Here is a 55,928-nt window from a genome sequence, read left to right as displayed (position 1 = left end):
GCATCGGCCCGGAAATCTCGATCCGCGCCGCCTGGGCGCGCCGCCACGAAGCCGATTGCGTGCTGCTGGGCGACGCCGCCTTCCTGGCCATGCTGGCCGCCGACATCGATCCCGCCATCCAGTTGTCGGCGCTGTCGTTGCAGGCGGTGCGCAACGGCGGCCTGCCGCACTTCGGGCCCGGGCGCGTGAGCGTGATCGACATCCCGCTCGACGCCCACGTCGTGCCCGGCAAACTCGACAAGAACAACGGGCGGGCCGTTCTGGCCACCCTGGACGCCGCCATCGAAGGCGCGCGCGCCGGCTGGTTCGAGGCGGTCGTCACGGCGCCGCTGCAAAAGAGCACGATCAACGACGCCGGCGTCAAATTCTCCGGCCACACCGAATACTTCGCCGACCAGACCGGCACCGCCCAGGTGGTGATGATGCTGGCCGGCCAGCCGGCCGGCGACCCGGCGCCGCCGCCGCTGCGGGTGGCGCTGGCCACCACCCACCTGGCGCTCAAGGACGTCGCCGCCGCGCTCACGCAGGACGGGCTGGCGCGCATCCTCGACATCCTCGACCGCGACCTCAAGGCCAAGTTCGGCATCGCCGCCCCGCGCATCCTGCTGTGCGGCCTGAACCCGCACGCGGGCGAGGGCGGCTACCTGGGGCGCGAGGACATCGACATCATCGCCCCGGCGATCGCGGCGGCGCGGGCGCGCGGCATCGACGCGCTCGGCCCGTATCCGGCCGACACCTTGTTCCAGCCCAAGTATTTGCGCGACGCCGACTGCGTGCTGGCCATGTACCACGACCAGGGGCTGCCGGTGCTCAAGTACGCCACCTTCGGGCACGGCGTCAACATCACGCTCGGGCTGCCGCTGATCCGCACCTCGGTCGACCACGGCACCGCGCTCGACCTGGCCGCGCAGGGCCTCGGCCTGGCCGACTGTGGCAGCATGGACGCGGCCATCGACACCGCGCTGGCGATGGCCGACGTCCGCTTTTGCCGCTAAATCCGGCCTCTAAATTTCACCCATTCAAAGAACACCCATGAAACACGTAGCCCGCAAACGCTTTGGCCAGAATTTTTTACACGACAAGTACGTCCTGTCGAGCATCACCGAGGCCATCGCGCCGGCGCCGGACGACGCCATGGTCGAAATCGGTCCCGGGCTGGGCGCCATGACCGAGCAGCTGATGCGCACGCTCAACATGATGCACGTGGTCGAGCTCGACCGCGATCTGGTGGCGCGGCTGGAAAAGACCTACAACCCGGCCAAGCTGACGATCCACGCGGGCGACGCGCTCAAGTTCGACTTCGGCACGATCCCGGTGCCGGAAGGGAAGAAGCTGCGCATCGTCGGCAACCTGCCGTACAACATCTCCAGCCCGTTGCTGTTCCACCTGGCCACGTTCGCGCCGCGGGTCCAGGACCAGCACTTCATGCTGCAAAAGGAAGTGGTCGAGCGCATGGTGGCCGAGCCGGGCAGCAAGACCTATGGCCGGCTGTCGGTGATGCTGCAATGGCGCTACGACATGAGTTTGCTGTTCGTGGTGCCGCCGGAGGCGTTCGATCCGCCGCCGAAGGTGGAATCGGCGATCGTGCGCATGATCCCGGTGGCCAACCCGCTGCCGTGCGACGGCGCCACGCTGGAGGCGGTGGTGCTGAAGGCGTTCTCGCAGCGCCGCAAGGTGATCCGCAACTGCCTGGCCGGCATGTTCACGGAAGCGCAGATCGTCGCCGCCGGCATCGACCCGACGCACCGTCCGGAGACGGTCGGGCTGGCGCAGTACGTCGCGCTGGCCAACCTGCTCAAATAAACCACCCCCGGGGGGACGGGCCGTCGGAACCTCGTAGGGCGGATTACGGCGTTCCGCCTGATCCGCCCTACAGCGACGGGCAAAAAAAAAGCCCGCTGGTTAAAGCGGGCTAAATCCAATTCCTTTGCAAGAAGTGGAGGAGACAAGTACAGTATGCTGCGTCGCGGTATATCACGCCACTTTATTTTTCACATATCAAACATCAGATTTGTGAATGTCTACCGTCTCCCACAGGCGCCGGGACCTCAGCGGGTCCGGCGCCGTCCACCTTATTTAGGGTTGCACGTCACCAACAGATTGGTCACGGCCGCCTCGCCCATCACCCCCACGCCGTTTTTCACGGTGCAGGTGATGTCGTCCGAGCTCAGCGTGGTGTCCGGGTGGATGGTCACGCCATACGACTGGCCGTCGGCCACGGCGGCGGGGAACACGAAGTCGCCGGCGCCGGTGCCGTCGGTCGGGCTGCTCACTGTGACTTGGCCGCCGGCCGAGCCGTTCAACAACGTCACGGTGCGCAACACGGCAGGCGTGGTGCCGACCGCGGCGGCTTTAGGGAACAGGCCGGTGAACTGACCGCCGACCGTGTAGGCCCTGCGTGCGCACGCGATTCCCACCGAGATCCCCACCGTCTGGCCGGCCGAACCGGTGTTGATGGAGGTGAACTGGCAGAGCATATGGTCAGGCTGTTGGACGAAGCCGACGTTGTAGCTGGTGCCGTAGCTGATCTGGTTGGGGAAGGAGAACGTGGTCGCGCCGGCCGGCACGGTGATGTTTTGTCCACCATTGCTGAGCGTCAGGCCGGGCGTGGCCAGGCCGGTGATCGTGCCTTGCACCGTGTACTGCGCCTTGCCGCCGCAGCCGGCCACCAGCGCAGCCGCGCTCAACGCCACGATGGCGCCCATATACGATAATTTCATGTATTTCTCCAAGATTAAGCCGGCAGGTTATTTGGGGGCGCAAGCGACGATCAGGCCGCTGTAGTTACCAGCGGGCATCAGGCCGGCGCCGGCGACGCCGCCGGTGACGGGGGCGGTGACCGTGCAGGTCCGGTTGGCCGGCTGCGCCAGAACGGTCACGCCGAACGGCGAACCTTCGCCGACCGTGTTGGCGAAGGAGAATTTCACATCGGCGCCGGTGGTCGACGTTGGCGCGATGTAGACGGTGTCGGGGCCGTTGGCCAAGGTCACGCCGTCATTGGTGCCGGCGACGCCGTCGTCGGCCAGGCCGGTCACCGTGCCGCCCAGGACCCAGGGATTGGTGGTGCAGCTGACCACCGTGCGATAGGACGTGAACGAGTTGGCCTTGTTGATGTTGTCCGTCAGCGTGCACTTGGCGCCGGTCGGCGGGGTGTCGATCTCGATGTCGAACGATTCGTCGACCGCCACCAGACGGGTGAACTGGAACGCGCCGGCGCCGGCCTCGATGGTCAGCTTTTCGCCGGTCGGTTTATTGATCAGCACCAGGCCGGGCTTGGTCAGGCCGGTGATGCTGCCTTGCAGCAGCATGCTGCCGTTGCCACTATCGCCACAGGCGCTCAGAATCACGCCACACAGCAGGGCCAGGCCCGCACGCGGAAACACACTTTTCATAAAATCTTCTCCAAAACGAATAGGGCCGGCGGCACGCACGGGTGCAGCATCTTACACGGATTTGCCCCGTATTTTAGTGCATTTGGTAACGCCAGTCCCCCCAATGGATGTAACAGCGTGTTATGGCGCGGCGCTACGATCGGCGCGATCGGTGCGACAATAGCGGCGATTCCACTCATTTTCGCCACCCATGACGCCACGCCGCCCGCAAGCCCTGCTGTTCGATCTCGACGACACCATGTGGCCGATCGGCCCGGTCATCGCGGCGGCCGAAGTGGGCTGGCACGCCTGGCTGGCCGAGCGCGCGCCGGCCGTCACGCGCAAGTATTCGGTCGAGGCGCTGCGCGCGCTGCGCCTGGCGTTGCTGGAAAAGCAGCCGGAACTGACGGCCGACCTGTACCGCCTGCGCCGCGTCGCGCTCGAGGCGGTCTTTGCCGAAACCGGCGAGGACGCCGCCCACATCGACGGCGCGATGCAACACTTTAACGTGCTGCGCAACGCCGTCACCTTGTTCGACGACGTCGCGCCGGTGCTGGCCGAGCTGGGCGGCATGCTGCGGCTGGGCGTGGTCACCAACGGCAACGCCGACCTTGAAGTCATCGGCCTGCACCACCATTTCGAGGTGGCGCTGGCGTCGGCCCGCTTCGGCCGCGCCAAGCCGGACCCGGCCATCTTCGTGGCCGCCTGCCAGGCGATGGGCGTGGCGCCGGCCGACGCCGTCTATGTCGGCGACGACCTGCGGCTGGACGTGGGCGGCGCCCAGGCGGCCGGCCTGCGCGCCGTGTGGATGAACCGCGCCGGCGGCGACGCCCATCTGGCCGCAGGCATCGCGCCCGACGCCATCTGCGCCGATTTCCACGCGTTGCTGGCGTGGGTCAGGGCACAGATGGGGGAGCCAATGCGGCATTGATGCGACGCGACAGCCCCCGGCCGGCGCGGAGCGTGCATAATAGGTAAATACGGCAACTCTCGGCAAATAAGATATACAGCATGCAACTCGACACACGCGCTCAAACCCTGCTCAAAGCCCTGGTGGAACGCTATATCGCGGACGGCCAGCCGGTCGGCTCGCGCGCGCTCTCCAAGATCTCCGGCCTTGACCTGTCGCCGGCGACGATCCGCAACATCATGGCCGACCTCGAGGAGCTCGGCTATGTGGCCAGCCCGCACACGTCGGCCGGCCGGGTGCCGACGCCGCGCGGCTACCGCATCTTCGTCGACACCCTGCTGACGGTCCAGCACCTGGACGAGCAGTCGGTCGAGGGCCGCATGCGCCTGCAGGCGCCGCAGCCGCAGAAAATGATCTCCAACGCGGCGCAGATGCTGTCGTCGCTGTCGCAGTTCGCCGGCGTGGTGCTCAGCCCGCGGCGCGAATCGGTGTTCCAGCAGATCGAGTTCCTGCGGCTGGGCGAAAAGCGCATCCTGTTGGTGATCGTCGGCCCCACCGGCGACGTTCAGAACCGTTTGTTGCTGACCGATGTCGACTACAGCCCCACGCAGCTGATCCAGTCGGCCAACTATATCAACCAGAATTACGGCGGCCTGGCCTTCGACGAGGTGCACACGCGCCTGCAGACCGAGGTGCGCCAGCTGCGCGACGACATGGGCCGGCTGATGCAGGCCGCCGTGGAGGCCGGCAGCGAGGCGATGGCGGACAGCTCGGACGACATGGTCATCGCCGGCGAGCGCAACCTGCTGTCGGTCAGCGATCTGTCGTCGAACATGACGTCGCTGCGGCAGATGTTCGACATGTTCGAGCAAAAGACGGGATTGATGCAACTGCTCGACGTGTCGAGCAAGGCCAGCGGCGTGCAGATCTATATCGGCGGCGAGTCGAGCCTGGTGCCGATGGACGAGATGAGCGTGGTGACCGCGCCGTACATGGCCAACGGCAAGATCGTCGGCACCCTGGGGGTGATCGGCCCGACCCGCATGGCCTATGAGCGCGTGATACCGATCGTCGACATCACGGCCAAGCTGTTATCGAACGCGCTGAGCCATAATTGAAGTCCCGGTGAGGCGGGGTCGTACCCCGTGCGGGGTACGACCCCAGGCTGAGCGCCGTGCGGGTTTGAATTTAAGGACGGTGCGGGCAGGCCGTCTTGGTGCAGTTGCCGTAGATCGCCAGCGCGTGCTCGGCGATGTTGAAGCCGCGCTCCTTGGCGACCATCTGCTGGCGCGTTTCGATCTCTTCGTCGAAGAATTCCTCGACCCGGCCGCAGTCCAGGCACACCAGGTGGTCGTGGTGCGAACCCTCGTTGAGCTCGAAAATGGCCTTGCCCGTCTCGAAGTGGTTGCGGTTCAGCAGGCCGGCCTGCTCGAACTGGGTCAGCACGCGGTAGACGGTGGCCAGGCCGACGTCCATATTGTCCGCCAGCAGGATCTTGTAGACATCCTCGGCCGTCAGGTGGCGCACGTCGCTGTTCTGGAAGATGTCCAGGATTTTAAGGCGAGGCAGCGTGGCTTTCAGGCCGCTGGCCTTCAGATCGGTTGGATTATTACCCATGGTGGACACTCTTATTCTGGTTGGCGAAAAGCTAGCCCACAGTTTAACGCACTCCGCGCGCGACCGCACTTATTGCCGTCACCTGATTGCGGCCCGGTGGGCCGCCCGGCGTTTGCAAACATTTACACTTGCGCCTGGCAAAACAGGGACATATCCCCTGTTTTACAGGATAATGCTGTCACTTTGCGTGCCCGCGCTGCCCCTTCCCGCACCATGCGCCAGGCATTGTGCTTTATGATATGGCGTTTTTCGGCATTTCCGCTTGACCAGATTGAGGACACTTATGCGCGTCACCCAGGCTTTATTGCAGCCCCAGTTGCAGTCTTTGTTGCACCGTTTTACCCGCCGCGCTCCATTGCTCGCGGGCGCCGTCTGCGTCGCGCTGGCCGCCGGCGGCTGTGCCTCCAACACCACCCTGGGCGAGAAATCGAACGAGGTCAAGGAAACCGGCATCACCCTGGACGCCAGCAAGGGCGCGCAAACGACGACCATCACCCCGCTGCAGAAGTTCATGTGGTTCTTCTCGCCATACCGTCCCGATATTCAGCAAGGTAACTTTGTTTCCGAGGAAATGTTGGCGCAATTGAAAGTCGGGATGACGCGCGACCAGGTCCGCTTCATCTTCGGCACCGCGCTGCTGACCGACCCGTTCCACGCCAACCGCTGGGACTACGCGTTCCGCATGGCCAAGGGCAACGGCGAAGTCACCACCAGCCGCGTGATCGTGTTCTTCGACGACGACGGCAAGGTCGCGCGCTGGGAAGGCGGCAACCTGCCGACCGAAAAAGAATACATCGCCCGCATCGCCGGCCCGGCGCCGAAGATCAAGAAAGATCCGAACGCGCCGGAGAACAAGCCGTCGCCGAGCGCGCCGCCGCCGCCGACGGGTACCGACAACGCCGCCCCCGCGCCGGTCGGCGTGACCGTGGGCAACGACAGAAAATAAGGCCAAATAAGGAAGTAAGCATGACCGAAATGAATATCGCCATCGCCGGCGCCGGTGGCCGCATGGGCCGCATCCTGATCGAAGCCGTCGAGAACGCGCCGGACGCGCGCCTGGCCGGCGCCCTCGACCGCGCCGGATCGGACAATGTCGGCGTCGACGCCGCCGCCTTCCTCGGCAAGCCGGCCGGCGTGCTGGTGCGCTCGGACCTGGCGCAAGGCCTGGCCGGCGCCCAGTACCTGATCGACTTCACCCGTCCCGAGGGCACGCTCGAGCACCTGGCCTATTGCGCCGAGCACGGTATCAAACTGATCATCGGCACCACCGGCTTCGACGACGCCGGCAAGGCCGCCATCGCCGAAGCGGCCAAGAAAACCGCGATCGTGTTCTCGCCCAACTTCAGCGTCGGCGTCAATGTCACGATGAAGCTGCTCGAGCGCGCCGCCAAGGCGCTGGCGACCGGCTACGACATCGAAGTGATCGAGGCGCACCACCGCTTCAAGGTCGACGCGCCGTCCGGCACCGCGCTGAAGATGGGCGAAGTGATCGCCGGCGCGCTCGGCCGCGACTTGAAGGAGTGCGCCGTCTACGCGCGCGAAGGCGTCACCGGCGAGCGCGATCCGTCGTCGATCGGCTTTGCCACCATCCGCGGCGGCGACATCGTCGGCGACCACACCGTGCTGTTCGCCGGCATCGGCGAGCGCATCGAGATCAGCCACAAATCGAGCAGCCGCGCGACCTACGCGCAAGGCGCGCTGCGCGCCTGCCGCTTCCTGGCCGACAAGCCGACCGGCTTGTTCGACATGTATGACGTGCTGTCGCTGAACGGATGACGCCCGCCGTCGCCAACCAGTTCACCCTGGCCCACTATTGGGAGCAGGGCGACGGCATCAGCCACGCGGTGGCGTTCGTGCTGCTGGCGATGTCGCTGGTGAGTTGGTTCTTCATCCTGTCGAAGGCCTTCGCGGCCTGGCGCGTGCGCCGCACGTCGCCGGCGGTGCAGGCGTTCTGGGAGGCGCCGACGATGGGCGACGGCGTGTCCGCGCTGGAACTGGCCGACCCGGAAAAAATCTACCTGCCGCTGGCGCTGCAGGGCGCCGCCCAGATCAAGGTGGCCGAGCGGCCGTCGCTGGGCGGCGAGATGGACCACGCGGCGCAGGTCACGCGCGTGCTGCGCGTGGCGATCCAGCGCTCGACCAACCGCCTCGAGGGCGGCCTGACCGTGCTGGCGTCGATCGGCGCGACCGCGCCGTTCGTCGGCCTGCTGGGCACCGTGTGGGGGATCTACCACGCGCTGGCCAACGTCTCGGCCAACGGCACCGTGCAGATCGACAAAGTGGCCGGCCCTGTGGGCGAGGCGCTGGTCATGACCGCCATCGGCCTGACGGTGGCGATTCCGGCGGTGCTGGCGTTTAACGCCTTCAACCGCGTCAACCGCTTGACCTTGTCCGAGCTGGACGCGTTCGCGTACGACCTGCAGGCCTACCTGACGACCGGCGCCCGCGCCGCGAAGTAAGCACGCACTCTCAACCTGAGCCGGGAGCAGCCATGAGTTTTGGCGCATTTAACCACCACCGCCAGCCGGGACCGATGTCCGACATCAACGTCACGCCGATGGTGGACGTGATGCTGGTGCTGCTGGTGATCTTCATCCTCAGCGCGCCTATGTTCACCAGCGCGGTCAAGCTCGATCTGCCGAAGGCGCAGGCGCCGGCCGCGCCGCAACAGGCCGAGTCGGCCACCGTCACCTTGGCCATCGACGGCAAGGGCAAGGTCTTCTGGAACAACGAGCCGATCGAGCGGGAGGCGCTGGAGGCGCGGCTGGTCGAAGCGGCCAAACAGGAGCCGCAGCCGGAGCTGCAGCTGCGCGCCGACAAGGACACGCGTTACGAAGTGGTGGCGCAGGTCATGGCGGCGGCGCAGACCAATGGATTAACGAAACTGGGGTTCGTCACGGACCCGAAGAAAGCAGAGAAGAAATAATGGCAACCGCAGAATTGAACGGCGCGGCGATCACCGACATGGGCAGCTTCCACGCGGCCTGCAAGGCGGCGATGGGTTTCCCCGACACGTACGGCGCGACGATGGACGCCTGGGTCGATTGCCTGAGCTATTTGCGCGATGAAGACTGCATGAGCAAATTCCGCCTGAAGCCGAACGAGGTGCTCGACATCGTCATCCAGGACGCAGCGGCGATGAAGGCGGCCGCGCCGGATGTGCTGGAGGAGGTGACGTACTGCGTGACCGGCATCAACGAGCGGTACGAGGATTACGGCGAGAAGCCGGCGTTGAAGTTGACGTTGAAGTAAACCCGCACCGCCGGGCGCGGACGGCGCTGCGGTCGCGGGTATGGGGTCGGACCCCTTGGGTCCGACCCCGGCGTGGCCCGGGGTTAAAACTCAGCCGACGATCGGGATCTGCGCCTTGGCGCCGGTCTCGCCCGGGGCCAGGGTCAACACCTCGAACCCGGTATCGGTCACCAGCACCATGTGCTCCCACTGCGCCGACAACGATTTGTCGCGCGTCTCGACGGTCCAGCCGTCGTCCAATTCCCTGGTCGCGGCGCGGCCGGCGTTGATCATCGGCTCGATCGTGAACAGCATGCCCGGCTTGAGCACCATGCCCTGGCCCGGACGGCCGTAGTGCGTCACCTGCGGCTCCTCGTGGTACACCTGGCCGATGCCATGGCCGCAATAATCGAGCACCACGCTGAAGCCGGCCTTCTCGGCCACCGTCTGGATCGCGAAACCGACATCGCCCAGCGTGGCGCTCGGCCGCACGGCGCGGATGCCGGCCCACATCGCCGCGTAGGTGGTCTCGACCAGCTTGCGCGCCGCCTTCGACGGTTCGCCGACGTAGTACATGCGGCTGGTGTCGCCATGCCAGCCATCCTTGATGACGGCGACGTCGATGTTGATGATGTCGCCGTCCTTGAGCACTTCGTCGGGCGAGGGAATGCCGTGGCAGACCACGTGGTTGATCGAGCTGCACACGGTGGCCGGAAAGCCGCCGTAACCGACGTTGGCCGGGATGACCTTCTGCACGTTGACGATGTAGTCGTTGCACAGCTGGTCGAGGTAGGCCGTCGTCACGCCCGGCTTGATGTGCGGGCCGATCATCGTCAGCACGTCGGCCGCCAGCTGGGCGGCGACGCGCGCCATGACGATTTGTTCGGGCGACTTGATCATATTGGCGTTACGGCGGGACATGGACTACCTCTTTCTTTTTGAAGGGGCGTAGTTTGCCACAAACCGTCAACCCCATGCGTCAGCGTACCGCTTTCGGATCGAAATGCGGGTTGTAAATCAGGCACAGCAAATTACCGAACGGGTCGGCCAATTCGACCGTTTTGATGTTTTCGCCGACATCCTGGATGGCGCCGTGGATGGTCGCGCCCAGCGCGGTGACGCGTTCGACTTCGGCCGCGATGTCGTCGACGCCCCAGTAGACCATGCCGCCGGCGGTGGCCGCGCGGCCGTCCGGGATCAAACCCAGTTCAAAACCGCCGACATTGAAGCCGACATAAAAAGGCTGGTCGAAATACGGCGCGGTATCGAACACCTTGGCATACCAGTCCTTGGCGGCGGCCAGATCGGCCACCGGATACACCACCGTGCGCAGTCCCTTGATCATGATGCAAGTCTCCATAAACATGACGAAAGCGCCATCTTGGCACGTTCGCCGCGCTGCCGATTGTAAAAATGGAATCCGCCGCCGCGATCACGCGGCGCGCAGGAAGCGCTCCGGCGCGCTGCCGGCGAACTCCTGGAAATCATGGATCAGGTGCGACTGGTCGAAATACCCGCAGTCGAGCGCCAATCGCGCCCAGTCCGGCGTCGGCGCCGCCTTGAGCGCCGCCGTGGCCAGGCGGAAGCGGCAAATGCGCGCATACAGCTTGGGCGACAGTCCGACCCGGGTGCGGAACTGCGCCGCCAGGTGCTGGCGCGACACCCCCAGCCGCGCCGCCAGCTCGTCGATCCGCACGCCGCCGCCGCTGGCGTCGAGCGCGCCCAACGCGCGCCGGATCAGCGCCTCGCCGGCGGCGGCGCCCGGATCGGCCGCGCGCAGCCGCCGCAGCAGTTGTGTTTCAATCAACGCAAGCCGTGCGCGGTCGGTCAATTCATTGGTCCACAGGGCGTCGGCCAGCCGGTCGGCGTCGCCGCGACCCCACAGCAGGTCGATGTCGGCCCGCTGGTCGGTCAGCGCGTGCAGCGGCGTCGCCAGGAAAGCCCCCGCCGCGCCGGGCTTGAAGCGCACCGCCACCGTGCGCACCGGCCCGGCGCTGGCCACCTGGATGGCCGTGCTCATCATGCCGACCGCGAAAGCCGGCCCGCCGCCGTCCTGCCACAGGATGTCGACGCAGTTATCGGGCAGCACCCGGTGCGTATGCGCCCGCCCGGGCGCGACGGCTGGCGCGCGCGCCGTCCACATGCAGTCGACATGGGCGCTTAAGGCCGGGTGGGGAGGGTATTCGCGGTACAGCATACGGTTATCTTACCGTCTGGAGGGCGCCGTGGGGGCACTCTCGTGCGCTAGGCCCGGTTGACCCAGTATAATGTCCGGTTCATATACACTTTTAGCCGCCACGCCTGGCCGCACACCACCATGCAAGATAAATATAGTCCCGCCGACGTAGAAAAAGCCGCGCAATCCCACTGGAAGGCCATCGACGCCTATAAAGCCGTCGAGCACGACCCGCGTTTCCCGAAGGGGAAGTATTACGCCTGTTCGATGCTGCCTTACCCGTCGGGCAAGCTGCACATGGGCCACGTCCGCAACTATACGATCAACGACGTGATGTACCGCTACCTGCGCATGAACGGCTATAACGTGCTGATGCCGATGGGCTGGGACGCGTTCGGCATGCCGGCGGAGAACGCGGCGATGGCCAACAACGTGCCGCCGGCGCAGTGGACCTATTCGAACATCGCCCACATGCGCGAGCAGATGGAGTCGATGGGCCTGGCGATCGACTGGTCGCGCGAGATGACCGCCTGCAAGCCGGAATACTACAAGTGGAACCAGTGGATGTTCCTGAAGATGCTCGAAAAAGGCATCATCTATAAAAAGACCGGCACCGTGAACTGGGACCCGATCGACCAGACCGTGCTGGCCAACGAGCAGGTCATCGACGGCCGCGGCTGGCGTTCGGGCGCGCTGATCGAAAAGCGCGAGATCCCGATGTACTACGCCCGCATCACCGACTACGCCGACGAGCTGCTGGAACACGTCGACAGCAAGCTGCCGGGCTGGCCGGAGCGCGTGCGCACCATGCAGGCCAACTGGATCGGCAAATCGACCGGCGTGCGCTTCGCCTTCCCGCACCAGATCAAGGACGCCGACGGCCAGTTGATCCAGGACGGCAAAATGTACGTCTTCACCACCCGCCCGGACACCATCATGGGCGTGACCTTCTGCGCCGTGGCGGCCGAGCATCCGCTGGCGATCCACGCCGCGCAGACCAATCCCGCGCTGGCCGCCTTCAACGCCGAGTGCAAGCTGGGTTCCGTGATCGAGGCCGACATGGCGACGATGGAGAAGAAGGGCATGCCGACCGGCCTGTTCGTCACCCATCCGCTGACCGGCGAGCAGGTCGAGGTCTGGGTCGGCAACTACGTGCTGATCACCTACGGCGACGGCGCCGTCATGGGCGTGCCGGCGCACGACGAGCGCGATTTCGCCTTCGCCAAAAAATACAACCTGCCGATCAAGCAGGTGATCAAGGCCGAGGGCCAGGAGTTTTCGACCGAGGCATGGCAGGAATGGTACGGCGACAAGGCCGTCTCCATCGTCACCAACTCGGGCAAGTACGACGGCCTCAATTATGCTGACGCGGTCGACGCGGTGGCCGCCGACATGGTCGCCAAGGGACTGGGCGAGAAGAAGATCACCTTCCGCCTGCGCGACTGGGGCATCTCGCGCCAGCGCTACTGGGGCACGCCTATCCCGATGATCAACTGCGCCGATTGCGGCTCGGTGCCGGTGCCGGAAAAAGACCTGCCGGTGGTGCTGCCGGAGGACTGCGTGCCGGACGGCAGCGGCAATCCGCTCAACAAGTACGAAGCCTTCCTCAAGTGCGACTGCCCGCAGTGCGGCAAGCCGGCGCGCCGCGAGACCGACACCATGGACACCTTCGTCGATTCGTCGTGGTACTACATGCGCTATACGTCGCCGGGCGCCAACGAGGCCATGGTCGATGAACGCAACGACTACTGGATGCCGATGGACCAGTACATCGGCGGCATCGAGCACGCTGTTTTGCACTTGTTATATGCGCGCTTCTGGACCAAGGTGATGCGCGATTTCGGCATCGTCAAGTTCGACGAGCCGTTCACCAACCTGCTGACCCAGGGCATGGTGCTCAACGAAACCTACTTCCGCGAGGACGACGCCGGCAAGAAGACCTGGTTCAATCCGGCCGACGTCGAAGTGACGCTGGACGACAAGGGCCGCCCGCAAGGCGCCGTGTCGAAGGACGACGGCCAGCCGGTGCAGATCGGCGGCACCGAGAAGATGTCGAAGTCGAAGAACAATGGCATCGACCCGGCCGCGCAGATCGGCCAGTACGGCGCCGACACGGCGCGCCTGTTCACGATGTTCGCCTCGCCGCCGGAGCAAACGCTGGAATGGTCGGGCAGCGGCGTCGAAGGCGCCAACCGCTTCCTGCGCCGCGTGTGGGCTTACGGCTATGCGCAGGCCGCGCGCATCGGCGCGGCATTGGCCGACCCGATCACGCCGGGCGCGCGCGATTACGCGGAGGGCCACAAGGCGCTGCGCCGCGAGCTGCACAAGATCCTGCAGCAGGCCGACTATGACATCAATCGTATCCAGTACAACACCGTGGTGTCGGCCTGCATGAAGATGCTCAATACGCTCGAATCGGCCAAGCTCGATGACGGCGCCGCCACCGGCGCGGTGGTGACCGAAGGGCTGTCGATCTTCCTGCGGCTGCTCAATCCCGTGGCGCCGCACATCACCCACGTGCTGTGGGAGGAGCTGGGCTACGCGAAAAAATTCGGCGACATCCTCAACGTCCAGTGGCCCCAGGTCGACCCGGCGGCGCTGGAGCAGGCCGAGATCGAGATGATGATCCAGGTGAACGGCAAGCTGCGCGGCAGCGTGGTGGTCGCCAAGGGCGCCGACAAGGCCACCATCGAAGCGGCGGCGCTGGCCAGCGAAGGGGTGCAGAAATTCATCGAGGGCACGCCGAAGAAGATCATCGTCGTACCGGGCAAATTGATCAACATCGTTGTTTAATAGATTAGCGGACGGATATCGGATGACTAACATGGCAAGCAGGTCCCGGTTGTTCCAGCGCGCGCGCCTGGGCGGTGTTGTGCTGGCGTTGTCGCTGACGCTGTCGGCGTGCGGCTTCCACCTGCGCGGCGACGGCGGCCACTACACGTTGCCGTTCCCGACGATGTACGTGGGATTGCCGGAGTCGTCGCCATTGGCGGTCGATTTGAAGCGCAATATCAACGCCAACGGCAGCACCACCGTCGTCAAGACGGCCAAGGAGGCCGAGGGCATCATCGAGGTGATCTCCAATCCGGAACACACCAAGACCAAAACCATCCTGTCGCTGAACAGCAATGGCCGCGTGCGCCAATACCTGCTCTCGTACAGCATCGTGTTCCGCGTGTTGAACAAGCAGGGCGTCGAGCTGCTGGGGCCAACGTCGATCGCGCTGAGCCGCCCGATCGACTTTAACGAAACCCAGCTGCTGGCCAAGGAGCAGGAAGAGGCGCTGCTGTACAAGGACATGCAGACCGACCTGGTACAGCAGATGATGCGCCGTATCGCCGCCATTAAAATGACGCGCATGTCGGTGCCGGCGTCAACGCCGAATCCGGCGCCGACGCAATCGGCTCCGGCCGTGCCGATCCTTTAAGGGCACGTTTATGCAATTGCGGTTGGAAGCGCTGGACGGGCATTTGGCGAAGCCGTTGTCGCAGCTGTACGTCATCACCAGCGACGAGCATCTGCTGGCGCTGGAGGCGGCCGACAAGATCCGCCGCGCCGCGCGCGCGCAGGGCTATTCGGAACGCGACGTGCTGACCGTCGAGCGTAGCTTCAAGTGGGGCGAGCTGCTGGCGGCCAACCAGGCGCTGTCGCTGTTCGGCGATAAGAAGCTGATCGAGCTGCGCATCCCGACCGGAAAACCGGGCAAGGATGGCGGCGCGGCGCTGCAGAACTACGTCAAGGACCTGAGCCCGGACAACCTGACCCTGATCACGCTGCCCAAGCTCGATTGGCAGACGCAGAAGGCGGCCTGGGTGGCGGCGCTGCAGCAGGCGGCGGTGTATATCGACATCGCGCAGATCGAACGGGCGCAATTGCCCAACTGGATAGGCCAGCGCCTCGCCGCGCAGGGGCAAAGCGCGGACCGGCAGAGCATCGACTTCATCGCCGACCGCGTCGAGGGCAATCTGCTGGCGGCGCACCAGGAGATCCAGAAGCTGGCCTTGCTGCACGAACCGGGCAGGCTGACCTACGAGCAGGTGCACGACGCGGTGCTCAACGTGGCGCGCTACGACGTGTTCAAGCTGAGCGAGGCGATGCTGGCCGGCGATCCGGCGCGGCTGGTGCGCATGCTCGAGGGCCTCAAGGGCGAGGGCGAGGCGCTGCCGCTGGTGCTGTGGGCGGTGTCGGAGGAGATCCGCACCCTATTGAAACTGAAGTCGGGCATGGCGCAGGGCCGGCCGCTCGGCGCGCTGCTCAAGGAATACCGCATCTGGGGGCCGAAAGAGCGCATGATGGACCCTGCGCTGCGCCGCATTTCGCTGCCGACGCTGGAGGCGGCGATGAAGGACGCGGCGCAGGTGGACAAGATGATCAAGGGGCTGCGCGCCAAGGCGCACAACGGCGACGCCTGGGACGCCATGCTGCAACTGGGGTTGAAAGTGGCGCGCGGATGACGTTCGCCTTCTAACAATGGAATGAACATGGATATCAAGCACTACATGGAGCAACTGGGCCAGCAGGCGCGCAAGGCATCGCGCGCGATGGCCCGCGCCGACAGCGCCACCCGCAACCGCGCGCTGACCCTGATCGCCGACGCCATCGAGCGCGACGCCGCCCAGCTGCGCGCCGCCAACCGGCTCGATATGGACGCGGCGGCCGCCAACGGCCTGGCGCCGGCGATGCTGGACCGCCTGGCCTTGTCGGACAAGGCCATCGCCACGATGGTCGAGGGCCTGCGCCAGATCGTCGCGCTGCCCGATCCGATCGGCGAGATCTCCGGCTTGAAATTCCGCCCGTCGGGCATTCAGGTCGGCCAAATGCGCGTGCCGCTGGGCGTGATCGGCATCATCTACGAGTCGCGTCCCAACGTCACCGTCGACGCGGCGGGCCTGTGCATCAAGAGCGGCAACGCCACCATCCTGCGCGGCGGCTCGGAGGCGATCCACTGCAACCGCGCGCTGGCGAAACTGGTCAAGGAAGGCCTGGCCGGTGCCGGGCTGCCGGAGGACGGCGTGCAGGTGGTCGACACCACCGACCGCGCCGCCGTCGGCGCGCTGATCACCATGCCGCAGTACGTGGACGTGATCGTGCCGCGCGGCGGCAAGGGCTTGATCGCGCGCCTGATGGAAGAGGCGACCGTGCCGATGATCAAACACCTGGACGGCATCTGCCACGTCTACATCGACGCCAGGGCCGATCTGAAGAAGGCCGTGGACATCGGCTTCAACGCCAAGTGCCACCGCTACGGCACGTGCAACACGATGGAAACGCTGCTGGTGGCGCGCGCGCTCGCGCCGGAGGTGCTGCCGCAACTGGCCGCGCTGTACGCCACCAAGGAAGTGGAGCTGCGCGCCGATCCGGAGGCGCTGGCGATCCTGTCCGCCGCCGGCTACCCGCACCTGGTGGCGGCCACCGAGGAGGACTGGGCGACCGAATACCTGGCCGCGATCCTGGCGATCAAGGTCGTCGACGGCATCGACGAGGCGATGGAGCACATCAACCAGTACTCGTCCAAGCACACCGAGGCGATCGTCACCGAGGACCACAGCGCCGCCATGCGCTTCCTGCGCGAGGTCGATTCGGCGTCGGTGATGATCAACGCCTCGACGCGTTTCGCGGACGGCTTCGAATACGGCCTGGGCGCGGAAATCGGCATCTCGAACGACAAGCTGCACGCGCGCGGCCCGGTTGGACTGGAAGGTTTAACCTCATTAAAATATGTGGTGTTTGGGTCTGGCCAGATCCGCGAATAAAGGCGCTGCAATGCTGACCCGTTTGAAGGTGAGGGGATTTAAGAGCCTGGAAGACGTAGACATACGTTTTGGCCCGCTCACATGCATTGCCGGGGTCAATGGGGTTGGCAAATCCAATTTGTTCGACGCTATCGCCTTCTTGCAGAGGTTGGCGGAAATGCCGATACTGGAGGCGGTGCGCGGCGTCCGCAACAGCGGGGTGGCTTCGTTGTTCACGCAAACGAAAACGGCGCGCGCGCAAACGATGGAGTTCGAGGCCGAGATGTTGATCGAGGCGGCCGTCGCCGATGATTTTGGCCGTCCGGCCCGGCCCGGCGCCACCTATCTGCGTTACCGGCTGGCGTTGCAGTACGTACCCGGCGGCGACGGCTACGCCGAAGGCATCGCCCTGGTCAGCGAAAGCCTGTCGGGCTTGCCGAAAGCCGCATTGGCGAAAGCGCTCGGTTTCGCCACGTCGAAGGCGTTTTTGACCTCTGTCCATCGGGGCGCCGGCGCGGTCGACTTCATCCGCACCGATGCCGGGGAAATCGAGGTGCGGCGCGAGCAGTCAAGCGGCACGCCGCTTCGCTTTGCGGCCGCGCAGGCCACGCGCACGGCGCTTAGCCTGATGAACGTCATCGACTTCCCGACAGCGCTGGCGCTTAAGCGGGAAATGCAGGCATGGACCATGTTGCGGCTTGAACTGAGCGCGCTGCGGCGGCCGGATCGCTTGGACGCACCGAACCGGCTGTCTCCGGAGGGAGCGCACCTGCCGGCGACATTGGAGCGTGTGCGTAACAACGAAAGCATCGCCGGCCAGTTGGCCACGCTGGTGCCCGATGTTGATGATATCTTTGTGCGGGCCGACCCGGAGCGGCGCACCAGGACTTTGTACTTGAAGTCGCGCAGCGGAGTCGTGCACGAGGCCGAAACTTTGTCCGACGGGATGTTGCGCTTTCTGGCGCTTGCCATTGTCAGCGCGGACACGGAGACGAGCGGGCTCATTTGCATGGAGGAGCCCGAGAACGGGATTCATCCCGGTCGTTTGGCGCTCATTCTCGAGCAGATGAAGCGCACTGTCGTCGATCCGATGGTCGCTGTCGGCGCCGACAATCCGCTGCGGCAAATGATTGTCAATACGCACTCGCCGCTGCTGGTGCAGAACTTGCTGCTGGATGAGCTGATCATTTGTCACGCCTACCGGCGCGACGGCGCATCGCTGTCGGTGTTTTCGCCGTTGCAGCATACGTGGCGCGATGTACCTGGCCCGCATGGCGGACGCACAGAGCGTGCATTGGGACTGGGCGCGGTGTTCTCGTATCTCGAGGGCGTTGCGGAGAGCGCCTGGCCGCCGACCGATAAATTGAATATCGAACAAGTGTATAAGCAAGAGCTGCAGAGTTTGGTGTTGAAATAGCGGGCCGGATGGAAGCGCTTCGCTATACACTGTTGACTGACGGCAGTTCCGACACGGCGTTGATGCCGCTGATCGACTGGCTACTGCTGCAACACCGGCCCGACCTGCTTATCCAGCCGCAGTTCGCACGCGGACTTGGTCCGGTCGGTCACGCGTTGAACAGTCGCTTGCCGGCGGCATTGCTGAGGTATCCTTGCGACCTGCTGTTCGTCCACCGGGACGCCGAAGGGGCATCCGCCAAACTGCGGCTGCAGGAAATCGCCGAGGCAATGAGCCATTTTGATCAGGCATATGTTCCTATCGTGCCGGTGCGAATGTCGGAGGCTTGGCTGCTATCGGACTCGTTGGCGATACGCAAGGCGGCCGGCAACAGAAATGGCACGGGCGAGCTGGAGTTGCCGGGCAAGGCGCGCTGGGAACATCTGCGCGATCCTAAACAGGTTTTGGAGCGGGCCTTGCAGGCGGCATCGGAAAAGTCGGTGCGGCGGCAACAACGCTTACCGCTGTCTCGACAGCGTTTGCAGGTGACCGAATACACCGATGATTTTTCCGGGTTGCGCGGTTTGCCGTCGTTTGATTTTTTTGAATCTCAACTTGTTGAAAAGCTCAAGGATTTATAGCTATGCTCTGGATTAAAGCGCTGCACATTTTCTTCGTCATGGCCTGGATGGCCGGGGTGTTCTACCTGCCGCGCATCTTCGTCAACCTGGCGATGGAGACCAACACCGCCACCATCGAGCGCCTGACGCTCATGGCGCGCAAGCTGTATCGCTTTTCGATGTGGCTGTCGGTGTTCGCCGTGGTGTTCGGCGCGATCCTGGTCTACATGCAGTACGGCGCGCACATGCCCGGCTGGCTGCACGCCAAGCTGCTGCTGGTGGTGCTGGTCATCGGTTATCACCACGCCTGCGGCCCGATCCTGAAGAAGTTCGAAAAAGGCGTCAATACGCGCAGCCACAAGTGGTTCCGCGTGTTCAATGAAGTGCCGGTGTTCATGCTGTTGGCTATCGTGATCCTGGTTGTCGTCAAACCATTCTGATCGGAGCATCATGAGCAAAGTCTGTCAGTATTTTTTCGCCATCCACTCGCCGTGGACTTATCTTGGCCATGAGCGCTTCATCGCGCTGGCGCGCCAGCACGCGGTGCAGATCGAGGTGCGTCCTTTCGACCTGGGCAAGGTGTTCGGCGTGTCCGGCGGCTTGCCGCTGGCCAAGCGCGCACCGCAGCGCCAGGCCTACCGGCTGGTGGAGCTGGCGCGCTGGTCGGAGTTCCTCGGCGTGCCGATGAATGTGCAGCCCAAGTTTTTCCCGGTGTCGCCCGACCTGGCCAACCGGATGGTGATCGCCGCGCGCCTGACGCACGGCGTCGACGTCTCGCTGGAGCTGGCCGGCGCCATCATGCGCGGCTTGTGGGCGGAGGAAAAGAACATCGGCGACGAGGATACGCTGGCGCAGATCGCCGGCGGCTGCGACCTCGATGGCCGCGCGCTGATCAAATCGTCGGAGACGGCCAGCGTGCAGGCCGAGTACGACCGCAACACCGAGGACGCCACGGCCGCCAATGTCTTCGGTTCGCCATGGTACGTATTGGATGGTGAAAGCTTCTGGGGCCAGGACCGCCTGGACTTCCTCGAGCGCGCGATGCAAAAGTAAAGCGGTAACAAAGTAATAAGTAACGAGTTTTGGTTTTTCAACGGACAAAAGGTACACCTATGGCATCCTATTTTTGCCCATGCCCGCGCGGCATGGAAGCGGCACTGGCCGAAGAACTGGGCGAAATCGCCCTCCTGAGCACCACCATGAAGGTGCACAACCAGGTCCCCGGCGGCGTGCACTGCTCCGGCGACCTGCTTGATTCCTACCGCATCAACTTGCATTCGCGGATCGCCTCGCGCGTGCTGATGCGCATGGCCGTCACCGGCTACCAGAACGAGAACGACATCTACGACCTGGTGCTGGCGCAGCCCTGGGAAGACTGGTTCACCTACGACCACACGATCCGCGTCGACGTCACCGCCGTCAAATCGCCGCTGAAAAGCCTGGAATTCACCACGCTGAAGATCAAGGACGCGATCTGCGACCGCTTCCGCGACCAGTTCAACAAGCGCCCGTCGGTCGACACCAAGGAGCCGGACATGCGCATCGTCGGCTTCCTCGACGCGCGCCAGTTCATCATCTACCTGGACACCTCGGGCGAGGCGCTGTTCAAGCGCGGCTGGCGCGAGGAGACCGGCGACGCGCCGCTGCGCGAGAACCTGGCCGCCGGCCTGCTGCGCGTGGCGGGCTGGAAGCCGGGCATGCCGCTGTTCGACCCGATGTGCGGTTCCGGCACCATCCTGTGCGAAGCGGCGCAGATGGTGCAGGGCATTCCCCCGGGCGCGCGCCGCCGTTTCGCCTTCGAGGCGTTCAACGACTTCGATCCGGCGCCGTGGAACGACATGAAAAATTCGATCAAGGCCAATCCGCTGCCGGCGTCGCCGACCATCTTCGGCTCCGACATCTCGGGCGACATGGTGGCCATGACGCGCCATAACCTCAAGTGCGCCGGCATCATGTTCGACGTGCCGCTCAAGCAGATCGAGGCGCAGGAGGTGAAGGCGCCGACCGAGCAGCCGGGCATCCTGCTGACCAATCCCCCGTACGGCGAACGTATCGGCGTGCGCGGCGACAGCTCGCTGCCGGAGGACGAACTGGCCAGCGGTTTCTATTCGGCGCTGAGCACCACGCTCAAGCAGCGCTTCGCCGGCTGGACGGTGTTCCTGTTCACGGCCGACCTGGGCCTGCCGAAGATGCTGCGCTTGAAGGAGTCGCGCAAGACGCCGTTCTTCAACGGCGCGCTCGAATGCCGCCTGTTCCGTTTCGATATGGTGGCGGGCTTCAACCGCCGCGAAGCAGCCAAGCCTAAAGAAGTTTAAGAAGTCCGCGTTTTGGCGCCGCCGAACCCCGCAGGGCCACGCGGGGTCGGACCCCGCGGGTCCGACCCCCGCCTCTGATTCGCGGGTCGGGGTGCAAGTACGCTCCTGAGGAAAGCGCCCGATGTTCCCAACACCTCCCGCCAACGTCCCTCCCGATCCGGTCGAGCCGATCCCGCCGCCGCCGCCGTCGCACATGAAGGTGCTCAGCGCCGCCGGCCTGGCGGCGATGCTGGCCGCGATGTCGATGCTGGGACCCTTCTCGATCGACGCCTACCTGCCGGCGTTCCCCAACATCCAGGCCACGCTGGGCGCAACCCCGCTCGAGGTGCAGCAAAGCCTGACGTTCTACATGCTGGCCTTCGCCGCCATGGTGCTGTGGCACGGCGCCTTGTCGGACGCCTTCGGGCGCCGCAACGTGATCCTGGTGTCGCTGGTGATGTTCGCCATCGGCACGCTGGGCTGCGCCTCCGCCCACACGGTGCACTACCTGTGGGTGTTCCGCGTGATGCAGGGCGTGTCGGCCGGCGCCGGGGTGGTGGTGGGACGCGCCATCATCCGCGACCTGTACGAGGACGCCGCCGCCGCCCGCCTGCTGTCGCTGGTGACGATGATCTTCTCGATCGCGCCGGCGGTCGCCCCCATCCTCGGCGGCTGGATCGTCACGCTGTTCGATTGGCGCGCGATCTTCCTGTCGCTGCTGGCCTATACGATCCTGCTGTTCATCTACTGCTACCGGCGCCTGCCCGAGACGCTGCCGCCGCACAAGCGCCAGCCGTTCAACCCGCGCTACCTGGCACGCAACTACGGCGAAATCATGCGCTCGCCGCTGTTTCACATGAAGTCCGGGGTGGTGGCGCTCAACTTCGCCGGCCTGTTCGTGTATATCGCGGCGGCGCCGGAGTTCCTGCCCAAGCACCTGGGCCTGGGGGCGTCGCAGTTCGGCTGGCTGTTCATTCCGGCGGTGTCGGGGATCTTCCTTGGCGCGCTGGCGGCCAACCGCATCGCCGGCAGGATGACATTTTCGCGACAGATCGGCATCGGCTTTTGTTTCCTGATCGCGGCCCCGGTATTGAACGTTCTGTACCATCTTTGGCTGCCACCGGCGTTGCCGTGGTCGGTCGCGCCGTTGTTGTTTTATAACTTCGGCATGTCGATCGTGGCGCCCGCCGCCACTCTGCTGGCGCTCGACCTGTTCCCCCACATCCGCGGCACCGTGGCCTCGTGCCAGTCGTTCGCGCTGACCCTGCTGGGGGCGCTGGTGGCGGGGGTGATCGCGCCGTTTCTAGCACATTCGGTGCTCTGGCTAGCCGCCGGACAGCTGGCCTTTAGTGCCTCTGCTCTGCTTTTATGGTTGACGTCGCGCCATTACCGGCGCATGCTTCTACGCCATCCAGGTTAATAGTTGTTTACGGGGGGAAATTGAATTAGTTTAGAAGGAAAGATAATAGCTGCTAAGTTATTATGATACTTTATGCTAATATAACTTTTCCAAACGTAATTTCAAGCCCAAAACCTGCCTGAAAATACTGATGAAATAACAACAACTGTGGCGGTACTGAGCCGTTGAGTGCCTCCCCCTATTCGATGACCACTGGCGGCAAAGCTGGATACGATGCATCAACCTGACCATGATATTCGCAATCGATTGCTGATTGCCCGTCTGCCGGCGATGCCGCAGATACTCATTAAGTTGATCGAGCACTTGCAGGCGGACGACGCCGGCATGCCGGAGTTGGCCGCCCTGATCGCCAAGGATGCGGCGATGACGAGCAAGATCCTGTCGGTCGCCAACAGCTCGGCCTACCACCGCAACGCCCGCACGGTCGGCCTCGAGCAGTCGCTGGTGTCGCTCGGCACCGACATGATCAAGACGCTGGTCATCAGCGAATCGGTGTTCCAGACCTTTAACAGCTTCCCCCATTCCGGCAGCACCGACTTGCGCGGCTTCTGGAAAAACTCGCTGACGACGGCCGTCATCGCGCGCGACATCGCCCGCAAGATGGAGTACCCGCACGTCGAGGAGGCCTATCTGGCCGGCCTGCTGCACAACGTCGGGCGCCTGGCGCTGCTGGCGACCGCGCCCAAGGAATACGGTTTCAACTTCATGGCGCGCGACGACGAGGACCTGTGCGCCGTCGAGCAGCGCACCTTGCAGATCACGCACACGGAGGCGGGCGCCTGGCTGATCGAGCGCTGGCACCTCGATTCCTTCCTGGCCGACAGCGTGCTGTATCACCACGAGCCGCTGGCGCGCCTGGAGTCGTCGCATCCGTTGATCCGCATCGTGCGGCTGGCGCACCTGCTGTGCTGCCACGACGACCAGCAGGAGGCCGTCGAGAGCGGCGCCTACCTGTGCGGACTCGATGGCGAGGTGCTCGCGCAGATCGTCAGCAGCGCCGCGCGCCAGGTGGAAAAGTCGGCCGACTACCTCGGCATCGACCTGACCGGCGTCGACGACGTGCCGGTGCCGGCCGCCTACGCGCCGCCGGTGCTCGACCCGGTGCAGCAGCGCTTGTCCGAGGAAGTGCGCAACATGGTGCTGGTGTCCGAGATGGGCCAGTCCTTCGCGCGCCAGGACGGCGAGGCCGGCCTGCTCGAATCGATGACGCGCTCGGCGCGCATCCTGTTCGATTTCGAGAACGCGCTGGTGTTGCTGGAGAATCCGACCGGGCACGCGCTGCACGGCACCGCGACCGGCGACCAGCAGCAGCGCTTTTCCGAGTTCGTCATCCCGCTCAACAAGGGCGGCCTGGTGGCGGCGTCGGCGCTCGAACGCAAGCTGGCCTTCATCAGCCGCGACGGCCATGCGCAGTCCGCCCTGCAACCGCAGCCGCCGCTGAGCGTGGCCGAGGACCAGTTGTTCCGCATCCTCGGCACCGAGAGCATGGTGTGCCTGCCGCTGGTGGCCAACCAGCGCTGCCTCGGTGTGCTGATCGGCGGGGCGCCGGCCTGGCAGATGGCCAGCTACCAGAAGCGCGCGCGCTTCCTGCAGTCGTTCGGCACCCAGGCCGCCGTCGCGCTGGAGACGGCCATCAGCGAGCGCGGTCACGCCAGGCGCCAGATCGCCCACGTCGCCGAGGAGTACCGCGAGGCGTCGCGCCGCGTGGTGCACGAGGTGAACAACCCGCTGTCGATCATCAAGAACTATCTGTCGGTCCTCGACAGCAAGCTGGCCAAGCGCGAGCCGGTGGTCGGCGAGATGTCGATCCTGAACGAGGAGATCGACCGCGTCGGACAACTGATCAACGGCCTGGCCGACCTGCAGCCGACCGAAACGACGCGCGCCACCGACGTCGCGCGCGTGGTCGACGACGTGCTGCGCCTGTTCCGCGCCACCGACTTCGTGCCGGCCTCGGTGCAGATCGTGGTGCGCATGCAGGAGGAGCCGGCCGACATCGAGGGCGACGCCGACCTGCTCAAGCAAATCCTGGTCAACCTGGTCAAGAACGCGGTCGAGGCCATGCCCGACGGCGGCAAGATCGAAATCGCCAACCGCGGCCACGTCAACCGCGAGCGCAAGCTGTATCTGGAACTGGTCATCGGCGACACCGGCCCGGGGCTCTCGCCGGACGTGCTGGCCAACCTGTTCTCCCAGGTGCGCAGCACCAAGGAAGGGCCGCACCACGGCCTTGGCCTGTCCATCGTCCATGGCCTGGTCAAGAAGATGCATGGTTTGATCACCTGCCGGTCCGGCAAAGCGGGAACCACGTTCGAAATTTTGCTGCCCGCCCGTAGCAATCCCAGTCCCGTCGGCGGCGTGCAAACGCGGTTGATGGATTCAGTTTAAGGCCATGATGAACCTGACTCCCGCCGGCTACGCCGCCCCAGAAACGAGTTCGGACGACCCAACCCCCGTCGCCCAAGCCGCCGACAACCGACCCCGCATCCTGCTGGTGGACGACGAACCGCGTTTGCTGTCGTCGCTCTACGAGCTGCTGCGCGACCGCGATTACCACCTGGTGACGGCCACCTGCGGCAGCGAGGCGCTGGCGCAGTTGATCAAACTGAAATTCGATCTGATCCTGCTCGACCTGCGCCTGCCCGACATGAGCGGCCACGAGATCATGGACTTCATCAACGCCAAGGGCATCGACGGCGACGTCATCGTCATGAGCGGCGAAGTGGGCATCGACGCCGCCATCGGCGCGCTCAAACGCGGCGCCTACGACTACCTGCGCAAGCCGTACAGCCGCGAGGAGCTGCTCAAGACGGTGGAGAACGCGCTGCAAAAGCGCCGCCTGGCCATCGACAACGAGCGCATCGCCTCCAAGCTGGAAAACTCGGAAAAGATGTACCGCTACCTGGTCGACAGCTCGCCCGACATCATCTATACGCTCAACCACGAAGGCAAATTCACGTTCGTCAACGACCGCGTGCAGCAGCTGCTCGGGTTCACGCGCGAGGAGCTGATCGGCAAGCACTATTCGATCCTGGTGCACGACGAGGACCAGGAGCGCGCGCGCTACGCCTTCAACGAGCGCCGCGTCGACGAACGGGCCTCGCGCAACGTCGAGCTGCGCCTCAAGTGCAACACCGGCGGCGGCATCGAGCGCACCTTCAACAACACGCTGATGACGATTTCGCTCAACGCGATCGGCATGCACGTTCCCGACAACAGCAGCGTCAAGAAGCACGAATTCTTCGGCACCTACGGCGTCGCCCGCGACATCACCGACCGCAAGCGCGCCGAGGAGGTGATCTCCTACCAGGCCTACCACGACATCCTGACCGACCTGCCGAACCGCATGCTGTTCAAGGACCGTCTGGGCCTGGCCGTGATCCAGGCCAAGCGCAAACTGACCGAGCTGGCGGTGATGTTCATCGATCTGGACCGATTCAAGCTGGTCAACGACACGCTGGGCCACGTCAAGGGCGACGAGCTGCTGCAGCAGGTGTCGCAGCGGCTCAAGGAATGCCTGCGCCGCGGCGACACGTTGGCGCGCCAGGGCGGCGACGAGTTCACCATCGTGCTGCCGGAGCTGCGCGACCGCCAGGACGCCAAGGCCATCGCCGACAAGTTCCTCGAAAGCCTGCACGAGCCGTTCGACCTCGATGGCCACGAGGTGCACATCTCCGCCTCGATCGGCATCGCCATCTATCCGGGCGACGGCGAGACCATCGACGAGCTACTGCGCCACGCGGACATCGCCATGTACCAGGTCAAGGCGCTGGGCAAGAACGGCCATAGCTTCTATCACGACTCGATGCTCGACGTGTCGCATCAGAAGATCGCGCTCGAGCAAAGCCTGCGCAAGGCGCTGGAGCTCAACGAGCTGGAAATGTACTACCAGCCGCAGCTCGACGTCGCCACCGGCCGCATCATCGGCGCCGAGGGCCTGATGCGCTGGAACCATCCGCAGCGCGGGTTGCTGTCGGCCGGCGAGTTCCTGCCGTTCGCCGAGGAGAACGGCTTGATGCTGCCGATCTCGGACTGGATGCTGGGCGCGCTGTGCCGCGATCTGCTGCAGTGGAACGCGGCCGGCGGCGAGGCGATACGGCTGTCGCTGAACCTGTCGCCGCAATATCTCGACCGCGGCGACTTCTTCGAGAAGATGCGCGGCGCGCTGACGCGCTACGGCATCTCGCCGGCGCAGATCGAGGTGGAGATCACCGAGAACATCTGCATCCGCAATCCGCAGTACGCGATCGAACAGTTGAACAAGCTTTGCCAGCTGGGCGTGTCGGTGGCGATCGACGATTTCGGCACCGGCTACTCGTCGCTGTCGTACCTGCACCGCTTCCCGATCCACACCATCAAGATCGACCAGTCGTTCGTCAAGGAGATCCACGACGAGAACGGCCACTACCCGGTGATTTTGGCGATCATCTCGATCGCCCGCGGCCTTGGCCTGCACCTGGTGGCCGAGGGCGTGGAGACCGACGTGCAGGCGCGCTACCTGCAGGCCAACGGCTGCACCACGATGCAGGGCTATCTGTACCATCGGCCGATCTCCCTGCTCAGCTTTATCGACGTGCTGCAGGATCAGAGCCGCTTGTCGGCCGGCGCCGGGTCGCCGCCGAACGCGCACGCCGCGCTCCATCCGGCGCCGAATATGGACACCCAACCGGCCATGGTCGCAATCCAGGCTTGAACAATCAGTGAAGCAGCATGACGAAATACACGCCCGACGGACCCGATAAAGGCAGCACCCACACAGCGGAGTTCCTGCGCGTTAAGCAGCAAGCCGAACGCGGTATCGCCAACGCCCAGCATAGCCTGGGCTTTATGTACTTTAACGGCCAGGGCGTGGCGCAAAGCTTCGAGCTGGCGGTGGTGTGGTATCGCCAGGCGGCGATGCAGGGGCTGGAGCACGCGCAGTACAACCTCGGGGTGATGTACCAGAAGGGCCAGGGCGTCGAGCAGAATTATCATGAGGCGGCGGCGTGGTACCAGCTGGCCGCCGAGCAGGGCTACGCCGCCGCCCAGTACAACCTGGGCTGGCTGTACGCCAAGGGCCAGGGCCTGGACGCCGACACGCAGAAGGCCATGCACTGGTTCAGCAAGGCCGCCGAGCAGGGCGACGCCGGCGCGCAAAACAATCTGGGCATGATGTACGACACCGGCAAGGGCGTGCCGCAGGACTTCAAGCAGGCCATCGCCTGGTACCGCAAGGCGGCCGAGCAGGGCTACGCGCGCGCGCAGTTCAACCTTGGCCTGCGCTACGACAACGGCCAGGGCGTGCCGCAGGATGTCGGCCAGGCCATGTCGTGGTACCGCAAGGCGGCCGACCAGGGATATGCGCCGGCGCAGTTCAACCTGGCGCTGCGCTTCGACAAGGGCGACGGCATCGCGCAGGACAGCCAGAAGGCGATCCTGTGGTACCGCCGCGCGGCCGAACAGGATCACGCCAGCTCGCAGTTCAACCTGGGCCTGATCTACGATAACGGCCAGGGCGTGCCGCGCGACGAGCAGAAGGCGCTGGACTGGTACCGCAAGGCGGCCGAGCAGGGCCACGCGGGCGCGCAGAACAATCTGGGGCTGCGCTACGATCATGGACAGGGCGTGCCGCAGGATTACGAACAGGCGCAGTTCTGGTACCGCAAATCGGCGGAGCAGGGCTATCCGGGCGCGCAGTACCATCTGGGCCTGTTGTATGACGCCGGCCATGGCGTGCCGATGGATCATCAGGAAGCGATTTTCTGGTACCGCAAGGCGGCCGACCAGGGCCACCTGCGGGCGCAGTTCGATCTGGGCCTGCGCTACGAAACGGGGCGCGGCGTGCCGAAGGACTTGCGCAAGGCGATGCAGTGGTACCGGCGCGCGGCCGAACAGGATTACGCGGCGGCGCAGTACAACCTCGCGCTGCTGTTCGATAACGACGAGGGGCCGCAGCCGGACAGCGCGCAGGCCAACGGCTGGTACGCCAAGGCGGCGGCGCAGGGGCACACGCTGGCCCAGTTCACGCTCGGCCTGCGCTACGACAATGGCCAGGGGCTGGCGCAAGACTATGCGCGGGCCCACCACTGGTATCTGCAGGCCGCCAACCAGGGGCACGCCCGCGCGCAGTTCAACCTCGGGCTGATGTATCTGGCGGGGCAGGGTGTGCGCGCCGACGCCGGCCAGGCATTGACATGGCTGACGATGGCCGAACGCGCCGGCTTCAGTGCCGCCGCCCGCTATATCAAGAACGCCGCCGCGCGCGTCATGGTGCCCGGCTAGTGGAAAGCGCGCAGGGCTGATTTAAAAAAAAATTCTGGCGCGGGCGTTAACTTGGTACTATTGGTTATTAATTTGTAAATTCAAAACCGCAAGTCAGGGAGAAGTTATGAACAAGATGCTCTTGGTCGCAACGTTGATGACGATGGTTGGAATGACAGGATGCGCCACGACGGAGTCGCCCGAGGCGCCGGCCGTCGCTTCCGCCGACGCCGGCCCGGTCAAGGTTCGCGACCAGTCGCTGGTCACCGGCAGCCGTATTCCCGGCACGCGCAGCGCGATGGTTTCCGCCACCGATGCCGCCGACGCCAAGCGGCAGCTTCGTGACAACACCTCGCCTTACGCGCACAAAGATTAAGGTGCCGACAGGTGGCCGACGCGGTAGCGCAGCGCGCCGTCGTCCGCCGGCTGCGCATCGTGCCACAGGCATAGGCGCACCACGCTCCACGTCACCGGCTCGAAGCCGATCACCACGGCCAGCGCGCCGCGTGCGAGCGTCTGGCGCGCATACTCCTCCTCCTTGATGCGCAGCGCGGCCAGATCGCTGTATGGCGCGATCGCCTCGATGGCGCGTGTCGCGTGCCGCGCCTCGCGCACCCGCGCGCCGACGCTGGCGTGCCACGGCGTCCAGGTGCGCACCGACGGCCAGCCGAAGGCTCGCGCCACGCCCGCGAATCCGGCGCCATTGAGGAAGCCGTGCATCGACTCCTCGTCGCGCCACAGGTAGAACGGCGCGTACAGGTTCTCGACCGACTCGCCGCGCTCCGCATACAGGTAGGCCTTGAACGCGAGCCCCGGCAAATTATCCAGCAATGGCCCCTTGGTGGCGATGCGCCCGCGCACGATCGCCATATCGTAATCGGCCGGCAGCACGAAGCCGTACTGCATGGCGATCATGATCCCACTCCCCGCAGCAGCGTCGCGGCCGGCGCGCCGCCGCTGAACGACCACTCGTCGCCGAGCGAGGTGGTGATGACCACCAGCACATCGCGCGGGTTGATGCCCGGCGCCTCGGCCAGACGCTCCACCAGGCGGCGGTAGAACGCCTGCTTGGTTTCCGTGGTGCGCGGCTTGCCGGCCGTGATGGCGATCATGACGAAGTCGTCCGAGCGCGGACCGCCCTGGCTTTCATAGTCACGGTCGAAGATCAGTTCATGCGGCTCGTGCTGGTGGATGACCTGGAAGCGGTCCGTCGGCGGCACGTTGAACGCCTCGACCATGGCGGCGTGCAGGCTGTCGCTTAGCGCGCGCAAATAGTCGGGCGATTTTCCCTTCAGTAGCGAGATGCGGCTCATGGGCATGGTGTCCTCCGTTTGTTTGATTGACAGCTTCACGATACAGGACTAAGTTAGTACTGAAAATCAGGAATATTTTGATCAATAGTTCAATAAAACGGGACGGTTATGCGAAAGATCACGTTCGACCTCGATGTGTTGCGCACCTTTGCCGCCGGTGTCGAGCTGGGCAGTTTTGCCAAGGCGGCGGACCGGCTGGGGCGTTCCACCTCCGCCGTCAGCGCCCAGCTGAAGAAACTGGAGGAGCAACTGGACGTGCCGGTGTTGCGCAAGGCCGGACGCGGCATGGAGCTCACGGCGGCGGGCGAGACGCTGCTCGCCTACGCGCGCCGCCTGCTGGAGCTGAACGACGAGGCGGTGGCGGCGTTGCGCGGCGCCGAGCTGGCCGGTGGCGTGCGCCTCGGCATGCAGCAGGATTTCGGCGAGCACTTGCTGACGGAGGTGCTGGGCCGCTTCGCCCGCGCGCACGCGCAGGTCAGCATCGAGGCGCGGGTGGGGCGCAACGCGCAATTGATCGAGCAGGTCGGCGCCGGCCAGCTCGATCTGGCGCTGGCCTGGGACCGGACCGGCGACTGGCCGTACGCGCACCGGCTCGGCCAGTTACCGATGCGCTGGCTGGCCGGCGCGCACGCGGCGCTGCCGGCGCCCGACCACAACGCGCCGCTGCCGCTGGTGATGCTTGACGCGCCCTGCCTGATGCGTTCGGCGGCGATCGACGCGCTGGACCGGGCCGGCATCGCCTGGCGCGTCGTCTTCACCAGCACCAGCCTGTCGGGCGTGTGGGCCGCCGTCGCCGCCGGGCTGGGGGTGACGGTGCGCACGTCGGTCGGCATGCCGGCCGGAGTGCGCCTGCTGGAGACGCCGGCGTTGCCGCCGCTGCCGCATATCGGTCTGAGCCTGCTGCAATCGGAAGCGCAACTGAACCCGGTGGCGCAAAGGCTGCGCGAGATCGTGCTGGAGGCGGTGGCCCCGGCGCTGGGCTGAAGCGCGACACGACAACACAAAAAAAACCGGAAAACCTGGAAAACCCGGAAAACACGTAGGGCGGATTAGCGCAGCGTAATCCGCCACTGCATGCGTATCGACGGCGCACGCATTTCCCCGTAAAAGTGAGTATTGGAGAGATTGTCGGGCGCGCGATCGCCTATAATTGCTGCAAAGTAATTTACTTGCAAAATATCAATTTGCAGACGACTTTGGTCCATCCACCACTTAGGGGCAACATGAACACTCTCACCACCGGCAAACTGCTGGCCGCCGCGCTGATCGTCTCGGCGTTGGCCGGCTGCGCCACCGAATCCTCGCGCGCCATCGCCGTGCCTGTCGCCGCCAGCGCCGCGCGTCCGTACGTCGGACCGCGCACCCTGGTCGCCGTCGGCAAGTTCGACAACCGCTCCAGCTTCATGCGCGGCATCTTCTCGGACGGCGTCGACCGCCTGGGCAGCCAGTCCAAAACCATCCTGATCGCGCAACTGCAGCAGACCAACCGCTTCAACGTGCTCGACCGCGACAATATGTCCGAGCTCAAGCAGGAATCCGACTACAAGAAGCAGGGCCAGAACATCAAGGGCGCCGATTTCATCGTCACCGGCGACGTGACCGAGTTCGGCCGCAAAGAAGTGGGCGATCATCAACTGTTCGGCATCGCCGGCCGTGGCAAGACCCAGGTCGCCTACGCCAAGGTCACGCTCAACGTGGTCAATATCGCGACGTCGGAAGTGGTGTATTCGACCCAGGGCGCGGGCGAATTCAGCCTGTCGAACCGCGAAGTGCTCGGCTTCGGCGGCACCGCCAGCTACGACGCCACGCTCAACGGCAAGGTGCTGGACCTGGCGATGCGCGAGGCGGTCGACCGCCTGGTGGCCGGCGTCGAGGCGGGCGCGTTGACCCCGCAAAAACAATGAGGACCGCCATGACCTCGACCAAGAACCTCAAGCGCGCCGCCCTGCTGGCGCTGGCCGCCGGCGTGCTGACCGGCTGCGCCACGCCGCCCAAGACCATGTATCAGTGGGAGGGCTACCAGCCGCAGGTGTACCAGTACCTCAAGGGCGAGAGCCCGGACCAGCAAATCGCCGCGATGGAAAAGGACCTGCAAACCATCAGCGCCAAGGGCAACAACGTGCCGCCGGGCTTCCACGCCCATCTGGGCATGCTGTATTCGGTGGCCGGCAAGCCGGACCAGGTGGTGGCGCAGTTCGAGGACGAGAAAAAACTGTTCCCGGAATCGGCCGCGTATATGGACTTCCTGTTGGGCAAAATGAAAAAGGGTGAGAAATTATGATGGCGCGTTTCCTGAAACTGGCCGCCTGCCTGGCGCCCGCCGTGTTCCTGTTCGGCTGCGCGACCAAGGCCCCCTCGTATGACTACACCGCGTTCAAGGCGGCCAAGCCGCGCTCGATCGTGGTGCTGCCGCCGCTGAACAATTCGCCGGAGGTCAACGCCGGCAACAGCGTCTACGCGCAGGTGACGTATCCGCTGGCCGAGGCCGGTTATTACGTGCTGCCGGTGGCGGTGGTGGCCGAAACCTTCAAGCAAAACGGCTTGACCAGTGCCGCCGACATCCAGGGCGTCGATCCGAAGAAGCTGCAAGAGATCTTCGGCGCCGACGCCGCGCTGTACATGACGATCTCCAAGTACGGCGCCACTTACACCGTGGTCAACAGCGTGGTGGTGGTCGCCGTCGACGCCAAGCTGGTCGACCTGAAGACCGGCGCCGTGTTGTGGACGGGTTCGGCCAGCGCGTCGAACAACGAAGGCGGCAACAACGGCGGGGGCGGCTTGATCGGCGCGCTGGTGGCGGCGGCCGTCAAGCAAATCATCAACAGCACCACCGACGCCTCGCACCCGGTGGCTGGCGTGGCCAACGCCCGCCTGCTGAGCGGCGGCACGACCAACGGCCTGTTGTACGGACCGCGTTCGCAGCACTACCTGGCGCAGTAATTACTTCTTGATGCGCACGCCGGCCAGCTGGCCCACGCCGGCCAGGGTGGTCTGCGCCGCATTCAGGCCCAGCAGGAAGTCCTTGTCCGAGAAGTTCGCGTACAGGTCGGTCGGCTGGTGCCAGTGCGGGTCCCAGCCGGAGCCGATCTGCTGGCCGCGCTCGTTCTCGCGCAGCGAAATCGACGGCACCAGGTCCATGAACGGCGTCGAATCGGTGTTGGTCATGTGGAAGCCGACGGCGGCCGGATAATGGGTCGCGTACTTGTCGTTGGCGGCGCGGAAGGCCCAGGCCAGCTTGGCCGAGCCTTCCGCCTGTTTCGACACCGACTGGTACTCGATATTGACGTCGGCCTCCAGGCGCTGCTCGGGCGGGGCGACGAACACCGGCTGGCCCTTGTCGTCGACCACCGGCTTGCCGTAGCCGTCGATGCGCTGGAACGGCATGCCGTGATCGAACAGCATCATGTCGTGCTGGATCATGCCCAGCCATTTCGGCTCCGGATAGTTGCCCGATCCCTTGGGCGACTCGACGCCCTGCAAATCCTTGCGCTGGTTGACGTAGGCGCTCGCGCCGTTCAAGCCGGTTTCCTCGTTGTTCCATAAAATGAAGCGGATCGAACGGTCGGTCTCGACGCCCGGCGCGCTGAAGACGCGCGCCAGCTCCATCACCAGCGCGGTGCCGGAGCCGTCGTCGTTGGCCGCCTCGCCGAAGCCGATGCCGTCCATGTGCGCGCTGACGATGTACATCTCCTCCGGGTGCTTGCTGCCCACCTTGGTGCAGTAGACGTTCTCGCGCTGCGAGGTGCCGACCGGCGTCGGTTCGGCGTTGAGCGCGCGCAGTTTCTCGTCGGGCTGCAGCATCGGGTCGGTGTTGACGCCGGTGGCGATGCGGTTGCCGAACAAGGTGCTGCCGCCCTGGCCCGGCGGCCCGCCGGCGCCGCCGCTGGGGATGCCGGGCGCGCGCTTGGGCGCCGGATCGCCGGGCGCCGCTTGCGTGTATTGGTATTGCAGGCGTTCGGTGTTGGCGCAGCCGTAGGACTTCAGTTGCGCCTCGATCCAGTCGAGCGCCTGGCGGTTGCGTTGCGTCCCCTGGCGACGGTCGCCGAAGCGGGTCAGGCTCTTGATGGTGGCCTTGTACTTTTCCAGATCGAGCTGGCCGACCAGCGCGGCGATCGGGTCGGCGGCGGCCGTCGTTGGGGCTGGCGTTGGCGCCTGGGCCCGGGCGGCGGACGCCGCGCATGCCAGCGCCACGCCCAGCGCGATTACTCGTTTCATGGATGTCCTCTCGGCAGGGTAAGAAAGCTCTGCCATTCTGCATCACACCGCAGGATTTGAGAAGTTATCTCTCTTTAGAACCGGGGCAGCTTGTCCAGCGTGATCACGTTCGGATGGTGGTACACCTTGCGCTTGTGGGCGGCGGTGTTGAAGTACTCGCCGGTCCAGAAATTGTTGGGCGAACTGACGCCGGCGGGGCCGGCGCCATCGTTCCATGTCATGAACCACAGCCACCAGGCGCCATCGGCGCGGATCTTGTCCGGGTCCGGGATGTAGCTGTTCTCGCTCAGGGCGATCGGCTTTTTTTCGGCCGAGGCTTGCGCGGTTTGCCGGTACTTCGCGAGCTGCGCGCCATAGGTCTTGTTGTCGGCCTTGTCGTAGATGTCGACGCTGGCGATGTCGACCACGTCGTCGCCGGGATACCAGGCCGGGTCCTGGCCGTTCCACACCCAGATCAGGTTGTGCAGGCCGTGGACCTTGACCAGCCGCTCATACATGTGGCGCCACAGCAGGATGTTGGCGTAGGCCTGCGGCACGCCGTCGGCGCGCGCGCGGCCCCACCAGAACCAGCCGTCGCCGTTGTTGCCCGAGGCCTCGTGCAACGGGCGCCACAGCACGGTCACGTTGGCGTCGGCCAGCCGCTTGAGCTGGACCGCGACCAGGTCGATGCCGTCGTTGATCTGTTGATAGGCGGGGCTGTTGGCGTCCAGCGCGCCGTTGGCGACGGGGATCGTGAAGCTGGTGTTCTTGTCGGCGTCCGGCTCGTGGGCGTAGAAGCGCGCCTGGTTGACCCGCGCGGTCTTGAGCAGCGACGGATCGCGCCAGTGCCAGTGGAAGCTCACCAGGCCGCCCTTGTTGGCGAAGGCGATGGCTTCCTCGGTCTGGTGCTGGCCGGACAGCGCCGTGCCGTTCATGCCGTAGTCCATGAAATCAAAGCCCATCAGCGCCGGGTATTTGCCGGTATCGGCGTGGACGCGTTCGGCCATGTCGATGGTATCGTCCCAGGACAGGTCGGTCTGGCCGGCGATGATGCTCTTGCCCCAGATGCCGCGCAGCCAGGTATAGATGGCGCGGGTTTTGGGATTAGCTTTCGCGTCGACGGGGGCCGCGCGGGTGGCGATGGCCGGCGCGCTGGTGCGGTTGGCCGGACAGAAATTGCGCGCCACGCAGTATTGACCGTTTTCGAACGACCAGCCGCCGTTGTCGCCGCCGCACAAGGGCCAGGATTTGCCGTTCACGGTGCAGGTCTCTCCGGCGAGGGTGGCGGCCGATAAAGTCAGCATCGCCGACAGCGCCAGCAGTTTGATGGCCGCGACGGGGGAGGGGGGCATGGCGATTCCTAGGGTTCGGGTATTCAAGCCCCCCAATGTAGCCGTGCTTCAGGAGCATTTCAACCAGGATAGGTTTTTGGGCCGTTGTTTAGCCGGTATGACGCGGGTGTTTAACGCGGTGCGTCTTGTTGTGCCCGGGGGAGCGCCTCGCGATACTTGCCTGATCGGGAGGTCGTGGCCCACCCACGAGTGAATGTGGAATATATACTTTGCAACATTCTGTCCCAACCTTAGGATCATCATGAGCAGCTTGCCGTTCCGGTTCACCGTAGGTCGTTGCCTGGTCGCGTTGTCGCTGTGCGCGTTGAACGCTATGCCGGCCCTGGCGCAAACCGAGTCCGCGCCCGCCGATAACAATACCATCACGGAGACCATCCTGGTGGCCGGTCAACGCCCCGGCCCGGGTTTGTGGAAAGTCTCGAAGGGCGACCATGTGCTGTGGGTGTTCGGCACCTACTCGCCGCTGCCGAAAAAGATGGAATGGCGCTCGCGGGAGGTGGAAACCATCCTGGCGCAGTCGCAGGAATATCTGCGGCCGCCGGGGGCGACGGCCAAGGTGGGGTTTTTCCGCCAGGTGGCGATGCTGCCGTTCGCGGTCGGCTTCAAGAAAAATCCCGACGGCGCGCAGCTCAAGGATTTGCTGCCCGAGCCGGTCTACGCGCGTTGGCTGGTGCTGAAGAAGAAGTACATCGGCGACGATGACGGCATCGAGCGCGAACGGCCGATCTTCGTCGCCGACACCTTGTTCAACAAGGGACTGGAGCAGGCCGGCCTGACGCCGGAAGGCGAGGAGGTGCGCCAGACGATCGAAAAGATCGTCAAGAAAAACAAGATCAAGATGACGTCGACCTTGGCCAAGCTGGAGGTCGACGATCCGGTCAAGATGCTCAGGGAGTTCAAGAAGACGCCGCTCGACGACGTCGCCTGTTTCTCCAACACGCTGGCGCGGCTGGAGGATGATATCGACGCCATGCGCGTGCGCGCCAACGCCTGGGCCAAGGGCGATCTCGCGGCGATCCAGAAGATCAGTTACGCCGACCGCGACGGCGCTTGCGACTCGGCCATCCTCAACAGCGCATTGCTGCAGAGCCGACCGGGGTTGAGGTCGGTGGAGGCGCAGGTGATGGAGAGCTGGGTGGCCGCCGCCGAGAATGCGCTGGCGGCCAACGCCACCACCTTCGCCACCGTGCCGCTGAAGGAGTTGCTCGATCCGAAGGGGTACATGGCGGCGCTGCAGGCGAAGGGGTATGTGGTGGAGAAGCCGGAGTAAGTTCGCACGCTTAGTTTAGATCAACCGGGGGCGCGACTATCTGAATTACTCTTTGAACTCTGATGGTTTCCGCAAGGAAAATCATGACCAAGGAGGTTCTATATGGCTATAACCAATCTCGCGCCCAGGCGCGACAACGCGCGTCCGCTCGGGAGCAACAAAGAATTAAGTGGGCCCCGATGGGCCCGTCAGTTTATCGGCGGAACCCATATCTACGACCTCACTGGTACTTTCCGTCATGGCGGTGGCAGGGACGTGCCGCATTGGTCCAACAACGGGCGCTAGCTTAAAGAAGGGGGAATTATGAGACGGAAAATAGCCGTAGGCGTGGTTTGCTTTGCGATGACCACCGCAGTGTTCGCAAAAGATGCGATTCCCAAAGATGTTCAAGTTTTTATTGATAACGCTGATGCATGCGAGCACTTTGCCGGTGAATTTGACGGTGGCTTGAGCCGGCAGCGACAAAAGGAGATCGAGCGAGGGGTAGTTCGTTACTGCCAACCTGCTCAGAAGCAGCTTAAACGACTTACTTCGAAATACAAGAATGATCCAAAAGTAATGGAAATCATTCGTAGCCACGCAAATGATTCGGTCATTAGCTTTAGATGAAGCGCTGCTGGTCGCGGCGCGGGCGATTTTTTCATATGAACCTTTTTTTCGTAATTGAGGTATTTACTTCGGTGTTTTCCTGCGGTCGCCGTGCCGGCGCGGTCACTTTGTAGGGGCTGAGAAAAGCGGCCGGCTGTTTCTTGGGCATCTTGCTCTGAACGTGGCCGCTGGCATGGGTAAATCGCAAGATGACTGTTTCTTTTAATTACGAACAGAAGAAATCGTTGTTTAAGAAAATAATCGGAGGTATTGCTATCGGCTGTGCCGCCCCAGTAGCGCAAGCCGACCCGACGGCCGCCCTGACCACGGTCAGTGATGTTGAAAGGGCACTGATGAGTGGCGGCACCGTGTCCGTGAAGCTTGATTTTTCCAAATGCACGAACAATGACGCGTCCGCCGCGCCATCGAGCACGCGCGGTGGCCTAAAGATCAGGTGAAGCCGGAAAGCGCCGTCGCGTTCACCATGAGCACTTTTTCGTTGCCTTCATACACCGCAAGTCCGAGCGTGGGCTATACGTGCGCCGTCAATCAGGGCGTGTATTTTTTTGAAGAGGGCGGGCATGGCAAATGGGGTTAACATCTTGGGACGGATGGCGTGATCACTTGAATCGTCTGACGTCATTGGCAACAACGCACAAAACCGCGTAGAATGCGTGGCACGCGGGTGTAGCTCAATGGTAGAGCAGAAGCTTCCCAAGCTTACGACGAGGGTTCGATTCCCTTCACCCGCTCCATGGGAGAAATGCCTCTAAATCGAGCCATTGTTTTCCTCCCCCAAAGCGGACTTCCTCCCCAAAAAAATAAGAAATCGAAAATGGTTTGGGCATAAAAAAGCCGGCCTATCTGGCCGGCAACTTGATAGCAAAGAGATTGTTAGGCTGCTCTACGCTCAACGTGGAAGTCCAGTTCGATCTCGACTTTCTGCTTTCCATCTTCAGAGGTTTCTTTCTTCTCGCTATTCGCGATTTGGGCCAAGATGACCTTTTGTTCTGACGTGGCAAACCGCTTGAGCGCTTCACGCATGAGTGGCTGGTAGCCCATACCATGAATTTTTGCGATCAATTTGAATTGCTCAATCAGCTCTTTCGGCAGGCGGATTGAAATCGCCTGCAGCCCCAGCGAATCGTCAATACTATTCTGCACTTCGCTGGAAACTCGCTGGATGAACTGCTCATCGTTTCCCAAGCGGCCATCTTCCCACGCTTCGATCGTGTCTTCAATTTTGATATCGGGGGTATTCATTTTCACTCCTTAACAGTGCGCATTTTTAATGTACATGCGGCAAACTACCTCATTGGCATCGTATGCGGACTTGATATCCACGCCATCTTTGCCAGGTACAAACATAATTTTTAATAACCGACCTTTGTCGGTTTCGGCTACGAACCACTTGGTAGTCGGATTTGTCTTGTGCTCTGCGCGGGTGTCGTCCAGATAGCTTCCCTCAAGGTTCGAGAAACATTGCTCGACTTCAAGCGGGGAGATGTTCCGGTCCGCTAGTTTTTGCTTAATTTTCTCACTTAACCGTATCAACTATGCCACCTCGCGTATATACATAATCGGGTCCAAAATCCCATTTTGCAACCCTATTCGTAACAAAATGTGTGCTGCGTCACACACGAAGTCCGATAACGGCGGGCGGAGAAGAACGATAGCCTATTGTGCGTGTATATACAATAGTTTTGTTGTGATGTACGTCACAGAGTGCGAGTATTTTTAGGTGCTTCGTTGCATCTGCTCGGTGGGCTGTCCGTATGTACAGCGGATTTATAGTTATTTTGTTGAACCGACAATCTTTCTCCTTCGAGATAGTGACGCTGAGTCGTCTTGACGCTGTCGTGGCCGAGTAGATCGCTGGCCGCTTGGTCGCCGCGAAGGTCGCTCGTGTCGTCGGCGGCCTGGCACGGAGGTCATAGAAGTGGAAGCCCTCGATCGCCTCTCTCATTGTCGGCGCCGCCTTGGCTGCCGCCTTACGGGCCGCGTCGAAGTGGTTCCGCAGCACCGGCGCCGTCAGCCGCTTGCCGTTGGTGTTTGTTAGCAGCGCGCCGGTGACGATCTTATGCGTAGCCTTGCGCGCGCGGGTCCGTTCGACCAGCTCGGCCAACTTGCCGGCGAGGATAATCCGCAAGGGCTGTTGTGTCTTCGCTTGGGTTACGATGAGGTGCCCGTCAATGATGTCGTGTTCGGTCATGCGCAACGTGTCGGCGGGCCGCTGGCCGGTCAGGTAGGCGAGATCCATGGCATCGCGCAGCGGCGCACTGGCCTGCGCGTACACGGCGGCGTACATTGCGTCAGTAATGTAGACTGTGCGTTTAGCAAGGGCGTGGCCCTTGATCCCCTCGCAGGGGTTCGGCAGATCGGTATATCCCCAGCCACGTGCTTGGTTCCACATAGTGGAGAACAGGCGCTTGCACCTGTTGGCGGTTGTGGGCTTGTCGGCGTTGTCGTCAAGGAACATTCTGATGTTCTTCGGCTTTATCTGGTCCAGCGGAGCGTCCTGGAACGAAGCCATCAAGTGCTTGATGTCCGACGCATACATGCGCGCCGTGCTGCTGGCCAGTTTGGGAACGGCGTCGGTCATGTATTTTCTCTGGACGTCGGCGAAGGTGGCGCAACGATGCGGCGCGTCGATGACGTTGAGGTCTGCATACCGGCGCAATGCCAAAATGAAGTCGCTACCGAGCGGAATCTCCCTCCGCTTGCCGTCCATCGTGCTGCGGAGGTAATAGTAGGTCTTCCCGCCGAATACGCGCTTGCGCATGTGCGGTGGGAGATTCAAATTAACGGTTGGTTTTCGACCCATGATTCACTCTCGGCTGTACCCACGTTTTCTGCGGCGGGACTTCCTTGCGGCCTTCGACGGCGGCGACGGTCACGACCGGCCGGCCGATCGAGTTCACTCAGAAGGCGATCCCCATTGTACGCAGTTGCTCAACCTGCTTCGATTTTACGCGGCGCCGGTCCGGGTGGCCACCTCGTCGAGCGTTAGAAAGGTGCTCATTCCGGCCCGCCGTCAGCGGGAGTATGTGAGGCGCGCACGCACATCATCGTGTGGCCGTTGCATGCGATCAGGATCGCGCCGCCGTGCTCGTGCGGTGCGATGTGTACCGAATTGAGGTAATAGCGAGGGTCATGCTCGGTTGCCTTGAACGGGAGCAGGTGCGTCGCGATCCTGCTGACATCATTCGCCTGCTGTGGGAGATCAAGCGGTTGCGCTCGATCGTGCTACGTGCGCACCAATACGAATAGTCGGCCTATGGCGGTACTGGTGGGAGTCTGCTGGTACCGAACGCATTGTGGCGTGAGCTTGAGGGCGAGTCCGCGGTGGCTGAGCAGGCGCCGCTAGATGATCTGCGTGAGCGTCAAGAGCGGGGTCCTCGCGGCGGTGGCTCGGATCGTTAGCCGGGCGCGCCGCCCGCATTTTGCGGAACTCGTTCATTTTTGCGGAACTAAATGAAAAGGGCTCCAAGCAGCCTAAACTGGTTGGAGCCCGCATGAATCCTAGTGGTGCCGGGAGCCGGAATCGAACCGGCACGCCTTGCGGCGCGGGATTTTGAGTTCCTTGCTATTATGCTATTTGGCCGGAGGCGGGATTCGCCGCATCCAGTCCATTGGGCTATGTACGGCTTCTCTCATGATGTCGATAATATTTGAGTATTCAGCATCTTCAATAGGCGTGGGAGCCTCTTTAAGGAAGAATTTATGCGTCGGCCAGATTTCCACAAATCGATGATGTATCAGGGCGTTCGATACACAGTAACTCGCAGTGCTGTGGTAGTTCGATAACCAGGGATCAGAAGGGCCGAAGACGAAGAAGGCAATTTTCCCAGAGACGAATAATTGTATGAAGACATTTGGAACTGCTGCCCCATATATGGATGGGAAAATGTGATGTCTGCTTTCCAAATGTCTGTAACCCTCGTAAGGTCGCATCCAAATTCGCCAGCCTGGCGGCGGCATAGACGTAGCTCTGAATTGCTCCCTTGCGAGCTGTGGCGTTATCACTGTCTCGGGATGAGTAAATTCCCGAACCATTGCGAAGCTAGTCGCCCACCATGCAACTATTTTCTTGGCATCTTCGTTTATTCGTGGCCATTCCCCCAACATAAGTGGGGCTAAGTGTCTTTTCGCAGTACTCTGCTTCTTGCTTCCCCAGATGCTGTTACAGTCATAACACAAGACATCTAATTTCGCGTCCTCATGCGGTTCGTTGATTGCGGTGTGGCGCGTCTCGCCGTTGTACGTGAGGGTAAGATCGGTCCAGGTGAGGTTTGGCGCGCCGCAGATTCCGCCGATCCAGTCGGAGAAGACGTGTTCCCCTGTAAGCGGCCCTTTCTCTCCACAAAAAATGCAATGTTCCAAATTTCTGTCGGAGCTCTTCAAGTTCATGCGACTTCCTTCAGTAACAGTGGCGGGAATGTGGATAACTGGCGTTCGATTCGTTATCGCGGTTTTTCTTCGGCCGCGTTGCACTTCTCGATCAGCCCCTTTGTCGGAATGCCTTTGGATTCCAGCACCCGCGCGATACGCTTTGCCTGGCCGATGCATTGGTCGAATTCATCTTGAGATGCAGCTTTCTCGGACTGGCGCTGCCGTGACCCCATTGCCGCGACTCCGGCATCATAGTTCGCGCTCACCGTTTTCCGAACGGTGCACCATTCCGCGATTAGGTCGTCGGTCTTCATGTCTTTCATTTCTTGATAGTCCAAAGCGACGCATCCGGCGAAGGATGGCAATGCTGTGAGGGAAATCGTGAACGCAATCAAGATATTTTTCATGGCGTAGTTTTTGGCGTAACTTTGGTTATTTGAGTGAGGCCGTCATAGGGGGAAACACGCCGATGCATCATCGGTACTATGAGCCACAGGAATTTTATGATATGTTTCATTATCGAAACGAAGTGACTTTGGAGAACATAGATGCCTACCCAGTATAACGCAGCTTCCAGAATTTTAAAAATAGTCGATTTGGCTCTACGAAAAAATGATAATGACCCCGTTCTTACAGTGTGGCGTGAAGCATTCGAGGTTTTCGCCGAAGATGTGAGTATGCCTTATAAGGTTGCAGCTAAGCTTGCATTAGTCTTTGAAGAAATTCAGATACTTGAATCGCAGTTGGATCAGGAGGCTATTATTCCTAGAGATCTGTATATGCAGGCATTAGATCAAATGCGTGAGGTGTTCTCTCCACAAAGGTTGAACCTTACGTTTGCCCATCTTCGAGCCATGTTAAGCATGGAACATTACCGTACACTCCAGATGCTTGTTGGCATTCTTCGTTCAGAGGAAGTTGAGGCAACTTTCGATGAAATTCAAGAGTTGCATTCACTCATTAGTGATCTGCAGGAGTTGATAGGGGCCTCTCGTCTTTCTCCTCAGCTGATTTCTTTATTGCAGAATCACATCGACGCCTTGCGTCGCGCCCTCGCAAACTATTCGATTGGTGGCCCGCGATCAATAAAGGAAGCATTGCGAATCATGAGCTTGGAAATGCTTCCGGTGCAGGACGAAATTATTGCCAATGGCCCAGCAGCAGAGATTACGCTACTACAAAAAATTTGGATCAAAGCAGTGGTAATCGGCGCGTCCGCCGGCACGGTGAACGACCTTTATGGCGCTGCGCAACTGGGGTGGGGAGTGGCAAGTGCCGCTATAGCGGCTGTCGCGCAAGGGGCTTCTGCATAGGGGAGATCAGTTCAATTTCACGGCTGGCAAAAAAATTCACAGATTCCAGTAAGATTTCGTTGTAGGTATACTTGTAGGTACATTTAGGGAGCGGTGGCTTGTAGTGGGTAAACAGCAAGGCTATTCGTATTACACCGCTTCCTCGGACGTATTGCCCGAGGAAGCCGGCGCCGCAACCCGCACACGCGGTGCGAGTCGGCAATTATTCACCGACGACATCCCGTATTGACGCTTACCTTATTGTACTGTGGTTTTATACAGTACCAAGGTTCAATCATGGCGATGCCTATCATCCCTTGGATTGGCGGCAAGCGTCGTCTGGCAGATCGCATCGTGCCCCAATTTCCAAAGCACAGCTATTACGTTGAAGTCTTCGCAGGCGGTGCCGCTCTGTACTTCATGCGACCGCCGGCCGAGGTGGAAGTAATCAACGACGTAAACGGGGACTTGGTGAACCTGTATCGAGTTGTGAAGAATCACTTAGAGGAATTCGTGCGGAAGTTCAAGTACGCTTTGTCGAGCAGGGACGTTTTCAAGTGGCTCCAGGTCACGCCGCCGCACACGCTTACGGACATCCAGCGCGCCGCACGATTCTTTTATTTGCAGCAGCAGGCGTTTGGCGGAAAGGTAGAAGGTCAAAGCTGGGGCACGGCCAACGACCGCGCCCCCGGTAAATCTGTTGCGCATCGAAGAGAACCTATCCGCTGCGCACTTGCGTCTTGCGAGCGCGTTTATTGAAAACCTCGACTGGTATGACTGTATGGAGGTATGGAGCGTTATGATCGACCTCACACCCTGTTCTATCTTGATCCCCCGTACTGGCAGACAGCAGGCTACGGAGTCGAGTTCGAGTTCGCACAGTACGAAAAGATGGCTGAGGTGATGTCCCGCCTGAAGGGCAAGGCTATCCTCAGCCTTAACGATCATCCCGATATACGGCGCGTATTTAAGCGTTCAAGATGGATTTCACGGGCATTAGTTACACCGTCGGGGGCGGGAAGGGCGCGGAGCGCAGCGAGCTCATTATCTACAGTTGGGATCGCGATGCGGAGCCAGCTGGACTGTTTTGAATGGCAAAAGGTAGGGTTATTGGAAGATCCGTAGCCTCATAGAATCAATGACTTAGAGCGTGACAACTCTATTTTAAATAACCCATAGAACGCTACGTAAATCATTGAATCTAAACGTTAAAACTGATTTGGAGTATCATACTTCTAAGCTGGCAGTCTATCAATAGGTTTACAACTTTGTCTTCCTGTGCAATATTTCTTGTAAAGGAGAGACTGTGGCTAATTCTACCGACAAGTATGCGCTTTATCTTCCCGACTGGTCCCACACTCCGGGCGAGTACCCTGTCGGTGGCCAGAGAGTTACCCCCTCTGAATATCTTCCTGGCATGGAGCGACATTTGTTTTGCCCCGAATGCTTCGCTCCGCTTTTTCGATCTCCCAAAGGCCGTGATCGTAGCTCAGCAGGTAAGTCGGCCTATTTCGCCCATACGCGTTCCGTTCGGCCGCCGTGCAGTATCCGAACAAAACCCACTGAGGGGCGTAGATATGAGAATGAGGAGGAGGCACGTAAGGCGATTGAAGACGGGCGCCTCGTGATTCTTAGCGAGTTCATGCAAGACAGGCCGGAGGGGCCGAGAGGTGAGGCGGGTGAATATGACCAAGGTCCAGTCGAGGATATGGAAGGGCCGCTTGCTTCAGTCCCAATAGCACGACATCGGGGAGAGTCATTTCTGCTGCCGAGCCGGATTTCCACGATTGCAGGCATGTGCCGAAATTTTGATGAGAATTTCGATAAGTACTTTGTAATGCCTGGCGCTCAATATGCTGTCCCACTTCGAAAGCTCCTTTTCAGCGTTGAAGACGTGAGTGAACCGAATGCTGTACCGAGGCTCTACTTTGGAAAAATTACGGGTCACCACCAATTATGGACGTCTGCGAAATGGAAGACAGCGCTTCAACATTCGGCGCCAGGCGTGGGAGATTTCTGCCTCAAGTTACGCGGCTCAATGCAGGCCGAAAAAGGTATTTCGAAGGATAGTGTAGGCCGATTCTTACTAATGTTTGGACCGGTCACAATCAACGGAAGCGGACTGTGTCTGGAAAATTTGGGATACGGTGAGTTCGCGTTACTTCCACAGCAATACGAATATTTGCTGGAATAGAACAATTCTGTTATGGGTTAAGGGCAAGCTTCCGATAGTGCAGGTATTCCAATGCTGCGAGCGATAAAACTTCGGCAAATTCACCTCCCCAAACAGAATTTTTGGCAGCATCCTCCGGGCGGGCGTTCTCATCGAATTGCAGTAATTGGGGAGAGGAGATTGGCCGGAGAGCCACATCTTTGCTGAATTCCTTATACGGCTTCCCAAGCTTACGACGAGGGTTCGATTCCCTTCACCCGCTCCATAAACAATCGACTGTAGCGGCGCGTTTATGCCGCGCGCGCCAGCAACTCGATGTAGTTCTGGTAGCTGAACGTCCTGTTTTTTCGCTGTCCCGTCATTTCCATCACGATCCCCAGTTCCTCAAGCAGCTTGACGGCGGCATTCGCTGTTGGAAAGCTCGTCTCCAGTTGCTGCCGAGCTTTGTCCACCGTGAAGCGAGGCATCGTCGGCAGCAGTTCAAACAGGCGGAAAGCGGCGGAGCCAGCCTTGGGTGATCCAAGCAACCGGCGCCGGTCGGCCGCGACCAGGGTCGCCACATCGATGACGCTTCGTTCAGCCTCGGCCGCAGCTTCGGCCACGCCGACCAAGAAAAAGTCTACCCAAGCCTCCCAGTTGCCATCGGTGCGCGTGGCGGAGAGCAAGCGGTAGTATTCCGTCTGGTTGCGTTTCAGGTATCCGCTCAGGTACAGCAGCGGCTCCTTTAAAAGGTCCCAATGTTCGAGCAGCGCGGTGATCAGCAAGCGACCAATGCGCCCATTCCCGTCAAGGAATGGATGAATCGTTTCGAACTGCGCATGGATGAGGGCGATGATGACCAACGGCGGTAGTTGCCTAGGTTCCGTATGAATGAATCGTTCCAGATCGCCCAGCAACCGGGGTATTTGCTCAGGTGGCGGCGGGAGAAACGCGGCGTTGCCGGGCCGGCTACCGCCGATCCAGTTTTGCGTGCGGCGCAGCTGGCCTGGTTGTTTGCTGGCGCCCCTGACTCCGTCGAGCAGTATCCGGTGCGCCTCGTAAATTAAGCGCACGCTTAACGGCAGTCCGTGGATATCGCGCAGATTGTCGCGCACCATGCGGAATGCCCGCATGTAATTGGTGACTTCCTCGACATCGTCGCGATTTTCCAACTCGACACCGGCTTCCTGATCGAACAGGTCGATCAGGGTCGCCTGGATACCCTCGATTTGAGACGTCAGCAACGCTTCCCTGCGTACCGCGCTGTAGAGCAGCCATTCAACCGAAGGCACGAGCCCGGATACTGCGGAAAGCCGTGCCAACGCTACTTCCGCCGCACGGTTTTGTGCCTCGTACGACTCAGGTGCCAATGGCGGCTCGGCCGGCGGAAGGGCATGCGGCACAAAGGCACGCACTGTCTCGCTGAGCGTGGTGACCTTGATAAACGAGCCGGAAGCGCGTGCCATTTCAAGCTTTCTTTAATAGTTACCATCCATATTAAAGCATCCTTTAATACGATGAAAGCCTGGAGTAACGCCATGCCTGGCTCAAAACGACACAAGGCGGCGATCACGCATGATCCCCGCCTTGCTAACAAATCACACCGACCGGATTACGTCAGTATGGCGATCAGGATGATGATGGGCAGTGGGATGCCGAGCAGCAGTAGCAGTATCGAGCGCATAGTATTCTCCTTGAATTAGATGACGGTGCGCGTGACGACACGCGCGTGATCGCGGTTGCGGCCGCCGATGGTGGCGCACAGGCTGGCGACGAAGGCGCCCAGCAGCAGCGCGAATGTCATCCACAGCGCAGAACGCGCGGCCGCCTTGCGTGCCGCTTCCGCCGCCGCCATGGCCTTGGCCTTCACGTCGGCCGCCGCCTGCTTGGCCTGGCCGTAGATCGCGTCGACACGCTGTTCGGCTTCCGCTTGCGACAGGCCGCTGCGCTTGGCCACCAGCTGCGCCATGTAGGTGCGGTCGTCGGCGCTGATTTTGCCGGCCGCCAGATCGGCGACAAGGATGCGGGTGATCTCCTCACGTTCGGATGCCGTGGCGCCCTGGCCGTTCGGCGAACGCAGAAGCATGTCGGCGAAGTAGTCGTTCGGGCGCGGGTTGTCGGCCACCGTCGCGGCGCCGGTTGCCAGCGCCGGTGCTGCCGCGCCGCTGGCGTCGATCGCGCCGCTCAGGACAGCGCGCGCGCCGCCGGCCAGTACCGCCACCGTGATCAGGGTCGCCACCGCCCATGCCAGCAGGCCGTGCGCGGTGTCGCGGAAGTGCACTTCGTCGCCGTGGATGCTGGCCCATTTGACGCGCAGACGGCCGGCCATGTAGCCGCCGATGCCGGATGCCGCCAGCTGCGTGAAGGCGACCCACACGATCGTGGCGATGCCTATCGGGGCGGCGTTGCGTTCGTACGGCGAGACCGACGACAAACCGAGGCCCATGCCGAGGATCAGCAGGATGAACGAGAGCGCGGCCGCCGCCGCCGCGCCGGCGAAGATGGCGCCCCAGGAGACGCCGGACGCGTAGCCGTCGTCGCCATCGCGGCTGACCACCGCGCCGGGTGTGAATGGTTGAGTTTGCATGATTTTTCCTTATGATGTGTTGAACAACGCGGATCCGATCATGCGCCTTCATCGGCGATAGCAATGTTAGCGCTCGTACGGATGCACCGTTTTCGTGCGGATTTCGTCGCGGCGCCACTTGCCGTATACTTACCGGTCGAGATCGCTTTGCCCCTATCCGGAAAATCCCCCATGAATTCAATCGGCCCGAAACAGCGCCTGTCCACTCGTCTTGCCTTTCTTGCCGCCGGCCTGGCCATGTCGGCCTGGGCGCCGCTGGTGCCGTTCGCCAAAGCGCGCCTGGCGCTGGGCGAGGCCGATCTGGGCCTGCTGCTGCTGTGCCTTGGCGCCGGTTCGCTGATGGCGATGCCGGTCACGGGCTTGCTGGCGTCGCGCTTCGGCTGCCGCATCGTGGTGCTGGTGTCGGGCGCCTTTGTGTGCCTGGTGCTGCCCGGATTGGCGATCGCCCCCACGCCGATGCTGCTGGGAGCGACCTTGTTCGCGTTCGGCGCGGCGCTCGGCACGCTGGACGTGGCGATGAACGTGCAGGCGGTGATCGTCGAACGCGAAAGCGGCGGTTCGCTCATGTCCGGCTTCCATGGGCTGTTCAGCGTGGGCGGTTTTATCGGCGCCGGCTTGATGGCGTTGATGCTGTGGGCGGGCTTGAGCCCCGTCGCGTCCAGTGTGGCGATATCGTTGCTGGTGGCGCTGTCGCTGGCGATCGGGGCGCCGCATCTGCTGCGCGAGCCTGATGCGGAAGAGGGACATGCGTCGATGTTCGTGGTGCCGCACGGCGCCGTGATCTTCATCGGCGTGTTGTGCTTCCTGTGCTTTCTGGCCGAGGGGGCGATCCTCGATTGGAGCGCTTTGCTGCTGACGTCCGAGCAGGGGATGGATGCGGCCCGCGCGGGCCTTGGTTATGCGGCGTTCGCGATGGCGATGACGGTGGGGCGCCTGACCGGCGACCGGGTGGTGCGCAAGTTCGGCGGCAAGCGCGTGCTGTTGTTGGGCGGCTTGTGCGGGGCGGTGGGGTTCTTCGGCGCGGTGCTGGCGCCGTCGCCGACGCTGGCGCTGGTGGGCTTTTTGTTGGTGGGCCTGGGCGCGTCGAACGTGGTGCCGATTCTGTTCACCGCCGCAGGGAATCAGAGCGCGATGCCGGCCGGGCTGGCGATCGGCGCTATCACCACGCTGGGGTATGCGGGGATTCTTGCGGGGCCGGCGGTGATCGGGTTTGTCGCGCATTCGGCCAGTTTGAATCTGGCCTTTGCCGGCTTGGGGTGCGCGATGCTGGTTATTGCGGCCAGTGCGCGGCTGGGGGCTGCGCGGGGGTGATTGCGGCCGTCGGCGGAGCGGGCATGGCGGATTACGCTTCGCTAATCCGCCCTACGTGGTTTAGAGTTGGTTTGCCGTTGTGGTCAGGTGCCGGTTTTCTTTTCTCCTTGGCGGATGAAGTGGTCCACCAGTGCGCGGTGCGTTGGCAGGTCGGCCACCGCGCGGCGCGACATCTGGTCGATCATCTGGAACTCTTTGCGCGCTTCGTCGAAACGCGGCAGCGTCAAGGCGTTGGCGTATTGCTTCGTCGGGAACTCCATGCCGTACAGGACGTACTGCCAGCTTGACGGCGGATACATCTCCACGTCCACCACGAAGTCCATCCGGTGCGGCGGTCGATTGCGCCACATCGACAGCTTGTCGCGCAGCGAGTCCGGCACGCTGGCCGGGTCGGTGTTGTCGATCCAGAATTGGCTGTCGGTGCGCTGCGTGAGGCAGTAGTGCATCTTGACGAAATCGACGATGCGCTCGTAGCGCGCCTTCATCATGTCGTTGTACACCTTGGCCACCGGCGCCATGTCGCCGCTGTGCGGGAACAGGTAGCTGACCAGGTAGGCCGCCGTTTCGATCAGGCCGATGCCGGACGATTCGAGCGGCTCCAGAAAGCCGCCGGATAAGCCGACAGCCGCGCAGTTTTTCACCCAGTGCAGTTCGCGGTAGCCGACGTTGAGTTTGAGCTGGCGCGGGTTGAGCGCGTCGCCGGCGGGGCCGATGTATTGGCGCAGCACCTGCTCGGCGCGGGTGTCGTCGGTGTGCCGGCTCGAATACACATAGCCGATGCCGCGCCGTTTGTGCAGGCCGATGTCCCAGGTCCATCCGGCTTCGTGCGCGGTCGATATCGTGTAGGAGGGGATGGGCGCATCCGCACGCTCGTACGGCACTTGCATCGCCAGCGCGCGGTCGACGAACAGCACGTCGTTGATGTTGCGGAACGGCGTGCCTAGGGCCTCGCCGATCAGCGCCGCGCGGAAGCCGGTGCAGTCGATGTAAAGATCCGCCGTCAGCGTGCCCGCTTCCCTGGTGTGCACGGCGCCGATCGCGCCTTGCGCGTCGAGTTCGACGCGTTCCACCGTGGCCTGCACATGCTGGACGCCCAGCGATTGCGCGTGGGTGCTGAGCAGGGCGGCGAATTTGCCGGCGTCGAAATGGTAGGCGTAGTTCAGCGGTCCCAGGAAGTCGGCGTCGTTGGGGCGCTTGGGCGCGTGGGCGGCGTCGGCGACGCGCTTTTGCATCGTCGCGGCGGCGGCGAAACCGGCGCCCGGCGCGGCCGCGCCCTGCAGCCAGTAGGGCAGCAGTTCCGGTCCGCCGGGACGCTGGCTGGGCAGGCTGAAAGGGTGGAAGTAGTGGTCGTTGCCCGGCGCGCCGGGCGGGCGAACCCAGTCGGTGAACTTGATGCCTTGCTTGAAGGTGGCGTCGCATTCGCGGATGAAGCGGCCCTCGTCGATGCCGATGGCGGCCAGCGTGCCGCGGATCGACGGGAAGGTGCCTTCGCCGACGCCGATGATGCCGATTTCCTTCGACTCGACCAAGGTCACGCGTACGCTGTCGGCGTCCGCGCCGCAGCCGACCGTGCGCGCCAAAAACGCCGCCGTGAGCCAGCCGGCGGTGCCGCCGCCGACGATCAACACCCGCTTGCCCCCCGTGTTCGCGACCGCCTGCATGCCGTTTTCTGCTGCCGTTTTCATCTGTTTTCCCCGTCTCCGTGCGTAGCGCGTCTGTTTGCTGATTCGTTTGAGAAATATCAACAAAAACAACGACGATACAATTTTTAAATTGACATCGGTGTTTGAGATTATGTACCATGAAATCGATTTCACAAATAAAGAAAACGATTTCAGCAGATTTGAAATCGATTTCACACAACATGAAATCGTTTTCCACGATAAATGGCGGCGGCGCTTCTCATAGGCGCCGGTGCGCAAAAGGAGACTTATGAATCACGTACCGCAAACCGGCAAGCGTCTGCTTTCGCCGATCCAGATGGCCGTCATCGCCTTGTTGGCCGGCACCAGTGTCGCCCACGCGGCGGGCCAGGCCGAGCAGACCGCGCCGGCCGCCGCCGCCGCCGGCGACAAAACCAGCAACACGATCACAGAGGTGTATGTTACCGCTACCAAGCGCACCACTTCGTTGCAGAAGACGCCTGTCGCCGTCACCGCGCTGAACGCCGCCGCGTTGGACGACAACCACGTGCAAACGATCCAGGACGTCGTCAACCTGGTGCCGGGCTTCTCGGCCACCGGCCAGGGCGACCACGGCGTCATCACCATGACCTTGCGCGGCATCGGCAACGACAGCGCCAAGACCGAATACGCCGACCCGGAAGTGGCCACCTTCGTCGACGGCATCTACTCGCCGCGTCCCGAAGGCGCCACCGCGCTGCTGTTCGACCTGGACGCGATCGAAGTGCTGCGCGGTCCGCAAGGCACGCTGTGGGGCCGCAACTCCACCGTCGGCGCGGTCAACATGCAGACCGTGAAGCCGGAGATCGGCAGCACCGCCGGCTTCTTCGAGGGTGGCTACGGCAACTACGCCCGCTTCGGCGCGCGCGGCGCGGTCAACATCCCGATCAACGACCAGATGGCGATGCGCGTGGCGTTCGTGCACGAGCAGCACGACGGCTACATCGATTACCAAAACCCGCAGGACGTCTCGCTGGCCGACCAGCGCGCCGCCGCCGCGCCGGTGATCGCCGCGTGGAACGCCGCCCATCCGGGCAATCCGATCGCCTTCCAGCCGATCAACAACAACAACTACGTCCGCAACGGCCAGAAGTACAGCGCCCAGGACCAGAGCGCGGCGCGCGTCAGCTTCCTGTGGCGTCCGAGCGCCCAGTTGAAGTGGAACGTCGCGTACGAGCACTACGCCGACCGCGGCACGCCGAGCATGAACCTGTTGCAGCAGCAGCGTGCGGGCCAGCCTTTCTGGTCCGCGCTGGTGGACGTGGCGCCGAACGTGGTGCGCGATTCGAACTCGGTGCGCAGCCGCGTCGACTACGAAATCAACAAGGACATCAGCCTCGCCTACATCGCCGGCTACTCGCGCTTCAACGGCTCGTCGACCTACGACCAGGACGGCGGCGCGCGTCCGGCCACCAGCTTCACCACCGGCGGCAAGTACCAGGCCAACAACACCGTCTGGTCCAAGTACAAGAACTACAGCCATGAAGTGGAAATCCAATCGACCGGCAAGCGCGACGTCGACTGGCTGCTTGGCCTGTACTACGCCAACGAAAACAACGGCATCCGCTTCGACATCCCGATCATGAACGGCACCCAGCAGGGCACCGTCGACTGGCAGGGCTCCTTCATCCAGCCGAAGGAAACGGTGGACTCGAAAGCCGTCTTCGGCCAGACCACGTGGAACGTCAACGACAGCCTGCACCTGACCGGCGGCCTGCGTTACACCTCGGACGAGCGCAAGAACATCGGCGGCACCAACAACGGCTGGAGCGATCTGACCGCGCCGCAGATTCCCGTCAATCCGTCGATGAATCCGCTGGCGCCAGGATCGGGCTTCTCGACCTACCAGCACAACGACGGCAAGTTCACCGACAACAAGCTGACCGGCTTGCTGCGCCTGAACTACGACATCGACAAGAACAACATGGTCTACGCCAGCGTGGCGACCGGCTACAAGTCGGGGGGCCTGCAGGACGGCGGCGTGCCTTACGGCTCGGAGTCGCTGACCAACTTCGAAGTCGGCTCGAAGAGCACCTTCCTCGGCGGCGCGGTACGCATGAACAACGCGGCCTACTACTCGAAGTTCAAGGACTTCCAGTTCAGCGCGCCGATTACCAATCCGGACGGCACGCGCGGCCTGGCCACCAGCAACGCCGAAGGCGCCAAGATCTGGGGCCTGGAGACCGAGATCGCCGCCAAGATCACGCCGGTGGACCGGGTGCAGTTCACCGCCGCCTACACCAACGCCAAGCTGAAAAAACTGATCGGCGGCAGTAACGACTACGTGCTGCCGGCCTGCCCGGTGGCCGGCATCAGCACCTGCCTGGACGTGACGGGCAACACGATGCCGCACTCGCCGAAGTTCAGCGCGCAAGCGATGTACCAGCACAGCTTCCAGTTCTCGGGCGGCACGCTGATCCCGCGCATCAGCGCCCACTACGAAACGGCCAGCTGGCTGAGCGTGTTCAACCTGGGCGAGCCGGATCGTCAGAAGGCCTACACCCGTACCGACCTGGGACTGCGCTTCGACGCCGACTCGAAGTGGTACTTCGACGCCTTCGTCCGCAACGCCGAGGACAAGAACGTCAAGACCAGCGCGATGAACGCCAACGGCCCGTGGCAGGCGCAGTATCTGCCGCCGCGCACGTTCGGCATCAACGTCGGCAAGACGTTCTAAGGAATAGCAGCAGTAAGGAGTTTCATGTAGTCCAGTGTTGTCTGTGGTCTTATGGCCCCTCGCCCTCTCCAGGTCGAGGGGCTTTTTTTAATCCGGGGTCAGGTCCACCATTTCTACACGAGCTGGTCTGTAGAAGCCCGCACGGCCATTTTAATGCTGAACTCGTGTAGAAATGGTGGACCTGACCCTGGAGTTGCTTTAGCGCAGTTTGATTTTCGCCACTGTGGATTCGTCGCCGACGTCGATGGCGGCGTCGCTGAAATCCGGTGGGCCGAACTTTCCGCGCGCGTCGCGGCTGAAGCCGTAGTTTTCGCTGGGGATGCCGATCAGATTGCGGTCCAGCTTGTCGTTCTGGTTTTCGTCCTGGTAGGCCAGTACTGCCCACGTTCCCTTCGGCACGTTCTGTATCGTTACGACCACGTCGGTAGCCTGGGCCGGCACCGAGCCGCTGTACAGGCAGTCCTTCAGGAAGCGTTCCTTGTCGCACACGGCGACGTTGACTTTGCCCCTGCCGGCGACCACCGACGATACCCGCACCTCGACCGTGGCGGCCGATGCCGATGCCGCTGCGGCGCTCAGCACGGCGGCGGCGAGGAATAAAGATCGCTTGTCCAGTGTTTGCATAGGTTTCCTTTGTTTCGCGTCGATGCGCGGTGGGTTGCTGGCGCTGCGGAAAGAGCGTCTATGGTAGGCTGTCTGCATCGCAGTTTTCACCCGATCGACGGATCGATCCCACCTATGATATTAAACACGCTCATCGTCCTGATCACCATTGTGTTGATGGAATTGTTTTCTATTGTCGCGCACAAATACATCATGCATGGTTTCGGTTGGGGATGGCACCGCTCGCACCACGAGCCGCGCACCGGCTGGTTCGAGAAGAACGACTTGTACGCGGTCGTGTTCGCCTCGCTGGCGATCGCGCTGATCTATTTCGGCACCGAAGGCCGTCATCCGCTGGAATGGATAGGCGCCGGCATGACCGCCTATGGTTTCCTGTACTTCGTCGCCCACGATGGGCTGGTCCACCGTCGCTGGCCGTTTCAATACACGCCCCGCAGCGGCTACCTGAAGCGGCTCTACCAGGCGCACCGCATGCACCACGCGGTCGAGGGAAAAGAGGGCGCGGTGTCGTTCGGATTCCTGTACGCGCCGCCGGTGGTGGAACTCAAGCGTCAACTGCGCGAGCTGCACGATGGTCCTTTGTCGTCGCGTCGGGCCGCTGCCACAGACCTTGCCGGCGCGGCGCCATCCGCCGAAGACGCGAAGTAAGCGCGCCCGCGCCGCCCTTGGCCAGCAGCCAGACCTTGGTCGCGCGCGACGTGCCCACCCGTTCGTCCCATGCGCGTGGTCCGCGCGCCTTGACGTTGATGCCGATCTGCCGATACACATTGCGCGCCGTGGCGATGGCCCACGCGCAGCGCAGCGGCAGCGCGATGATGCCCTGCGTCGCCGAGGCGTAATACGGTTCCGCGTAATCGACCAGCCGCGCCGCGACGCCGGCCAGCGCCGCGCGGTGCTCGGGCAGCGCCAGCTCATGGGGCGGAATGCCCGCCTCGCGCAGCCACGCGGCCGGCACGTAGCAGCGCCCCATGCGCGCATCCTCGACGATGTCGCGCGCGATATTGGTCAGCTGGAAAGCCAGGCCAAGGTCGCAGGCCCGGTCCAGTACCGTCGCCTTGTTCGCGCCCATGATGGTAGCCATCATCAGTCCGACGACGCCGGCCACGTGATAGCAGTAGCGCAGCGTGTCGTCGATCGTTTCGTAGCGCGCCTGTTCGACATCCATGGCGAAGCCGGCCAGGTGGTCGAAGGCGAAACGCGGTGCGATCGTATGGCGCAGCGCCACTTCCTGGAAGGCGGCAAAGGCGGGATCGCCCATCTTTTCGCCGGCGTAGGCGCGCCTGGTCTGGTCCTCCAGCATCGCCAGTTTTTCGGCGGCGTCCTCCTGCGCCGGCGCCGGTTCGACGGCGGCGAAGCCCAGCTCCTGGCCGTCGACCACGTCGTCGCAGTGACGGCACCAGGCGTACAGCATCAACACGCTGCGCCTCACGTCGGCCGGAAAGAGCCTGGCCGCGGCGGCGAAGCTTTTCGAGCCGACCTTGATGGTC

Annotated in this window: 54 protein-coding genes, 1 tRNA gene and 1 pseudogene (2 of these 56 cut by a window edge); 37 read left to right on the top strand and 19 right to left on the bottom strand. The window is 62.8% G+C overall.

Features of this window, described 5'->3' with window-relative positions:
* A protein-coding gene (gene pdxA, locus JOD97_RS28140; RefSeq protein WP_209725843.1) for a 4-hydroxythreonine-4-phosphate dehydrogenase PdxA crosses the window boundary here: on the top strand, positions 1–995 show its 3' portion. The gene continues 124 nt to the left of window position 1, outside the view; 995 of the gene's 1,119 nt are visible here — the last part of the coding sequence; the start codon falls outside the window, past its left edge; its stop codon occupies positions 993–995.
* Positions 996–1,032: 37 nt separating this feature from the next.
* A complete protein-coding gene (gene rsmA, locus JOD97_RS28135) occupies positions 1,033–1,803 on the top strand; it encodes a 16S rRNA (adenine(1518)-N(6)/adenine(1519)-N(6))-dimethyltransferase RsmA (RefSeq protein ID WP_209725841.1) in 771 nt (256 codons plus the stop codon).
* 269 nt (positions 1,804–2,072) lie between these two features.
* Here the strand turns inward: rsmA and JOD97_RS28130 are convergent, their stop codons facing one another.
* On the bottom strand, positions 2,073–2,720 hold the full coding sequence (locus JOD97_RS28130) for a hypothetical protein (RefSeq protein ID WP_209725839.1): 648 nt from the start codon (positions 2,718–2,720) through the stop codon (positions 2,073–2,075).
* A 27-nt stretch (positions 2,721–2,747) separates the two neighbouring features.
* A complete protein-coding gene (locus JOD97_RS28125; protein WP_209725837.1) occupies positions 2,748–3,392 on the bottom strand; it encodes a hypothetical protein in 645 nt (214 codons plus the stop codon).
* A 190-nt stretch (positions 3,393–3,582) separates the two neighbouring features.
* Between JOD97_RS28125 and JOD97_RS28120 the strand changes: the two genes are divergently transcribed.
* Entirely contained in the window at positions 3,583–4,302 is a 720-nt protein-coding gene (locus JOD97_RS28120) for an HAD family hydrolase (RefSeq protein WP_209725835.1), read from the top strand.
* Between the two features lie 80 nt (positions 4,303–4,382).
* Positions 4,383–5,399 (top strand): heat-inducible transcriptional repressor HrcA, encoded by a 1,017-nt coding sequence (gene hrcA, locus JOD97_RS28115; protein WP_209725833.1) that lies wholly within the window; start codon positions 4,383–4,385, stop codon positions 5,397–5,399.
* Between the two features lie 70 nt (positions 5,400–5,469).
* Here the strand turns inward: hrcA and fur are convergent, their stop codons facing one another.
* Positions 5,470–5,898: a ferric iron uptake transcriptional regulator gene (gene fur, locus JOD97_RS28110; RefSeq protein ID WP_209725831.1), complete on the bottom strand. Its 429-nt coding sequence runs from the start codon at positions 5,896–5,898 to the stop codon at positions 5,470–5,472.
* Between the two features lie 283 nt (positions 5,899–6,181).
* Here fur and JOD97_RS28105 point away from each other — a divergent pair, with 283 nt between their 5' ends.
* Genes JOD97_RS28105 through JOD97_RS28085 form a run of 5 tightly spaced genes read left to right on the top strand, consistent with a single transcriptional unit; the run spans position 6,182 to position 9,150 of the window.
* Complete coding sequence (locus JOD97_RS28105; protein ID WP_209725829.1) at positions 6,182–6,844, top strand: outer membrane protein assembly factor BamE; 663 nt, start codon at positions 6,182–6,184, stop codon at positions 6,842–6,844.
* A 20-nt stretch (positions 6,845–6,864) separates the two neighbouring features.
* A complete protein-coding gene (gene dapB / locus JOD97_RS28100) occupies positions 6,865–7,674 on the top strand; it encodes a 4-hydroxy-tetrahydrodipicolinate reductase (protein WP_209725827.1) in 810 nt (269 codons plus the stop codon).
* Entirely contained in the window at positions 7,671–8,357 is a 687-nt protein-coding gene (locus tag JOD97_RS28095) for a MotA/TolQ/ExbB proton channel family protein (RefSeq protein ID WP_209725825.1), read from the top strand. Before dapB ends, JOD97_RS28095 begins: the two co-directional genes overlap by 4 nt.
* A 32-nt stretch (positions 8,358–8,389) precedes the next feature.
* Positions 8,390–8,824 (top strand): biopolymer transporter ExbD, encoded by a 435-nt coding sequence (locus JOD97_RS28090; protein WP_209725823.1) that lies wholly within the window; start codon positions 8,390–8,392, stop codon positions 8,822–8,824.
* Positions 8,824–9,150, top strand: a complete 327-nt coding sequence (locus JOD97_RS28085; protein ID WP_209725821.1) for a barstar family protein — start codon at positions 8,824–8,826, stop codon at positions 9,148–9,150. The genes JOD97_RS28090 and JOD97_RS28085 overlap by 1 nt, the downstream gene beginning before the upstream one ends.
* A gap of 90 nt (positions 9,151–9,240) precedes the next feature.
* Here JOD97_RS28085 and map read toward each other — a convergent pair whose 3' ends face one another.
* From map to JOD97_RS28070, 3 genes are all read right to left on the bottom strand, one after another.
* The gene (gene map / locus JOD97_RS28080) at positions 9,241–10,050 is read right to left on the bottom strand and encodes a type I methionyl aminopeptidase (RefSeq protein ID WP_209725818.1); all 810 of its coding nucleotides are present in this window, start codon (positions 10,048–10,050) and stop codon (positions 9,241–9,243) included.
* Between the two features lie 58 nt (positions 10,051–10,108).
* Positions 10,109–10,474, bottom strand: a complete 366-nt coding sequence (locus JOD97_RS28075) for a VOC family protein (protein ID WP_209725815.1) — start codon at positions 10,472–10,474, stop codon at positions 10,109–10,111.
* A gap of 87 nt (positions 10,475–10,561) precedes the next feature.
* The gene (locus tag JOD97_RS28070; protein WP_209725813.1) at positions 10,562–11,326 is read right to left on the bottom strand and encodes a DUF6597 domain-containing transcriptional factor; all 765 of its coding nucleotides are present in this window, start codon (positions 11,324–11,326) and stop codon (positions 10,562–10,564) included.
* Positions 11,327–11,446: 120 nt separating this feature from the next.
* Between JOD97_RS28070 and leuS the strand changes: the two genes are divergently transcribed.
* The 14 genes from leuS to JOD97_RS28000 all read left to right on the top strand — a co-directional run bounded on the left by leuS (position 11,447) and on the right by JOD97_RS28000 (position 29,383).
* Positions 11,447–14,098 carry a leucine--tRNA ligase gene (gene leuS, locus JOD97_RS28065; RefSeq protein ID WP_209725810.1) on the top strand — a complete coding sequence of 884 codons (2,652 nt, stop codon included), beginning with the start codon at positions 11,447–11,449 and terminating at the stop codon, positions 14,096–14,098.
* A 31-nt stretch (positions 14,099–14,129) separates the two neighbouring features.
* Positions 14,130–14,732, top strand: coding sequence for an LPS assembly lipoprotein LptE (gene lptE / locus JOD97_RS28060; protein WP_209725808.1), 603 nt, complete (start codon positions 14,130–14,132; stop codon positions 14,730–14,732).
* 10 nt (positions 14,733–14,742) lie between these two features.
* Positions 14,743–15,759 carry a DNA polymerase III subunit delta gene (gene holA, locus JOD97_RS28055; RefSeq protein WP_209725806.1) on the top strand — a complete coding sequence of 339 codons (1,017 nt, stop codon included), beginning with the start codon at positions 14,743–14,745 and terminating at the stop codon, positions 15,757–15,759.
* Between the two features lie 27 nt (positions 15,760–15,786).
* Complete coding sequence (locus tag JOD97_RS28050) at positions 15,787–17,058, top strand: glutamate-5-semialdehyde dehydrogenase (RefSeq protein WP_209725804.1); 1,272 nt, start codon at positions 15,787–15,789, stop codon at positions 17,056–17,058.
* Between the two features lie 10 nt (positions 17,059–17,068).
* Positions 17,069–18,454 carry an AAA family ATPase gene (locus JOD97_RS28045; RefSeq protein WP_209725801.1) on the top strand — a complete coding sequence of 462 codons (1,386 nt, stop codon included), beginning with the start codon at positions 17,069–17,071 and terminating at the stop codon, positions 18,452–18,454.
* Positions 18,455–18,462: 8 nt separating this feature from the next.
* Positions 18,463–19,074 (top strand): hypothetical protein, encoded by a 612-nt coding sequence (locus JOD97_RS28040; protein WP_209725799.1) that lies wholly within the window; start codon positions 18,463–18,465, stop codon positions 19,072–19,074.
* A 2-nt stretch (positions 19,075–19,076) separates the two neighbouring features.
* Complete coding sequence (locus JOD97_RS28035) at positions 19,077–19,493, top strand: CopD family protein (RefSeq protein WP_209725788.1); 417 nt, start codon at positions 19,077–19,079, stop codon at positions 19,491–19,493.
* Between the two features lie 10 nt (positions 19,494–19,503).
* The gene (locus JOD97_RS28030; protein WP_209725785.1) at positions 19,504–20,106 is read left to right on the top strand and encodes a 2-hydroxychromene-2-carboxylate isomerase; all 603 of its coding nucleotides are present in this window, start codon (positions 19,504–19,506) and stop codon (positions 20,104–20,106) included.
* 59 nt (positions 20,107–20,165) lie between these two features.
* Positions 20,166–21,368 carry a class I SAM-dependent RNA methyltransferase gene (locus JOD97_RS28025; RefSeq protein ID WP_373999955.1) on the top strand — a complete coding sequence of 401 codons (1,203 nt, stop codon included), beginning with the start codon at positions 20,166–20,168 and terminating at the stop codon, positions 21,366–21,368.
* A 121-nt stretch (positions 21,369–21,489) separates the two neighbouring features.
* Complete coding sequence (locus JOD97_RS28020) at positions 21,490–22,767, top strand: multidrug effflux MFS transporter (RefSeq protein ID WP_209725783.1); 1,278 nt, start codon at positions 21,490–21,492, stop codon at positions 22,765–22,767.
* 270 nt (positions 22,768–23,037) lie between these two features.
* Positions 23,038–25,155: an HDOD domain-containing protein gene (locus tag JOD97_RS28015; RefSeq protein ID WP_229264785.1), complete on the top strand. Its 2,118-nt coding sequence runs from the start codon at positions 23,038–23,040 to the stop codon at positions 25,153–25,155.
* Positions 25,156–25,162: 7 nt separating this feature from the next.
* A complete protein-coding gene (locus JOD97_RS28010) occupies positions 25,163–27,460 on the top strand; it encodes an EAL domain-containing protein (RefSeq protein WP_209725901.1) in 2,298 nt (765 codons plus the stop codon).
* A 17-nt stretch (positions 27,461–27,477) separates the two neighbouring features.
* Entirely contained in the window at positions 27,478–29,028 is a 1,551-nt protein-coding gene (locus JOD97_RS28005; RefSeq protein WP_209725778.1) for an SEL1-like repeat protein, read from the top strand.
* Between the two features lie 106 nt (positions 29,029–29,134).
* A complete protein-coding gene (locus JOD97_RS28000; RefSeq protein WP_209725775.1) occupies positions 29,135–29,383 on the top strand; it encodes a hypothetical protein in 249 nt (82 codons plus the stop codon).
* Here JOD97_RS28000 and JOD97_RS27995 read toward each other — a convergent pair.
* On the bottom strand, positions 29,380–29,922 hold the full coding sequence (locus tag JOD97_RS27995; RefSeq protein WP_209725772.1) for a DUF4865 family protein: 543 nt from the start codon (positions 29,920–29,922) through the stop codon (positions 29,380–29,382). The genes JOD97_RS28000 and JOD97_RS27995 overlap by 4 nt on opposite strands.
* Positions 29,919–30,326 (bottom strand): tautomerase family protein, encoded by a 408-nt coding sequence (locus JOD97_RS27990; protein WP_209725770.1) that lies wholly within the window; start codon positions 30,324–30,326, stop codon positions 29,919–29,921. The genes JOD97_RS27995 and JOD97_RS27990 overlap by 4 nt, the downstream gene beginning before the upstream one ends.
* 102 nt (positions 30,327–30,428) lie before the next feature.
* Here JOD97_RS27990 and JOD97_RS27985 point away from each other — a divergent pair, with 102 nt between their 5' ends.
* The 4 genes from JOD97_RS27985 (at position 30,429) to JOD97_RS27970 (ending at position 33,260) form a co-directional block, all read left to right on the top strand.
* Positions 30,429–31,304, top strand: coding sequence for a LysR substrate-binding domain-containing protein (locus JOD97_RS27985; RefSeq protein ID WP_209725769.1), 876 nt, complete (start codon positions 30,429–30,431; stop codon positions 31,302–31,304).
* A gap of 239 nt (positions 31,305–31,543) precedes the next feature.
* Positions 31,544–32,224 carry a CsgG/HfaB family protein gene (locus JOD97_RS27980; RefSeq protein ID WP_209725767.1) on the top strand — a complete coding sequence of 227 codons (681 nt, stop codon included), beginning with the start codon at positions 31,544–31,546 and terminating at the stop codon, positions 32,222–32,224.
* Positions 32,225–32,232: 8 nt separating this feature from the next.
* Entirely contained in the window at positions 32,233–32,601 is a 369-nt protein-coding gene (locus JOD97_RS27975) for a DUF4810 domain-containing protein (protein ID WP_209725765.1), read from the top strand.
* On the top strand, positions 32,598–33,260 hold the full coding sequence (locus JOD97_RS27970; protein WP_209725763.1) for a DUF799 domain-containing protein: 663 nt from the start codon (positions 32,598–32,600) through the stop codon (positions 33,258–33,260). The genes JOD97_RS27975 and JOD97_RS27970 overlap by 4 nt, the downstream gene beginning before the upstream one ends.
* Here the strand turns inward: JOD97_RS27970 and JOD97_RS27965 are convergent, their stop codons facing one another.
* Together JOD97_RS27965 and JOD97_RS27960 are read right to left on the bottom strand one after the other, a co-directional pair.
* Complete coding sequence (locus JOD97_RS27965) at positions 33,261–34,535, bottom strand: M28 family peptidase (protein ID WP_209725761.1); 1,275 nt, start codon at positions 34,533–34,535, stop codon at positions 33,261–33,263.
* Positions 34,536–34,609: 74 nt separating this feature from the next.
* Positions 34,610–35,866, bottom strand: a complete 1,257-nt coding sequence (locus JOD97_RS27960; protein WP_229264773.1) for a glycosyl hydrolase — start codon at positions 35,864–35,866, stop codon at positions 34,610–34,612.
* 241 nt (positions 35,867–36,107) lie between these two features.
* Here JOD97_RS27960 and JOD97_RS27955 point away from each other — a divergent pair, with 241 nt between their 5' ends.
* From JOD97_RS27955 to JOD97_RS27940, 4 genes are all read left to right on the top strand, one after another.
* A complete protein-coding gene (locus JOD97_RS27955) occupies positions 36,108–37,136 on the top strand; it encodes a TraB/GumN family protein (RefSeq protein ID WP_209725759.1) in 1,029 nt (342 codons plus the stop codon).
* Positions 37,137–37,478: 342 nt separating this feature from the next.
* A complete protein-coding gene (locus tag JOD97_RS27950) occupies positions 37,479–37,745 on the top strand; it encodes a hypothetical protein (protein WP_209725757.1) in 267 nt (88 codons plus the stop codon).
* Positions 37,746–37,933: 188 nt separating this feature from the next.
* A complete protein-coding gene (locus JOD97_RS27945) occupies positions 37,934–38,182 on the top strand; it encodes a VirK family protein (RefSeq protein ID WP_209725756.1) in 249 nt (82 codons plus the stop codon).
* Positions 38,183–38,405: 223 nt separating this feature from the next.
* A tRNA-Gly gene (locus JOD97_RS27940) sits at positions 38,406–38,479 on the top strand.
* A gap of 139 nt (positions 38,480–38,618) precedes the next feature.
* On the opposite strand, the gene JOD97_RS27935 is transcribed toward JOD97_RS27940, so the two are convergent.
* From JOD97_RS27935 to JOD97_RS27920, 4 genes are all read right to left on the bottom strand, one after another.
* The gene (locus tag JOD97_RS27935) at positions 38,619–38,987 is read right to left on the bottom strand and encodes a hypothetical protein (RefSeq protein WP_209725755.1); all 369 of its coding nucleotides are present in this window, start codon (positions 38,985–38,987) and stop codon (positions 38,619–38,621) included.
* A 370-nt stretch (positions 38,988–39,357) separates the two neighbouring features.
* Positions 39,358–40,548 (bottom strand): tyrosine-type recombinase/integrase, encoded by a 1,191-nt coding sequence (locus tag JOD97_RS27930; RefSeq protein WP_229264772.1) that lies wholly within the window; start codon positions 40,546–40,548, stop codon positions 39,358–39,360.
* A gap of 770 nt (positions 40,549–41,318) precedes the next feature.
* The gene (locus JOD97_RS27925) at positions 41,319–42,134 is read right to left on the bottom strand and encodes a hypothetical protein (protein ID WP_209725754.1); all 816 of its coding nucleotides are present in this window, start codon (positions 42,132–42,134) and stop codon (positions 41,319–41,321) included.
* 53 nt (positions 42,135–42,187) lie between these two features.
* The gene (locus JOD97_RS27920) at positions 42,188–42,523 is read right to left on the bottom strand and encodes a hypothetical protein (protein ID WP_209725753.1); all 336 of its coding nucleotides are present in this window, start codon (positions 42,521–42,523) and stop codon (positions 42,188–42,190) included.
* 141 nt (positions 42,524–42,664) lie between these two features.
* Between JOD97_RS27920 and JOD97_RS27915 the strand changes: the two genes are divergently transcribed.
* The 3 genes and pseudogenes from JOD97_RS27915 to JOD97_RS27905 all read left to right on the top strand — a co-directional run bounded on the left by JOD97_RS27915 (position 42,665) and on the right by JOD97_RS27905 (position 45,602).
* Positions 42,665–43,429 carry a hypothetical protein gene (locus JOD97_RS27915; protein ID WP_209725752.1) on the top strand — a complete coding sequence of 255 codons (765 nt, stop codon included), beginning with the start codon at positions 42,665–42,667 and terminating at the stop codon, positions 43,427–43,429.
* A 276-nt stretch (positions 43,430–43,705) separates the two neighbouring features.
* A pseudogene (locus tag JOD97_RS27910) lies at positions 43,706–44,499 on the top strand (DNA adenine methylase).
* Positions 44,500–44,714: 215 nt separating this feature from the next.
* Entirely contained in the window at positions 44,715–45,602 is an 888-nt protein-coding gene (locus JOD97_RS27905; protein ID WP_229264771.1) for a hypothetical protein, read from the top strand.
* Positions 45,603–45,871: 269 nt separating this feature from the next.
* Here the strand turns inward: JOD97_RS27905 and JOD97_RS27900 are convergent, their stop codons facing one another.
* Positions 45,872–47,026, bottom strand: a complete 1,155-nt coding sequence (locus JOD97_RS27900) for a Fic family protein (protein WP_209725751.1) — start codon at positions 47,024–47,026, stop codon at positions 45,872–45,874.
* Between the two features lie 233 nt (positions 47,027–47,259).
* Entirely contained in the window at positions 47,260–48,147 is an 888-nt protein-coding gene (locus tag JOD97_RS27895) for a hypothetical protein (RefSeq protein ID WP_229264770.1), read from the bottom strand.
* A gap of 171 nt (positions 48,148–48,318) precedes the next feature.
* Between JOD97_RS27895 and JOD97_RS27890 the strand changes: the two genes are divergently transcribed.
* Positions 48,319–49,458: an MFS transporter gene (locus JOD97_RS27890; protein ID WP_209725750.1), complete on the top strand. Its 1,140-nt coding sequence runs from the start codon at positions 48,319–48,321 to the stop codon at positions 49,456–49,458.
* An 83-nt stretch (positions 49,459–49,541) separates the two neighbouring features.
* Here the strand turns inward: JOD97_RS27890 and JOD97_RS27885 are convergent, their stop codons facing one another.
* Positions 49,542–51,143, bottom strand: coding sequence for a tryptophan halogenase family protein (locus JOD97_RS27885; RefSeq protein WP_229264769.1), 1,602 nt, complete (start codon positions 51,141–51,143; stop codon positions 49,542–49,544).
* A 247-nt stretch (positions 51,144–51,390) separates the two neighbouring features.
* Here JOD97_RS27885 and JOD97_RS27880 point away from each other — a divergent pair, with 247 nt between their 5' ends.
* Complete coding sequence (locus JOD97_RS27880; RefSeq protein ID WP_209725749.1) at positions 51,391–53,817, top strand: TonB-dependent receptor; 2,427 nt, start codon at positions 51,391–51,393, stop codon at positions 53,815–53,817.
* Positions 53,818–54,015: 198 nt separating this feature from the next.
* Here JOD97_RS27880 and JOD97_RS27875 read toward each other — a convergent pair whose 3' ends face one another.
* Positions 54,016–54,441, bottom strand: coding sequence for a DUF2141 domain-containing protein (locus JOD97_RS27875; protein ID WP_209725747.1), 426 nt, complete (start codon positions 54,439–54,441; stop codon positions 54,016–54,018).
* A 114-nt stretch (positions 54,442–54,555) separates the two neighbouring features.
* Here JOD97_RS27875 and JOD97_RS27870 point away from each other — a divergent pair, with 114 nt between their 5' ends.
* The gene (locus tag JOD97_RS27870) at positions 54,556–55,089 is read left to right on the top strand and encodes a sterol desaturase family protein (protein ID WP_209725745.1); all 534 of its coding nucleotides are present in this window, start codon (positions 54,556–54,558) and stop codon (positions 55,087–55,089) included.
* On the opposite strand, the gene crtB is transcribed toward JOD97_RS27870, so the two are convergent.
* Positions 54,986–55,928, bottom strand: partial view of a 15-cis-phytoene synthase CrtB gene (gene crtB, locus JOD97_RS27865; RefSeq protein WP_209725743.1) — the 3' portion only. 32 nt of this gene lie beyond the right edge of the window; 943 of the gene's 975 nt are visible here — the last part of the coding sequence; its start codon lies beyond the right edge, outside the window; its stop codon occupies positions 54,986–54,988. The genes JOD97_RS27870 and crtB overlap by 104 nt on opposite strands.

It is taken from the genome of Duganella sp. 1411 (genome assembly GCF_017833525.1).
In the GTDB taxonomy this organism is placed as follows: Bacteria; Pseudomonadota; Gammaproteobacteria; order Burkholderiales; family Burkholderiaceae_D; genus Rugamonas.
This window is presented reverse-complemented; position numbering and strand designations above follow the sequence as displayed.

Bases quoted from the DNA above. Each gene is read 5' to 3' on its own strand.
- rsmA (WP_209725841.1), top strand. From the start codon at position 1,033: ATGAAACACGTAGCCCGCAAACGCTTTGGCCAGAATTTTTTACACGAC.
- JOD97_RS28130 (WP_209725839.1), bottom strand. From the start codon at position 2,720: ATGAAATTATCGTATATGGGCGCCATCGTGGCGTTGAGCGCGGCTGCG.
- JOD97_RS28125 (WP_209725837.1), bottom strand. From the start codon at position 3,392: ATGAAAAGTGTGTTTCCGCGTGCGGGCCTGGCCCTGCTGTGTGGCGTG.
- JOD97_RS28120 (WP_209725835.1), top strand. From the start codon at position 3,583: ATGACGCCACGCCGCCCGCAAGCCCTGCTGTTCGATCTCGACGACACC.
- hrcA (WP_209725833.1), top strand. From the start codon at position 4,383: ATGCAACTCGACACACGCGCTCAAACCCTGCTCAAAGCCCTGGTGGAA.
- fur (WP_209725831.1), bottom strand. From the start codon at position 5,898: ATGGGTAATAATCCAACCGATCTGAAGGCCAGCGGCCTGAAAGCCACG.
- JOD97_RS28105 (WP_209725829.1), top strand. From the start codon at position 6,182: ATGCGCGTCACCCAGGCTTTATTGCAGCCCCAGTTGCAGTCTTTGTTG.
- dapB (WP_209725827.1), top strand. From the start codon at position 6,865: ATGACCGAAATGAATATCGCCATCGCCGGCGCCGGTGGCCGCATGGGC.
- JOD97_RS28095 (WP_209725825.1), top strand. From the start codon at position 7,671: ATGACGCCCGCCGTCGCCAACCAGTTCACCCTGGCCCACTATTGGGAG.
- JOD97_RS28090 (WP_209725823.1), top strand. From the start codon at position 8,390: ATGAGTTTTGGCGCATTTAACCACCACCGCCAGCCGGGACCGATGTCC.
- JOD97_RS28085 (WP_209725821.1), top strand. From the start codon at position 8,824: ATGGCAACCGCAGAATTGAACGGCGCGGCGATCACCGACATGGGCAGC.
- map (WP_209725818.1), bottom strand. From the start codon at position 10,050: ATGTCCCGCCGTAACGCCAATATGATCAAGTCGCCCGAACAAATCGTC.
- JOD97_RS28075 (WP_209725815.1), bottom strand. From the start codon at position 10,474: ATGATCAAGGGACTGCGCACGGTGGTGTATCCGGTGGCCGATCTGGCC.
- JOD97_RS28070 (WP_209725813.1), bottom strand. From the start codon at position 11,326: ATGCTGTACCGCGAATACCCTCCCCACCCGGCCTTAAGCGCCCATGTC.
- leuS (WP_209725810.1), top strand. From the start codon at position 11,447: ATGCAAGATAAATATAGTCCCGCCGACGTAGAAAAAGCCGCGCAATCC.
- lptE (WP_209725808.1), top strand. From the start codon at position 14,130: ATGGCAAGCAGGTCCCGGTTGTTCCAGCGCGCGCGCCTGGGCGGTGTT.
- holA (WP_209725806.1), top strand. From the start codon at position 14,743: ATGCAATTGCGGTTGGAAGCGCTGGACGGGCATTTGGCGAAGCCGTTG.
- JOD97_RS28050 (WP_209725804.1), top strand. From the start codon at position 15,787: ATGGATATCAAGCACTACATGGAGCAACTGGGCCAGCAGGCGCGCAAG.
- JOD97_RS28045 (WP_209725801.1), top strand. From the start codon at position 17,069: ATGCTGACCCGTTTGAAGGTGAGGGGATTTAAGAGCCTGGAAGACGTA.
- JOD97_RS28040 (WP_209725799.1), top strand. From the start codon at position 18,463: ATGGAAGCGCTTCGCTATACACTGTTGACTGACGGCAGTTCCGACACG.
- JOD97_RS28035 (WP_209725788.1), top strand. From the start codon at position 19,077: ATGCTCTGGATTAAAGCGCTGCACATTTTCTTCGTCATGGCCTGGATG.
- JOD97_RS28030 (WP_209725785.1), top strand. From the start codon at position 19,504: ATGAGCAAAGTCTGTCAGTATTTTTTCGCCATCCACTCGCCGTGGACT.
- JOD97_RS28025 (WP_373999955.1), top strand. From the start codon at position 20,166: ATGGCATCCTATTTTTGCCCATGCCCGCGCGGCATGGAAGCGGCACTG.
- JOD97_RS28020 (WP_209725783.1), top strand. From the start codon at position 21,490: ATGTTCCCAACACCTCCCGCCAACGTCCCTCCCGATCCGGTCGAGCCG.
- JOD97_RS28015 (WP_229264785.1), top strand. From the start codon at position 23,038: ATGCCGCAGATACTCATTAAGTTGATCGAGCACTTGCAGGCGGACGAC.
- JOD97_RS28010 (WP_209725901.1), top strand. From the start codon at position 25,163: ATGAACCTGACTCCCGCCGGCTACGCCGCCCCAGAAACGAGTTCGGAC.
- JOD97_RS28005 (WP_209725778.1), top strand. From the start codon at position 27,478: ATGACGAAATACACGCCCGACGGACCCGATAAAGGCAGCACCCACACA.
- JOD97_RS28000 (WP_209725775.1), top strand. From the start codon at position 29,135: ATGAACAAGATGCTCTTGGTCGCAACGTTGATGACGATGGTTGGAATG.
- JOD97_RS27995 (WP_209725772.1), bottom strand. From the start codon at position 29,922: ATGATCGCCATGCAGTACGGCTTCGTGCTGCCGGCCGATTACGATATG.
- JOD97_RS27990 (WP_209725770.1), bottom strand. From the start codon at position 30,326: ATGCCCATGAGCCGCATCTCGCTACTGAAGGGAAAATCGCCCGACTAT.
- JOD97_RS27985 (WP_209725769.1), top strand. From the start codon at position 30,429: ATGCGAAAGATCACGTTCGACCTCGATGTGTTGCGCACCTTTGCCGCC.
- JOD97_RS27980 (WP_209725767.1), top strand. From the start codon at position 31,544: ATGAACACTCTCACCACCGGCAAACTGCTGGCCGCCGCGCTGATCGTC.
- JOD97_RS27975 (WP_209725765.1), top strand. From the start codon at position 32,233: ATGACCTCGACCAAGAACCTCAAGCGCGCCGCCCTGCTGGCGCTGGCC.
- JOD97_RS27970 (WP_209725763.1), top strand. From the start codon at position 32,598: ATGATGGCGCGTTTCCTGAAACTGGCCGCCTGCCTGGCGCCCGCCGTG.
- JOD97_RS27965 (WP_209725761.1), bottom strand. From the start codon at position 34,535: ATGAAACGAGTAATCGCGCTGGGCGTGGCGCTGGCATGCGCGGCGTCC.
- JOD97_RS27960 (WP_229264773.1), bottom strand. From the start codon at position 35,866: ATGCCCCCCTCCCCCGTCGCGGCCATCAAACTGCTGGCGCTGTCGGCG.
- JOD97_RS27955 (WP_209725759.1), top strand. From the start codon at position 36,108: ATGAGCAGCTTGCCGTTCCGGTTCACCGTAGGTCGTTGCCTGGTCGCG.
- JOD97_RS27950 (WP_209725757.1), top strand. From the start codon at position 37,479: ATGACCACCGCAGTGTTCGCAAAAGATGCGATTCCCAAAGATGTTCAA.
- JOD97_RS27945 (WP_209725756.1), top strand. From the start codon at position 37,934: ATGACTGTTTCTTTTAATTACGAACAGAAGAAATCGTTGTTTAAGAAA.
- JOD97_RS27935 (WP_209725755.1), bottom strand. From the start codon at position 38,987: ATGAATACCCCCGATATCAAAATTGAAGACACGATCGAAGCGTGGGAA.
- JOD97_RS27930 (WP_229264772.1), bottom strand. From the start codon at position 40,548: ATGGGTCGAAAACCAACCGTTAATTTGAATCTCCCACCGCACATGCGC.
- JOD97_RS27925 (WP_209725754.1), bottom strand. From the start codon at position 42,134: ATGAACTTGAAGAGCTCCGACAGAAATTTGGAACATTGCATTTTTTGT.
- JOD97_RS27920 (WP_209725753.1), bottom strand. From the start codon at position 42,523: ATGAAAAATATCTTGATTGCGTTCACGATTTCCCTCACAGCATTGCCA.
- JOD97_RS27915 (WP_209725752.1), top strand. From the start codon at position 42,665: ATGCCTACCCAGTATAACGCAGCTTCCAGAATTTTAAAAATAGTCGAT.
- JOD97_RS27900 (WP_209725751.1), bottom strand. From the start codon at position 47,026: ATGGCACGCGCTTCCGGCTCGTTTATCAAGGTCACCACGCTCAGCGAG.
- JOD97_RS27895 (WP_229264770.1), bottom strand. From the start codon at position 48,147: ATGCAAACTCAACCATTCACACCCGGCGCGGTGGTCAGCCGCGATGGC.
- JOD97_RS27890 (WP_209725750.1), top strand. From the start codon at position 48,319: ATGAATTCAATCGGCCCGAAACAGCGCCTGTCCACTCGTCTTGCCTTT.
- JOD97_RS27885 (WP_229264769.1), bottom strand. From the start codon at position 51,143: ATGAAAACGGCAGCAGAAAACGGCATGCAGGCGGTCGCGAACACGGGG.
- JOD97_RS27880 (WP_209725749.1), top strand. From the start codon at position 51,391: ATGAATCACGTACCGCAAACCGGCAAGCGTCTGCTTTCGCCGATCCAG.
- JOD97_RS27875 (WP_209725747.1), bottom strand. From the start codon at position 54,441: ATGCAAACACTGGACAAGCGATCTTTATTCCTCGCCGCCGCCGTGCTG.
- JOD97_RS27870 (WP_209725745.1), top strand. From the start codon at position 54,556: ATGATATTAAACACGCTCATCGTCCTGATCACCATTGTGTTGATGGAA.